The organism is Rhodococcus sp. NPDC078407, assembly GCF_044542515.1.
Lineage (GTDB): Bacteria > Actinomycetota > Actinomycetes > Mycobacteriales > Mycobacteriaceae > Rhodococcoides.
The window spans coordinates 1-57671 of the sequence record NZ_JBITUQ010000007.1 but is presented as its reverse complement, the minus strand read 5'-3'; the positions used below and the strand labels follow the sequence as shown (position 1 = coordinate 57671).

50 protein-coding genes and 2 tRNA genes (1 of these 52 running past the window's edge) are annotated in these 57671 nt (G+C 65.2%); 37 read left to right on the top strand and 15 right to left on the bottom strand.

Features of this window, described 5'->3' with window-relative positions; translation table 11 throughout:
* A protein-coding gene (locus tag ACIGGF_RS09720) for an ABC transporter substrate-binding protein (RefSeq protein ID WP_397521154.1) crosses the window boundary here: on the bottom strand, window positions 1–423 show its 5' end (the start). 678 nt of this gene lie to the left of the window's left edge; 423 of the gene's 1101 nt are visible here — the first part of the coding sequence; it begins with the start codon at window positions 421–423; its stop codon lies off the left edge, out of view.
* A gap of 290 nt (window positions 424–713) precedes the next feature.
* On the opposite strand from ACIGGF_RS09720, the gene ctaD reads away from it, so the two are divergent.
* From ctaD to ACIGGF_RS09705, 3 genes are all read left to right on the top strand, one after another.
* Window positions 714–2504, top strand: a complete 1791-nt coding sequence (gene ctaD, locus ACIGGF_RS09715) for a cytochrome c oxidase subunit I (protein WP_397521153.1) — start codon at window positions 714–716, stop codon at window positions 2502–2504.
* Between the two features lie 145 nt (window positions 2505–2649).
* A complete protein-coding gene (gene serB / locus ACIGGF_RS09710) occupies window positions 2650–3876 on the top strand; it encodes a phosphoserine phosphatase SerB (protein ID WP_397521152.1) in 1227 nt (408 codons plus the stop codon).
* Entirely contained in the window at window positions 3873–4712 is an 840-nt protein-coding gene (locus ACIGGF_RS09705) for a peptidyl-tRNA hydrolase (protein WP_397521151.1), read from the top strand. Before serB ends, ACIGGF_RS09705 begins: the two co-directional genes overlap by 4 nt.
* 659 nt (window positions 4713–5371) lie before the next feature.
* Here the strand turns inward: ACIGGF_RS09705 and glgX are convergent.
* On the bottom strand, window positions 5372–7537 hold the full coding sequence (glgX, locus tag ACIGGF_RS09700) for a glycogen debranching protein GlgX (protein WP_397521150.1): 2166 nt from the start codon (window positions 7535–7537) through the stop codon (window positions 5372–5374).
* 31 nt (window positions 7538–7568) lie between these two features.
* Between glgX and ACIGGF_RS09695 the strand changes: the two genes are divergently transcribed.
* The 5 genes from ACIGGF_RS09695 to ACIGGF_RS09675 are packed head-to-tail and all read left to right on the top strand — an operon-like array spanning window position 7569 to window position 12406.
* Entirely contained in the window at window positions 7569–8411 is an 843-nt protein-coding gene (locus tag ACIGGF_RS09695) for an ABC transporter ATP-binding protein (protein ID WP_397521149.1), read from the top strand.
* Window positions 8412–8460: 49 nt separating this feature from the next.
* On the top strand, window positions 8461–9276 hold the full coding sequence (locus ACIGGF_RS09690) for an NUDIX hydrolase (RefSeq protein WP_397521148.1): 816 nt from the start codon (window positions 8461–8463) through the stop codon (window positions 9274–9276).
* 26 nt (window positions 9277–9302) lie between these two features.
* Entirely contained in the window at window positions 9303–10082 is a 780-nt protein-coding gene (locus ACIGGF_RS09685) for an enoyl-CoA hydratase/isomerase family protein (RefSeq protein WP_397521147.1), read from the top strand.
* A 58-nt stretch (window positions 10083–10140) separates the two neighbouring features.
* Window positions 10141–11193: a class I SAM-dependent methyltransferase gene (locus ACIGGF_RS09680; RefSeq protein WP_397521146.1), complete on the top strand. Its 1053-nt coding sequence runs from the start codon at window positions 10141–10143 to the stop codon at window positions 11191–11193.
* A gap of 40 nt (window positions 11194–11233) precedes the next feature.
* Window positions 11234–12406, top strand: a complete 1173-nt coding sequence (locus tag ACIGGF_RS09675) for a class I SAM-dependent methyltransferase (RefSeq protein WP_397521145.1) — start codon at window positions 11234–11236, stop codon at window positions 12404–12406.
* Here ACIGGF_RS09675 and ACIGGF_RS09670 read toward each other — a convergent pair.
* Complete coding sequence (locus ACIGGF_RS09670) at window positions 12394–13716, bottom strand: PQQ-binding-like beta-propeller repeat protein (protein WP_397521144.1); 1323 nt, start codon at window positions 13714–13716, stop codon at window positions 12394–12396. The two genes, ACIGGF_RS09675 and ACIGGF_RS09670, sit on opposite strands and share 13 nt — an antisense overlap.
* A gap of 12 nt (window positions 13717–13728) precedes the next feature.
* On the opposite strand from ACIGGF_RS09670, the gene ACIGGF_RS09665 reads away from it, so the two are divergent.
* Together ACIGGF_RS09665 and ACIGGF_RS09660 are read left to right on the top strand one after the other, a co-directional pair.
* Window positions 13729–13857 carry a hypothetical protein gene (locus ACIGGF_RS09665; protein ID WP_397521143.1) on the top strand — a complete coding sequence of 43 codons (129 nt, stop codon included), beginning with the start codon at window positions 13729–13731 and terminating at the stop codon, window positions 13855–13857.
* A 6-nt stretch (window positions 13858–13863) separates the two neighbouring features.
* Entirely contained in the window at window positions 13864–14625 is a 762-nt protein-coding gene (locus tag ACIGGF_RS09660; RefSeq protein WP_397521142.1) for an acyltransferase, read from the top strand.
* 68 nt (window positions 14626–14693) lie between these two features.
* Here ACIGGF_RS09660 and ACIGGF_RS09655 read toward each other — a convergent pair whose 3' ends face one another.
* Genes ACIGGF_RS09655 through ACIGGF_RS09645 form a run of 3 tightly spaced genes read right to left on the bottom strand, consistent with a single transcriptional unit; the run spans window position 14694 to window position 18330 of the window.
* Complete coding sequence (locus ACIGGF_RS09655; protein ID WP_397521141.1) at window positions 14694–15941, bottom strand: glycosyltransferase family 4 protein; 1248 nt, start codon at window positions 15939–15941, stop codon at window positions 14694–14696.
* Window positions 15938–17467, bottom strand: a complete 1530-nt coding sequence (locus ACIGGF_RS09650; protein WP_397521261.1) for a 1,4-alpha-glucan branching protein domain-containing protein — start codon at window positions 17465–17467, stop codon at window positions 15938–15940. The genes ACIGGF_RS09655 and ACIGGF_RS09650 overlap by 4 nt, the downstream gene beginning before the upstream one ends.
* A gap of 23 nt (window positions 17468–17490) precedes the next feature.
* Window positions 17491–18330 carry a class I SAM-dependent methyltransferase gene (locus ACIGGF_RS09645; protein WP_397521140.1) on the bottom strand — a complete coding sequence of 280 codons (840 nt, stop codon included), beginning with the start codon at window positions 18328–18330 and terminating at the stop codon, window positions 17491–17493.
* A gap of 170 nt (window positions 18331–18500) precedes the next feature.
* Between ACIGGF_RS09645 and ACIGGF_RS09640 the strand changes: the two genes are divergently transcribed.
* The 10 genes from ACIGGF_RS09640 to ligA all read left to right on the top strand — a co-directional run bounded on the left by ACIGGF_RS09640 (window position 18501) and on the right by ligA (window position 29401).
* Window positions 18501–19301 (top strand): electron transfer flavoprotein subunit beta/FixA family protein, encoded by an 801-nt coding sequence (locus ACIGGF_RS09640; RefSeq protein WP_397521139.1) that lies wholly within the window; start codon window positions 18501–18503, stop codon window positions 19299–19301.
* A gap of 43 nt (window positions 19302–19344) precedes the next feature.
* The gene (locus ACIGGF_RS09635; protein WP_397521138.1) at window positions 19345–20301 is read left to right on the top strand and encodes an electron transfer flavoprotein subunit alpha/FixB family protein; all 957 of its coding nucleotides are present in this window, start codon (window positions 19345–19347) and stop codon (window positions 20299–20301) included.
* Between the two features lie 150 nt (window positions 20302–20451).
* Entirely contained in the window at window positions 20452–21270 is an 819-nt protein-coding gene (locus ACIGGF_RS09630) for a GNAT family N-acetyltransferase (RefSeq protein ID WP_397521137.1), read from the top strand.
* Window positions 21267–22196 (top strand): lysophospholipid acyltransferase family protein, encoded by a 930-nt coding sequence (locus ACIGGF_RS09625; protein WP_397521136.1) that lies wholly within the window; start codon window positions 21267–21269, stop codon window positions 22194–22196. Before ACIGGF_RS09630 ends, ACIGGF_RS09625 begins: the two co-directional genes overlap by 4 nt.
* A gap of 82 nt (window positions 22197–22278) precedes the next feature.
* Complete coding sequence (locus tag ACIGGF_RS09620) at window positions 22279–23517, top strand: cysteine desulfurase family protein (protein ID WP_397521135.1); 1239 nt, start codon at window positions 22279–22281, stop codon at window positions 23515–23517.
* Window positions 23517–24605 (top strand): tRNA 2-thiouridine(34) synthase MnmA, encoded by a 1089-nt coding sequence (mnmA, locus tag ACIGGF_RS09615; RefSeq protein WP_397521134.1) that lies wholly within the window; start codon window positions 23517–23519, stop codon window positions 24603–24605. Before ACIGGF_RS09620 ends, mnmA begins: the two co-directional genes overlap by 1 nt.
* Window positions 24602–25621 carry a methionine synthase gene (locus ACIGGF_RS09610; protein ID WP_397521133.1) on the top strand — a complete coding sequence of 340 codons (1020 nt, stop codon included), beginning with the start codon at window positions 24602–24604 and terminating at the stop codon, window positions 25619–25621. Before mnmA ends, ACIGGF_RS09610 begins: the two co-directional genes overlap by 4 nt.
* A gap of 132 nt (window positions 25622–25753) precedes the next feature.
* On the top strand, window positions 25754–26941 hold the full coding sequence (locus ACIGGF_RS09605) for a diguanylate cyclase (protein ID WP_397521132.1): 1188 nt from the start codon (window positions 25754–25756) through the stop codon (window positions 26939–26941).
* Window positions 26942–27074: 133 nt separating this feature from the next.
* Window positions 27075–27197 carry a hypothetical protein gene (locus ACIGGF_RS09600; RefSeq protein ID WP_397521131.1) on the top strand — a complete coding sequence of 41 codons (123 nt, stop codon included), beginning with the start codon at window positions 27075–27077 and terminating at the stop codon, window positions 27195–27197.
* 65 nt (window positions 27198–27262) lie between these two features.
* Window positions 27263–29401: an NAD-dependent DNA ligase LigA gene (gene ligA / locus ACIGGF_RS09595; RefSeq protein ID WP_397521260.1), complete on the top strand. Its 2139-nt coding sequence runs from the start codon at window positions 27263–27265 to the stop codon at window positions 29399–29401.
* A 15-nt stretch (window positions 29402–29416) separates the two neighbouring features.
* Here ligA and ACIGGF_RS09590 read toward each other — a convergent pair whose 3' ends face one another.
* Window positions 29417–30067 carry an amino acid-binding protein gene (locus tag ACIGGF_RS09590; protein WP_397521130.1) on the bottom strand — a complete coding sequence of 217 codons (651 nt, stop codon included), beginning with the start codon at window positions 30065–30067 and terminating at the stop codon, window positions 29417–29419.
* A 275-nt stretch (window positions 30068–30342) separates the two neighbouring features.
* Here ACIGGF_RS09590 and gatC point away from each other — a divergent pair, with 275 nt between their 5' ends.
* Window positions 30343–30642, top strand: a complete 300-nt coding sequence (gene gatC / locus ACIGGF_RS09585) for an Asp-tRNA(Asn)/Glu-tRNA(Gln) amidotransferase subunit GatC (RefSeq protein ID WP_397521129.1) — start codon at window positions 30343–30345, stop codon at window positions 30640–30642.
* Window positions 30639–32111, top strand: coding sequence for an Asp-tRNA(Asn)/Glu-tRNA(Gln) amidotransferase subunit GatA (gatA, locus tag ACIGGF_RS09580; RefSeq protein ID WP_397521128.1), 1473 nt, complete (start codon window positions 30639–30641; stop codon window positions 32109–32111). Before gatC ends, gatA begins: the two co-directional genes overlap by 4 nt.
* 80 nt (window positions 32112–32191) lie before the next feature.
* Here the strand turns inward: gatA and ACIGGF_RS09575 are convergent, their stop codons facing one another.
* Both ACIGGF_RS09575 and ACIGGF_RS09570 read right to left on the bottom strand, forming a co-directional pair.
* Window positions 32192–33592 carry an alpha/beta-hydrolase family protein gene (locus ACIGGF_RS09575; RefSeq protein WP_397521127.1) on the bottom strand — a complete coding sequence of 467 codons (1401 nt, stop codon included), beginning with the start codon at window positions 33590–33592 and terminating at the stop codon, window positions 32192–32194.
* The gene (locus ACIGGF_RS09570) at window positions 33589–34269 is read right to left on the bottom strand and encodes a hypothetical protein (RefSeq protein ID WP_397521126.1); all 681 of its coding nucleotides are present in this window, start codon (window positions 34267–34269) and stop codon (window positions 33589–33591) included. The genes ACIGGF_RS09575 and ACIGGF_RS09570 overlap by 4 nt, the downstream gene beginning before the upstream one ends.
* 237 nt (window positions 34270–34506) lie before the next feature.
* On the opposite strand from ACIGGF_RS09570, the gene ACIGGF_RS09565 reads away from it, so the two are divergent.
* From ACIGGF_RS09565 to gatB, 4 genes are all read left to right on the top strand, one after another.
* Complete coding sequence (locus ACIGGF_RS09565; RefSeq protein WP_397521125.1) at window positions 34507–35673, top strand: sensor histidine kinase; 1167 nt, start codon at window positions 34507–34509, stop codon at window positions 35671–35673.
* A gap of 10 nt (window positions 35674–35683) precedes the next feature.
* Window positions 35684–36346 (top strand): response regulator, encoded by a 663-nt coding sequence (locus ACIGGF_RS09560; protein ID WP_397521124.1) that lies wholly within the window; start codon window positions 35684–35686, stop codon window positions 36344–36346.
* Window positions 36347–36447: 101 nt separating this feature from the next.
* Entirely contained in the window at window positions 36448–37479 is a 1032-nt protein-coding gene (locus ACIGGF_RS09555; RefSeq protein ID WP_397521123.1) for an ATP-dependent 6-phosphofructokinase, read from the top strand.
* A gap of 77 nt (window positions 37480–37556) precedes the next feature.
* Window positions 37557–39068, top strand: a complete 1512-nt coding sequence (gatB, locus tag ACIGGF_RS09550; RefSeq protein ID WP_397521122.1) for an Asp-tRNA(Asn)/Glu-tRNA(Gln) amidotransferase subunit GatB — start codon at window positions 37557–37559, stop codon at window positions 39066–39068.
* Between the two features lie 63 nt (window positions 39069–39131).
* Here the strand turns inward: gatB and ACIGGF_RS09545 are convergent, their stop codons facing one another.
* Complete coding sequence (locus ACIGGF_RS09545; RefSeq protein ID WP_397521121.1) at window positions 39132–40280, bottom strand: PQQ-dependent sugar dehydrogenase; 1149 nt, start codon at window positions 40278–40280, stop codon at window positions 39132–39134.
* Window positions 40281–40373: 93 nt separating this feature from the next.
* Here ACIGGF_RS09545 and ACIGGF_RS09540 point away from each other — a divergent pair, with 93 nt between their 5' ends.
* Entirely contained in the window at window positions 40374–41390 is a 1017-nt protein-coding gene (locus tag ACIGGF_RS09540; RefSeq protein ID WP_397521120.1) for a DoxX family protein, read from the top strand.
* Between the two features lie 64 nt (window positions 41391–41454).
* Here ACIGGF_RS09540 and ilvD read toward each other — a convergent pair whose 3' ends face one another.
* Both ilvD and ACIGGF_RS09530 read right to left on the bottom strand, forming a co-directional pair.
* Window positions 41455–43296: a dihydroxy-acid dehydratase gene (ilvD, locus tag ACIGGF_RS09535; RefSeq protein ID WP_397521119.1), complete on the bottom strand. Its 1842-nt coding sequence runs from the start codon at window positions 43294–43296 to the stop codon at window positions 41455–41457.
* A 59-nt stretch (window positions 43297–43355) separates the two neighbouring features.
* The gene (locus ACIGGF_RS09530) at window positions 43356–43745 is read right to left on the bottom strand and encodes a PH domain-containing protein (RefSeq protein WP_397521118.1); all 390 of its coding nucleotides are present in this window, start codon (window positions 43743–43745) and stop codon (window positions 43356–43358) included.
* Between the two features lie 443 nt (window positions 43746–44188).
* Here ACIGGF_RS09530 and ACIGGF_RS09525 point away from each other — a divergent pair, with 443 nt between their 5' ends.
* The 5 genes from ACIGGF_RS09525 to ACIGGF_RS09505 all read left to right on the top strand — a co-directional run bounded on the left by ACIGGF_RS09525 (window position 44189) and on the right by ACIGGF_RS09505 (window position 50553).
* On the top strand, window positions 44189–46147 hold the full coding sequence (locus tag ACIGGF_RS09525; protein WP_397521117.1) for an acetolactate synthase large subunit: 1959 nt from the start codon (window positions 44189–44191) through the stop codon (window positions 46145–46147).
* Window positions 46144–46647, top strand: coding sequence for an acetolactate synthase small subunit (gene ilvN / locus ACIGGF_RS09520; protein ID WP_008717436.1), 504 nt, complete (start codon window positions 46144–46146; stop codon window positions 46645–46647). Before ACIGGF_RS09525 ends, ilvN begins: the two co-directional genes overlap by 4 nt.
* A gap of 62 nt (window positions 46648–46709) precedes the next feature.
* Entirely contained in the window at window positions 46710–47711 is a 1002-nt protein-coding gene (gene ilvC / locus ACIGGF_RS09515; RefSeq protein WP_397521259.1) for a ketol-acid reductoisomerase, read from the top strand.
* Window positions 47712–47897: 186 nt separating this feature from the next.
* A complete protein-coding gene (gene serA, locus ACIGGF_RS09510; RefSeq protein WP_397521116.1) occupies window positions 47898–49493 on the top strand; it encodes a phosphoglycerate dehydrogenase in 1596 nt (531 codons plus the stop codon).
* Between the two features lie 49 nt (window positions 49494–49542).
* Window positions 49543–50553, top strand: coding sequence for a 3-isopropylmalate dehydrogenase (locus ACIGGF_RS09505; RefSeq protein ID WP_397521115.1), 1011 nt, complete (start codon window positions 49543–49545; stop codon window positions 50551–50553).
* An 81-nt stretch (window positions 50554–50634) separates the two neighbouring features.
* Here ACIGGF_RS09505 and ACIGGF_RS09500 read toward each other — a convergent pair whose 3' ends face one another.
* Window positions 50635–51858, bottom strand: coding sequence for an MFS transporter (locus ACIGGF_RS09500; protein ID WP_397521114.1), 1224 nt, complete (start codon window positions 51856–51858; stop codon window positions 50635–50637).
* A gap of 132 nt (window positions 51859–51990) precedes the next feature.
* On the opposite strand from ACIGGF_RS09500, the gene ACIGGF_RS09495 reads away from it, so the two are divergent.
* The 3 genes from ACIGGF_RS09495 to ACIGGF_RS09485 are packed head-to-tail and all read left to right on the top strand — an operon-like array spanning window position 51991 to window position 55316.
* A complete protein-coding gene (locus ACIGGF_RS09495; protein ID WP_397521113.1) occupies window positions 51991–52764 on the top strand; it encodes a fumarylacetoacetate hydrolase family protein in 774 nt (257 codons plus the stop codon).
* Window positions 52765–52771: 7 nt separating this feature from the next.
* On the top strand, window positions 52772–54247 hold the full coding sequence (gene gltX / locus ACIGGF_RS09490; RefSeq protein ID WP_397521112.1) for a glutamate--tRNA ligase: 1476 nt from the start codon (window positions 52772–52774) through the stop codon (window positions 54245–54247).
* Window positions 54248–54293: 46 nt separating this feature from the next.
* Window positions 54294–55316 carry a YihY/virulence factor BrkB family protein gene (locus ACIGGF_RS09485; RefSeq protein ID WP_397521111.1) on the top strand — a complete coding sequence of 341 codons (1023 nt, stop codon included), beginning with the start codon at window positions 54294–54296 and terminating at the stop codon, window positions 55314–55316.
* Here the strand turns inward: ACIGGF_RS09485 and ACIGGF_RS09480 are convergent.
* Window positions 55256–56833, bottom strand: a complete 1578-nt coding sequence (locus ACIGGF_RS09480) for a bifunctional 3'-5' exonuclease/DNA polymerase (RefSeq protein WP_397521110.1) — start codon at window positions 56831–56833, stop codon at window positions 55256–55258. The two genes, ACIGGF_RS09485 and ACIGGF_RS09480, sit on opposite strands and share 61 nt — an antisense overlap.
* 247 nt (window positions 56834–57080) lie before the next feature.
* Between ACIGGF_RS09480 and ACIGGF_RS09475 the strand changes: the two genes are divergently transcribed.
* A tRNA-Gln gene (locus tag ACIGGF_RS09475) sits at window positions 57081–57152 on the top strand.
* Between the two features lie 91 nt (window positions 57153–57243).
* Window positions 57244–57316, top strand: a tRNA-Glu gene (locus ACIGGF_RS09470).
* A gap of 60 nt (window positions 57317–57376) precedes the next feature.
* Here the strand turns inward: ACIGGF_RS09470 and ACIGGF_RS09465 are convergent.
* Window positions 57377–57544 (bottom strand): DUF5302 domain-containing protein, encoded by a 168-nt coding sequence (locus tag ACIGGF_RS09465; RefSeq protein WP_397521109.1) that lies wholly within the window; start codon window positions 57542–57544, stop codon window positions 57377–57379.
* Between the last annotated feature and the right edge of the window lie 127 nt (window positions 57545–57671).

The window sequence follows — 57671 nt, the reverse complement described above, 5'->3', positions numbered from 1 at the left end:
ACCGTCGCCGCGGAAATCGGGGTTCAGCGTCGCCGAGCCCACAACCCGTTCCCAGATGCCGACCGCACAGCTTGCGTCCAGGCCCGCGGCATCGAGAACGACGATGCGCTGGGGGTCGGCGGGAATGTCGCTGATTCCCTCGGCGTGCCCGACGGGACGGGTGTCACCTTCTACTCCGGTGGGATCGAGCGGGGCGAGCGCGGGGCACAGCCCGACGGTGTCCCGGTTGTTTCCGACCACTCCGGCTCCCGCGATGTTCGTCGTGGTGCGAATGATGGTGGACGCGTCGTCCTGCGCTTCGGAGTCGGAACAGCCGACCAGCGCCACAGCAGCGGTGAGAAATGCGGCGGCGACGGTGCCGATCCGGCGCGATGTGAACGAAAGCGGTGCACACGAACGGGGGACGCGTGGGTGAAGTGGCAACGCGGGACTTCCTTCGACGGGTCGGGTGGTCTCACACAGTATCGGACGGTGACTGCCGCAGAACACCGGAACGGACGCCGTCGACCGCACGAAACAGCGGACGTCCGCAGCGTCGGAAAGGCCCACAGCGCAGGCGGATCGCATGATCCGGGCTCCGTCCATCGAATCGAATACGACACACGGTAGGACCGGTTCGGCACGCGTCGGTCCGACGGTCTACGATTCGAGTAGCGCACGACTAGATGACGTCGCCCTGTGGTTCGGGGTCGGACGCGCAATCAGGAGGATCTGTGACTGCCCTAGCGCCTAGGCCCGCTCCCGCGGTGGATGCTGCTCGGCCTTTCCCGCCGCGGATGGGACCGAAGGGTTCGTTCATCCACAAGGCGGTGACCACAACCGATCCCAAGGTTCTCGGGATCATGTACATCGCGACGTCGTTCGCATTCTTCCTCGTCGGCGGACTGATGGCGCTGTTGATGCGCGCCGAGTTGGCCGTACCGGGGCTGCAGTTCCTGTCCAACGAGCAGTACAACCAGTTGTTCACGATGCACGGCACGATCATGTTGCTGCTGTACGCAACGCCGATCGTGTTCGGCTTCGCCAACTACATTCTCCCGCTGCAGATCGGCGCGCCCGACGTGGCGTTCCCGCGACTGAACGCGTTCTCCTACTGGCTGTACCTGTTCGGTGCGCTGATCACCACGGCCGGCTTCATCACCCCCGGCGGCGCAGCCGACTTCGGTTGGACGGCGTACACACCGCTCACCTCGGCTCTGCACTCGCCCGGCGTCGGTGCCGACCTGTGGATCATGGGTCTCGCTGTCGCCGGTCTCGGAACCATCCTCGGCGGCGTCAACATGATCACCACGGTGATCTGCCTGCGCGCCCCCGGCATGACGATGTTCCGGATGCCCATCTTCACCTGGAACATCCTGGTCACGTCGATCCTGATCCTGCTGGCCTTCCCGCTGCTGACCGCCGCGCTGCTGGGCCTGGCCGCCGACCGCCACCTGGGCGCGCACCTGTTCGATCCAGCCACGGGCGGCGTGCTGCTGTGGCAGCACCTGTTCTGGTTCTTCGGTCACCCCGAGGTGTACATCATCGCGCTGCCGTTCTTCGGAATCGTCTCCGAGGTGTTCCCGGTCTTCTCCCGCAAGCCGATCTTCGGTTACTCCGGTCTGATCTACGCGACGATCGCCATCGCTGCACTGTCGATCGCCGTGTGGGCGCACCACATGTACGCCACCGGCGCGGTCCTGCTGCCGTTCTTCTCGTTCATGACGTTCCTGATCGCGGTGCCCACGGGTGTGAAGATCTTCAACTGGGTCGGCACCATGTGGCGTGGTCAGGTGACGTTGGAAACGCCCATGTTGTTCTCCATCGGCTTCCTGATCACCTTCGTGTTCGGTGGACTGACAGGTGTTCTGCTGGCGTCGCCGCCGATCGACTTCCAGGTCACCGATACCTACTTCGTGGTCGCGCACTTCCACTACGTGGTGTTCGGCACGGTGGTGTTCGCAACGTACGCCGGTATCTACTTCTGGTTCCCCAAGATGACGGGCCGGATGATGGACGAGGCTCTGGGTAAGTGGCACTTCTGGCTGACGTTCTTCGGCTTCCACGCGACATTCCTGGTCCAACACTGGCTGGGTAACGAGGGCATGCCGCGTCGCTACGCCGATTACCTGCCGTCCGATGGGTTCACCGAGTTGAACATCATCTCCACGGTCGGTGCGTTCATCCTCGGAGCGTCCACGTTGCCGTTCGTCTGGAACGTCTTCAAGTCCTACCGTTACGGCGAGGTCGTCACGGTCGACGATCCGTGGGGCTACGGCAACTCGCTGGAATGGGCCACCTCGTGCCCGCCGCCGCGGCACAACTTCACGGAGCTTCCTCGTATCCGGTCCGAGCGTCCGGCATTCGAGTTGCACTATCCGCACATGGTCGAGCGGATGCGTTCCGAGGCGCACGTCGGACCGGGTGCGCACGGCGGTAAGACCACTGCAGTGATGGAACAGGCCCGCCGGGCTCCGATCGCCACCAGCGATCACGAAGGGTCCGGAGACCGCGACCCCAAGTAGTCCACAGCAGCAGCGAGAGCCCCTCCCGGCTACCGGGTGGGGCTCTTCGCTTGCGACAATCTCGTGGCGTGATCGGGTTCGCCCCGCTCGGCGCACGGTGACACGAGGACGTATCCGGCCACTGGCCGAGTGAAAGGGAGAATCGGTGAAGTCGAACGACACCGCAGTGCTGGTGACGGTGACGGGCCCCGACAAGCCGGGCGTCACCTCGGTGCTCTTCGCGGCATTGTCTCGGCACGATGTCAGCCTGCTCGACGTGGAACAGGTGGTCATTCGCGGCAGGCTCACCCTGGGTGTCCTGTTGACGTGTCCACGCGATCCCGAAGCCTTGCAGGAGGAACTCGAGGACGCCATGGCCACGGTCGGTGTCCACGTGGACGTCGAGATCGGCGCTGCGCAGCGCGGTGGTCGAAGTTTGGGTACCCATGTCGTCGTCGTCCTCGGACGGCCCGTGACAGCGCGTGCGTTCAGCACCATCTCACGCGAACTGGCCCGACAAGGCGCGAACATCGACTCCATTCGTGGAGTTGCCGACTACCCCGTCACAGGGCTCGAACTTCAGGTGACCGCAACCGACACGACTCCCACCGCCGATCTAGCACTTCGTGCCGGTCTCGCGGCCATCGCGGCGGGTGTCGGTGTGGACGTCGCAGTGGAAAGGGCCGGCATCGCGCGGCGGTCGAAACGGCTGATCGTGTTCGATGTCGACTCGACCCTGGTCCAGGGTGAGGTCATCGAGATGCTGGCTGCACGGGCCGGCCGCGAGGACGAGGTGAGGGCTGTCACCGAAGCAGCGATGCGCGGAGAGATCGATTTCGCGGAGTCTCTCGAACAGCGGGTCGCCGTACTGGCCGGCCTCGACGAATCTGTCATCGACGAAGTCGGTGAAAGTCTCGAGCTGACGGCGGGAGCGAGAACTACCATCCGGACCCTTCGGCGACTCGGATTCGCATGTGGCGTGGTCTCCGGCGGTTTTCGTCAGGTCATCGAAGGTCTCGCCCACGAACTCGAATTGGACTACGTCAAGGCGAACACGCTCGAAATCATCGACGGCAAACTCACCGGCCGGGTGATCGGTGAAGTGGTCGACCGAGCGGCGAAGGCGACCGCACTGCGTGAATTCGCAGCGCAGTCAGGAGTTCCGATGGAACAGACGGTGGCGGTCGGCGACGGAGCCAACGACATCGACATGCTCACTGCGGCCGGTCTCGGCGTCGCCTTCAACGCCAAGCCCGCCTTGCGCGAAATAGCCGATACCGCCATATCGCACCCGTACTTGGACGCGGTGCTGTTCATCCTGGGCGTCACCCGCCACGAGATCGAAGCTGCTGATGCCGTCGACGGGGGAGTCCGTCGCGTCCCGATCCCATGATCGGTGAGGTCCCTGTCGGCGATTCGCAGATCGACACATCCGAGGTCGGAACATCCCAGGTCGACACATCCGGGGTCGACGAGGCGACGGGAGAGAACGACGCCGAACAGTTCTGGGCCGAGAACACGTTCGATTCACGTCATGCCGAACTCGTCCGCGGGTACGGGGGAGTCGAGGACCCACCGGACCCAGCGGATGCACTGGCCATGCCGTTGATCCTGCACATCCCCAAAGCAGACCCTCCCGTGCGTAGTGAGTTGCTCGAGGCAGCGGCCCGGGCAACGGTGACGCTGTGCTTGGACCCGCGAGTGGGTGTAGGTGCTTCGTGGCACGAGAGCTTCACAGAATGGACGTCGGCGCGAATTCGCAAGGTGGCCCGGCGTGCGCGCGGAGCACAGTGGAGTGCTGCGCAGGACGTCCCAGGAGTCACGGTCGAGGTCGGCGGTGCGTCGGCACGAGCATTGGTGCCCGGTCGCGTCGGGGATCTCGATCCGCGTATCAAGCGCCTGCAGATCGGTGGCACCGATGTGCCGTCGGACGATGCACCGTCCCCAGCGGCAGGTCCGGTGCTGTGGGTCGACGCTGAGCTGTCCATGACGGTGGGCAAGGCCGCCGCTCAGGTGGGCCACGCCTCGATGTTGCTCGCCGGAGCGATGAGCGCGGAGCAATGCCGTGAGTGGGCGTCGGCAGGCTACCGGTGCTCGGTCCGGTCGGCCGATTCGCAGCAGTGGGCCCGGGCGCTGGACGAGGTGCGTGCGGGACGCGCCGTCGCGGTGCGTGACGCCGGCTTCACCGAAGTGGCTCCGGGCACGGTCACGGTGATTGCCGTTCCCTGAGGCTGGGGTCCACTGTCGCGTAACTGGCTATGCATAACGTATCCAGTGCTGCCGGAGACTGGAACCATGTTCACCTCACCACTTCGGGCACTTGCCGGTCGGCATCTCCCTTCCCGGCTGGCAGCGCTCTACGTCGGGCTGTGGCTGTACGGGGCATCGATGTCATTGATGATCGCGGGCGGACTGGGGGTCAATCCTTGGGATGTCTTCCACCAGGGGCTCGAGAGCCGCGTCTCGCTCAGCTTCGGGACCATCACCGCGATCACCGGAGTGGCCGTGTTGCTGATGTGGATCCCGCTACGGCAACGGCCGGGTCTGGGGACCGTGAGCAACGTCGTGGTGATAGCCCTGGCCGTGGACGCGACATCGGCCGTCCTTCCGCATCTCGACGGTCTGCTGATCCGATCGCTGGCGATGGTGTCGGGGATCGTGCTGAACGCCTTCGCCACTGCCCTGTACATCGGTGCCGGAATGGGTCCGGGTCCACGTGACGGGTTGATGACGGGCCTGGTGGCCAGAACCGGGTGGTCCATTCGTCTCACCCGTACCGGCATCGAGCTGACCGTGGTGATCACCGGGTGGTTGCTCGGCGGAACCCTCGGACTGGGGACGGTGCTCTATGCACTCGGTGTCGGTCCGCTCGTCCAGCTGTTCATGACCTATCTGCCTGCGCTGCGGAACACCAGCACTGTGGACCCGGTCAACGATATCGTCGAACCTGCTTCCAATGCAGAGGTATTCGGCGGGACTCCGTCGACGCGTGAGGAGTCGAGTACCGGGACGAACTGCGACGACGACCAGCTCGGGCAGGCCAGCGTGATCTCGGCGGGCCCACCCGAGTGCAGAATCAGAAGCGAGCTGGCGTCGTCGACCTGCCCGCCGTCGGACGCGTAGGAACGCACGTCGGAACCGTCGACCCAGGCCTGAATCGTTCGAACCGAATCGTCGTTCCAGCGGTCGTTGTCGAATTCTGTTCCGGCAGAATCGAACCACACCAGATCCGGCCGGCCGGTCGGCGTGGCGCGACCGGTGAAGAACTCCTGCTGTCGCAGCGTCGGAGCGCTCGCACGCACTCGTAGCAAGCGGCCCACGAAGCGAATCATGTTCTGGTCGGCGCTGTTCCAGTCGACGGCCCACGCGTCCGCAGCCGGTGTGTCCTGCGGAATGCAGTACGCGTTGTTGTTGCCGGCCTGCGTGTGGCCCAATTCGTCGCCGGCCAGCAGCATGGGCGTCCCGGTCGAGAGCGTGAGGGTGGCCAGCAACGCTCGAACATGGCGGCCCCGGGCGTCGAGAATGCCCGCATCCTCGGTCGGCCCCTCGGTTCCGTGATTGACCGACGAGTTGTTGTCGGTGCCGTCCCTGTTCTCTTCGCCGTTGGCCTCGTTGTGCTTTCGTTCGTAGGACACCAGATCGCGGACGGTGAACCCGTCGTGTGCGGTGACGAAGTTGATCGACGCCCACGGCAGTCTGCGGCTGCCGGCGAACAGGTCCTCGGAACCGGCCAGACGTGAGGCCAGTTCGCGCACACCGTGGCGGCCCGCCCAGAACTGTCGAACGGTGTCGCGGTAGCGATCGTTCCACTCCGACCACGACACTCCGAAATTTCCGACTTGGTAACCGGCACCGGTGGCATCCCACGGCTCCGCGATGAGCTTGACCTGCGCCAGAACGGGATCCACTGCGATGGCGGTCAACAACGGTGCGCGCGAATCGAATCGCCAACCGCCGGGTCGTCCGAGCGTGCTGGCGAGGTCGAATCGGAACCCGTCGACACCCATCTCGTCCACCCAGTAGCGAAGACTGTCGCACACCATGCGCACGACGGCAGGCGACGCCGAGTCGAGTGTGTTACCGCAGCCGGTGAGGTCGACGTCCGATCCACGACCGTCGAGGAGGTAGTAACCCGGCGCGTCGAGCCCACGCCAACTGATGGACGGCCCGTCGACCGAGGATTCGCACGTGTGGTTGTAGACGACGTCGAGGATCACCTCGATCCCCGCATCGTGCAACGCATCCACCATGGTGCGGAACTCGTCCACCTCGTTGCCGGGAACAGCGGCGAACCGCGGATCGGGCGCGAAGTACGCGCCGGTCGAGTAGCCCCAGTGGTTCCGCATTCCGCGGGCACGCACACCGGGTTCGGTGAAGGTGGTGTGGACGGGCAGCAATTCGACCGAGGTGATGCCGATACGAGCGAGGTGTTCGAGCACCGCAGGTTGGGCGAGTCCCAGATACGTGCCGCGAAGATGCTGGGGCACAGCAGGATTGCGGGCAGTGAACGAACCCACGTGCAGCTCGTAGAGGACGGTGCGGTCCCACGGAACGGCCGGGCGCGCAGGTCGGTCCGTACGAGCGAGTGGTGCGCGAACTACTGCAAGGGGGAGATGTCCGAGCGAATCACGAGAACTGGGTGCCCCGAACGGATCGTCCTCGTAGGCCAACAGTGCAGACGGGTCTCCGAATCCTCCGCTCACCTGTCGGGCAGAAGGGTCGAGCAGAATCTTGGCACCGTTGAATCGCCGTCCCGAATGCGGATCCCAGCGCCCGTGCGCACGGAAGCCGTATCTGTCCCCGGGCCGGACACCGGGGACCACTCCATGCCGAACCCCGAAGGTGCGGGTGGTCAGTTCTACTCTCCGCTCGCCGCCGTCCGGATCGATCAGACACACCTCGACGCCGTCTGCCTCGGGTGCGTGGACTGCAAATCGAGTACCAGTCGCCGCGGCCGTGGCACCGAGGGGGAACGGTGATCCGGGCGGGAAGGAGCCGGATAGCTCGGCATCTGTCCGAGATGCTCTGTCAGGGAGATCGTGATTGGGCGACACGCGTGCATATCCTGCCGTGAATGCGGGGCCGATGTGCGGGAAGATAAGCCCCGTGTCTGAACCGGATCCCGACCTGCTCGTAGATTTCACCGATGTCGTCGTCCGCCGTGGTGGTGTGACCTTGGTGGGCCCCGTCACCTGGAAGGTGGAACTCGACGAACGGTGGGTCGTCCTGGGTCCTAACGGTGCCGGAAAGACGTCGCTGCTGCGCATTGCGGCGGCCGAGATCCATCCGACCTCCGGTGTCGCTCACGTTCTCGGTGAAGTCATGGGCAAGGCGGACGTCGCCGAACTGCGGCCGCGAATCGGTTTGTCGTCGTCATCGTTGGCCCATCGCATCCCTGCCGACGAACTCGTGTCCGATCTCGTGGTCTCCGCTGGGTACTCCGTATTGGGGCGCTGGCGCGAGAAGTACGACGCGGTCGACACCGAACGTGCTGTGGAGATGCTCGAGAGTCTCGGCGCAGAACACCTCGCCAGCCGTACGTACGGGACCCTCTCGGAGGGCGAACGCAAGCGAGTTCTCATCGCGCGGGCCTTGATGACCGATCCTGAACTGTTGCTGCTCGACGAGCCTGCTGCGGGGCTCGACCTCGGGGGTCGCGAGGAGCTGGTGGCGCGTCTGGCAGACATCGCCGCCGATCCGGATTCTCCGGCCACGGTGCTCATCACTCACCACGTGGAAGAGATCCCACCGGGGTTCAGTCACGCCTTGCTGCTCAAAGAAGGCGGAGTCGTGGCTCAGGGCCTGGTGGACGACGTCATCACGGCCGAGAATCTCACCGAGGCGTTCAGTCAGTCGATTGCACTGGACCGGGTCGACGGCCGATTCTTCGCCCGCCGCACCCGCCCTGCCGGGGCACACCGGCGCTAGCGTCGGACCACGTCGCTCTCGGCGCGCCGATCGGCGGTACGTTGCCGAGATGAGCTCGAACAGTCCTGCCGACCCCGTCCCAGCGCGCGATGCATCGACGGTCATCTTGATTCGTGATGGGCGTGCACGTCCCGAGATTGAGGTGTTCCTGCTCGAACGTGTCGGCGGGATGGCGTTCGCGGGCGGGATGACGGTATTTCCCGGGGGCGGTGTCGACCCCTCCGACGCCGCTGCCGACGTGAGGTGGGCAGGTCCTCCGCCTTCGTGGTGGGCGGGACGTCTCGGTACCGATGAGGGTAAGGCGCAGGCGCTGGTGTGCGCTGCGGCGCGGGAGACGTTCGAGGAGTGCGGAGTGTTGCTGGCCGGGTCGGCAGCGAATTCCATCGTTGCCGACACTGCCCCGTTCGCAGCCGAACGTGGTCGGCTCGAGCGTCGCGAACTCTCGTTCGCCGACTTTCTCACCGAACACGATCTGGTATTGCGCTCGGACTTGCTCAGGCCGTGGTCCCACTGGATCACCCCGGTAGGCGAAGCACGCCGTTACGACACGCGGTTCTTCGTCGCGGTGCTCCCGGAAGGCCAGAACGCCGATGGGGAAACCAGCGAGGCAGCGTCGTCGAGTTGGCGTTCGACCGGTGATGCGTTGGCGGATTGGCGACGGGGAGACACAGTCCTGCTGCCGCCCACGTGGAGCCAGTTGGATGCACTGTCACGATTCGACACCGTTGCCGACGTCGTCGATCACGAGCGCACCCTGGTCTCGGTCCTGCCGATGCTCGTTCGCGAGGAAGGCGCTGTCCGTGTGCTGTTCGACGGCGACGATGCGTATTACGCCGGCGCGCGACATCCCTGGGCCGATCGCTGAACTGCTGCCGAGTAGCCTTTCGGCCCATGGCTGAGTTCGTGAATCTCGAGATATCCGACGGTATCAGCACCATCCGCCTGGACCGACCGCCGATGAACGTACTCGATCGACAGATGCAGGAAGAGATTCGCTCGGCCGCGCGAGAAGCGACCGTGAGTACCGACGTCAAGGCCGTCATCGTCTACGGCGGCGAGAAGGTGTTCGCAGCCGGTGCGGACATCAAGGAAATGAAGGCCCTGTCGGCAGCGGAGATGGCAGAGATCGCCGGCGACCTGCAGTCCGCTCTGGGTTCGTTGAGCACCATCCCCAAACCGGTCGTGGCTGCTGTGACCGGATACGCACTCGGCGGCGGACTCGAAGTCGCTCTCGGTGCCGATCGTCGAATTGCCGGAGACAACGCCAAGTTCGGAGTCCCCGAAGTGCTGCTCGGTGTCATTCCCGGCGGCGGCGGAACCCAGCGACTGGCGCGGTTGATCGGTCCGAGCCGGGCCAAGGACATGGTCTTCACCGGTCGCTTCGTCGGAGCGGAGGAGGCCCTGCGAATCGGTCTGGTGGACGAGGTGGTCGCCCCGGACGAGGTCTACAACGCTGCCCGGGCGTGGGCACTGCAGTTCACGACGGGCGCATCGCGGGCACTGGCCGCGGCGAAGGCGTCGATCGATCAGGGGCTCGACGTGGATCTCACCAACGGACTTCGTATCGAGGCGCAGCAGTTCGCGGCTCTGTTCGCCACCGACGATCGCACGATCGGAATGGAGTCCTTCGTGGCCGATGGCCCGGGCAAAGCCACTTTCACCGGACGGTGACGACGTCCCCGTCGACCGACGGAGTTGTTTCACAGCTACCGGATAGTAGGCTCGCCTGATGACTGCAAGCCCCCACGACGGTGTGAATCTATCGATCTCCGATGAGACGGCCTCGGCCGAGGCAGACGACCGGACCGTCGATCCCGCCCCGAACCCGCACGCCACCGCCGAACAGGTCGAGGCAGCGAGATCGGACACCAAACTGGCGCAGGTGCTCTACCACGACTGGGAAGCCGAGACCTACGACGACAAGTGGTCCATCTCGTACGACGAGCGCTGCATCGACTACGCCCGCGGCAGGTTCGATCAGGCCGTCTCCGGCGACGCCTCGGCGCAGTCCGATCTGCCGTACGGTCGCGCCTTGGAGCTGGGTTGCGGAACCGGCTTCTTCCTCCTCAACCTGATGCAAGCAGGCATCGCCGACAAGGGATCCGTCACCGACCTGTCTCCAGGGATGGTGAAGGTCGCTCTGCGCAATGCCGGGCATCTGGGTCTGGATGTGGACGGCCGCGTTGCCGATGCAGAGACCATTCCCTACGACGACGACACGTTCGACCTGGTCGTCGGACACGCTGTGCTTCACCACATTCCGGACGTCGAACAATCGCTGCGTGAGGTGCTTCGAGTACTCAAGCCCGGTGGGCGATTCGTCTTCGCAGGCGAACCCACCACCGTCGGCAACTTCTACGCTCGTTGGCTCGGCCGGATCACGTGGGAAACGACCACGCGTGTGACCAAGTTGCCGTTCCTGGAGAGTTGGCGCAAACCACAGGAGGAGCTCGACGAGTCCTCGCGAGCAGCTGCGCTCGAGGCCGTCGTCGACCTGCACACGTTCGATCCCGCCGACCTGGAGAGCATTGCGCTGTCTGCCGGTGCCGAGCGCGTCCAGGCGAACACCGAGGAGTTCGCCGCCGCTCTGCTCGGGTGGCCGGTGCGGACGTTCGAGGCCGCAGTCCCGTCCGGCAAGCTCGGCTGGAATTGGGCGAAGTTCGCCTTCGGCGGCTGGAAGACACTGAGTTGGGTAGACGAGAACGTGCTGCAGCACGTGGTTCCGCGCGGGCTGTTCTACAACGTGATGATCACCGGCACCAAACCCGCACCCCGCGCTTGAGTGGCTCGCACCCCCGCAGTCTCGACGCTCGAGTCCGCTAGTGGGCTACGAGTTCACCGGCACCGACCTCGACTTCTTGCAGAGCGAGGGCGGTGCCGGAGCTCTGTCTGCGGTGGGCGATCTCGAGCTCAGTGCCCGCTCGTCGGTACGCGACATCACCGAGGTACGCAGTCGTTTTCCCGACCACGCGAGCGCCCTGATCGAAACCGTCACGGTACGTCGCAAGGCTCGAGTGAAACTGTCGGACGCGGATCGTTGGCTGGTGACGAACGATGCCGTCCAGCAGGCCACTCCGACGCTCGTGGCCCGCAGACGCGCGACGCGACTGGTCGGCCGTCGAGTGCACGATGTCACGTGTTCCATCGGCGGCGAACTGGCCGTGTTGGTCGAATCGGCGGAGTTGGTGGTCGGCAGTGATCTCGACCCGATCCGGCTGCGGATGGCCGCGCACAATGTTCCCGGTGCCACTGTTTTCAGGGCCGACGCAGTGACGCCGACGACGCGGGACACCGTCGTCGTGGCCGATCCCGGCCGCCGAGCCGGCGGGCGGCGACGCCACGATCCAGCCGCGTTGCAACCTCCGCTACCCGACCTGTTCGACGCCTATCGCGGCCGCGACTTGATCGTCAAATGTGCTCCCGGCCTCGATTTCGATGCTGTCGATTGGCCCGGCGAGATCGAGGTGGTGTCGTTGGACGGCGGAGTGCGCGAGGCGTGCCTGTGGTCCGAAGGGCTCAGCGAGAGGGGAATTCGGCGTCGCGCTGCGGTTCTGCGATCCGACGGTGCCGTGGTGGAGTTCACCGACGCCGAGTCCGACGACATCCCGGTCGAGCCGCCGGGCGAATTCCTCGTCGATCCCGACGGGGCGGTGGTCCGGGCCGGGTTGGTTCGCCATTACGGTGCCAGATACGGCCTGTGGCAACTGGATCCGAGGATCGCGTACCTGACCGGCAACACGGTGCCTGCGGGTGTGCGCGGCTTTCGAATCCTGGAGCAGTCCAAGTTTTCCGAGAAAGTTCTCCGGCAGCTGCTGGAGCGGATGGACTGTGGATCGGTCGAGATTCTCGTGCGCGGTGTCGACGTGGATCCCGCGATACTACGACCCAAGCTCAAGCTGCGCGGAAGCGTCGCACTCTCGGTGGTTATCACGCGCATCGGTCGATCCGCAGTGTGCTTCGTCTGTGCGCCCGGGACAACCGATCAGCCGGTGTAGGTGAAGATCTCGCCCAGATAGCTCGCGGTGACGACCTGGCCGTCCGGCCCGATCGATGTGCCCACGGTGGAGCCGATGACGTCGGGCACGGACTGCGAATCCACGGTGTCGCCCGTGGCTGCGTCGAACGTGATCAGTGCGACGTCGTCGCCGTCCCGGACGACGGTATGGCCGCGTCCGTCAGCGGATTGTGCTGCTGCTCCGGCTTGTTCGACGTCGTCACGAACCCACACGCGCTCGGCCGAGTCCCCGTTGTCTCGCAAGCCCATCAGCGTGCCGTCGCCGCCGGACGGGACGATGGTTCCGTCCGAGGCGATGGACGGACTGCCTCCGATGCCGAGTCCTGTGCCCTCGGTCCACTTCTGTCGTCCGTCGGTGGTGTCGAAAGCCATCAGTCTGCCGTCGACGTCGGCCACGTACAGTGTCGAACCGTCCTCGGACAGCACCGGAGACGACGCCACTCCTGCGGGCAGCAGTTCCGAGGACCAGCGTTCGACCAGTCCAGGGGAGCCGTCGGGGGTGTACTGCAGCGAAACTATCTGCGGCGCAATGGAACCCGGACGCCAGAGTGTGAGATAGATTGCTCCGGTCTCGGCGTCGACCGCAGGTGCCGCGGACACGAGGCACCCCGACCCTCCGGTGCTGCACTCGGCGAGGCCAGTGTCGACCGGCTCGAAGTCGGAGTTCGGATCGGTGAGAAAGTTCGGCGTCGGAACGAGGTCGAGGATGGGCACCCGAAGCTGCCCGGTCTGGGTGTCCAGCACGCTGATCTGACCCATCTGGGTGACCGAGAGCAGGCTGCCGTCACCGAGGAACTGAGCAGACTTCGGCACCCCGTACACCGGTGTTCGCCAACGTAATTGCCCGTGATCGTTGTACGAGTTCATGCCGCCGTCGTCACCGATGTAGGCGTTGATCGCAGAGTCGACGGTGGGCGTCGCGGTCACGACCGAGGGCCCGACACGATTGCACCAGCGCTTGCGAGCGGAGTCGATCTCGAAGGAGAAGAGGTTGCACCCGGATTCGGTGGTGGCGGTGACGAACATCTGACCCGTCGAGCCGATGGACACCGGGGAGCTCACGGTGCCCCCGATCGGCCTGTTCCAGTCCAACGTGACGGGCGAGTCCACCGACACCGCAGTCGAACCACTGTTGTGCGCGTTCGCATGTGCGGCAGGCCAGGAGTCGGGGGAGAGTGGGTCGATGGCGGTGGTGTCGGAACTGCAGCCGGCCGACGCCACCAGCGCGACCGCAGCAGCGAACGCAGTCACCTTCCTGCCGGTCCTGCCGTGGGCACTGACGCCGCGCATCGATCGCTCCCCATGAGTTCTCTCGTGCCCGACGCGGTGCCGGGCGTCCTGTTCTCCTGCGCCGACGAGCAACAGTCGACAGGCAACCCTAGCCCGCCGACGGGTGCCGACGGAGAGCGGGCGAAAGAGAAACTAGGGTGAACGTCCATGACGAGTATGTGGAACGCGCCGCTGCGGACACGCTGGCGCGGGTCGAGGCGACGCGAAACCGGTCAGGCGCGTTTTCTCACCCGTGCGTCCCTCGACTGGGTACTGACGAACAAGGCCTACACGCCCTGGTATCTGGTGCGGTACTACCGACTGGCGAAGTTCAAGCTGGCCAATCCACACGTGATCCTGCGAGGCATGGTGTTTCTCGGCAAGAACGTCGAGATCCACTCCACCCCTGAGCTCTCGCGTCTCGAGATCGGCCGGTGGGTGCATATCGGCGACGGCAATGCCATTCGTTGCCACGAGGGTTCGCTGCGCATCGGTGACAAGGTCGTGTTCGGCAAGGACAACGTCGTCAACACCTATCTCGATATCGAGATCGGCGCGTCGACGCTGGTGGCCGACTGGTGCTACATCTGCGATTTCGATCATCGGATGGACGATGTGAACATGCCGATCAAGGATCAGGGAATCGTCAAGGGGCCGGTGCGGATCGGACCGGACACCTGGATCGCGGCCAAGGTGACCATCCTGCGCGAGACTCGGATCGGGCGTGGCTGCGTCCTCGGCGCACACGCCGTGGTCAAGGGCGAGATCCCGGATTACAGCATCGCCGTCGGTGCCCCCGCCAAGGTCGTCCGCAACCGTAAGGACGCTTGGGAGGCAGGGGCCGCCGAACGGGCGAAATACATTGCGGCGCTGGAAGACATAGCCCGCAAGAAGGCGCTCGGTCAGGCCGAGGCCGCGCGGGAGAGCTGAAACCCAATTGAGTGGAACCTCGTAGTGGACTGAACACGTAGTGGACTACGAGGTTCCACTCACATGGGTCAGGTGCGGCCCGGCAGAGCGCGCTCGACTATGTGCGGACGACCCAGCGGATGCCGAACCTTGCGTTTGGCCCCCTGGTAGACCTGGGCCGTCGATTCGGCCACGTGCTTCCAGTCGAAGTCCACGGTGAGGCGTTCGCGCGCCGCCACTGCTCGTTCCTGTGCAGCGTCCGCGTTGTCGAGTACTTTTCGCACGGCCGCGGCTAACCCAGCGACGTCGGCAGGCGCGAACGACAGGCCGGTGACGCCGTCGACGATCGCTTCGCCGAGTCCGCCTGCGGTGGACGCGACCAGGGGAGTGCCCGCGGCCGCGGCCTCGAGGGCGATGATGCCGAAGGGTTCGTATCGGCTGGGCAAGACGATGGCGTCGGCTCCGTGAAGCCAACCGAGGAGATCGGTGTGGTCCAACGTGCCGAGGAACGACACCGCCCGGGTCACCCGGTGCGTGCGCGCCAGCCCCGCCAACCACGCGAACTGGGTTCCCTCACCGGCGATGTGCAGGGTGGTACCCGGATGGCTCCGCCGGATGCGCGGCAGGGCTGCGATGGCGTCCTGAATTCCCTTCTCGTATTCGAGCCGGCCGACGTAGAGCAGCTTCGCGGGTTCCGATCGCGGCTCCCGTCGCCGAAAGCTCCACGCAGACCCGTCGATTCCGTTGTGGATGACCGAGACCGTCGATTCGGAGACCCCGAACAACGTGGTCACCTCGTCTCTCATCGACGCCGAGCAGGTGATGACCGCGTCCGAGTCGTTGGCCAGCCACCATTCGACGGAATGCACCTGACGGTTCACGGGTCCGGAGATCCAGCCGCTGTGGCGTCCGGCTTCGGTGGCGTGGATCGTCGAGACGAGAGGTACGTCGTAGAACTCGGCCAGAGCGATGGCGGGGTGCGCCACGAGCCAGTCGTGGGCGTGAACGACGTCGGGATGCCAGCCTTCGCCCAGGCCCGGCTTGCCCAACGCGACACCGGCCCGGACCATCGCGTGGCCCATGGCAAGCGTCCACGCCAGCATGTCCTCGCCGAACACGAAGTGTGCCGGGTCCTCGGCGACGGCGACCACCAGTACGCCGTCCTCGATGAGGTGGGACGTGGGGTGGGTGGCCGCGTCGGTGCCGGTCGGTCGGCGGGAGAGCACGACGACTTCGTGCCCGCAGTTCACCAGCTCGGTCGCGAGGTGATGCACATGCCGCCCCAGGCCGCCGACGACCACGGGTGGGTACTCCCACGACACCATCAAGATCTTCATCGACGCCCCCCTGCAGGTTTCGACTCGCTGCCACGGTGCGTGCCGGGAAGGCGGCGCGCATCCAACGCCGGGAACAATCCATCGGCACGGTTCCACTGCGCCGCCAGTCGAGTTGCCGAGGCTGTCGACCCGCCGGCGGCAGCAGCGATCTCGCGTAGAGCATGCGCGTGGACGTGCGCGCGTTCCCGTGCATAACCGGCGGCGGAATCCTTGCTGACCATGAATGCCCAGTCGCTGGCCACTGCCATCAGTGTCTCACGCAGTATCTGATCGCTGACCCGATTGCGTAGTTCGGGCCCGCCGACGCGACGTCGGTCCTCCCGGGCTGCATCGACGGCGTCGAGCGCGGTCTGCGAGACCTCGGAGTTCAGCGACACCAGGTCCGCGACGTCGTCTCCGGCCCACACCCGCCAGTCCTTGCCCGATCCCCACGACGAATCCTGGAGTTCGAGCGGTGCACCGACGTACCCCTGCTCGCGTGCGTCGTTCAGCGTGCCGACAGTGATTCCGGCGGCCGGGAGTGCGCGCATGAGCTTCTCTAGCCACTGAGGGCCCTCGTGCCACCAGTGTCCGAAGAGTTCGGTGTCGAATGCGGCCACGACCAGCGCGTCGCGGCCGATCCGTTCCGATTCCGCGATCAGTCGTCGACGTACCACGGCAACGAAGTCGGTGACGTGGCGATCCACGGTGGCTGCGGCTCGCTCGGGGTCGTAGGGAGCCTTGTCGTTCGAGGCGACCGTGCGGCCGGTGACGCGGGCGGGTTTGAGTCCGGTGTCGTGATCGTAGGTGTGGAAGTCCCGATAGGCGCCGTGCCCCGGGTAGCCCGATCTGGGCGACCAGACGCGATAGCTGACCGGAAGATCGCGGCCGAACGCGACGACGTCCGAATCCCACACCGTCCTGCCGAGGGAGGTGTCGCCGCGCATCGCGGGGCCGTCGACCATGAAGTGTGAAACGCCGGCCGCCGCGTACTCCGTTTCCATTCCGGGAGTGAAGCCGCACTCCGGTGCCCAGATGCCCGCCGGAGTCGCACCCCAGCGTGCGCGGGCGTCCAGCAGGCCTTCTCGGAGAGAGAATTCGCGTAGCCGAGGGTGGAGCAGTGGCTGGAACGGGTGGGCAAGCGGTCCGCCCAACAATTCGACCGTGCCTGCGTCGACCAGCGGGCGAAGAACGGCCGATCCGCCGTGCCGCCATCGTGTCTCGAATTGTTCGAGGGCCGCGGCGGCACCTCGGTGTTCGCGAACGGACAGCGCGCGATCGCCGGCCTCGTGGGCGCGCAACTGCCAATTCCCGAGCCAATGATGCATACCCGACAGGCAGTGCGGATCATCGAGTTGGGCAGCCAGAACGGGGGTGACACCCAGAGACAGCACATCGGTGTGGCCGTCGTCGGCCAGGCGCTCCAAGGCCGCGGTGAGCGGCAGGTAGCAGTCGGCCCAGGACTGGTACAGCCATTCTTCGCCGACCGGCCACCTGCCGTGATTGGCCAACCACGGCAGGTGCGAATGCAGCACCAGAGAGAACATGCCCGGCACGGTGGTGCCGGACGTCACCCGATCACCGCGCTCGAGCCCTTACGAGCGATCGCAACCAGGTCGAGGCTGTCGTCGATGTGGTCGGGGGCGATGTCGAAGTCGTCGATCGTGATCGCGGCGACGTCCTCGGCCAACTCGGTCGGCCATGGCTCGCCTGCGAGGGCCCGTTCGATCTGGGCGTCGATGAAGGAGCCGCCGTGTTTGATGTCGAGCGCTGCCAACGTGTTGCCGTGGCGGACCCCGGTGAGTTCGGTGACCTCCAGGTCGGCGGCGACGAGCAACTCGGTCAGCTCTGCCGCGTCGAGTTCCCGAGTGTGAAAGGGGTTCAGGGGAGTGTCGCGCCCGGGTGAGAAGGTGATGCGATTGGGAGTACTGATCATCAGAATGCCGCCGGGCTCGAGTATCCGGTGTACTTCGGCCAGGAAGGCTCCCTGGTCCCAGAGGTGTTCGATGACCTGGAAGTTGACAACGACACCGACCGAGGAATCCGCGAACGGAAGTCGGTCGAGATTGCCCCGCACCATGGTCACGGCGGGGTAGCGCGTATGGACGTGCGCGGCGGCCGAGACGTCGTAGTCGAGGCCGACGACACGGGACGCCACCTCGGCGATCATGTTGGCTCCGTAGCCTTCTCCCGACCCGGCTTCGAGTACCGTGCGGCCGCGACACCGCTCGGCGAGGGCGCGGTACACCACCTCGTGGCGTCGGAACCAGTAGTTCTCCTCGGCGATCCCGGGCACTGTTCGCTCGCCGGTGAGGGGGAGTGGTTCGGGTGCCGGTGTCCGAGACGATGAATCGTTCACCGACGGAAGGTTAGTGCCTCCTGCGCGGAGGTAAGCCAACGTGGTCGCCATAACAGTCGGGGTGCGGATGTATGGTCGGACGGACGGGAAAGTAAGTTACCCACGAGTAACTACGGTGAGGTAACCTCGTCTCAGGCCGTAGAACTGCATCAACCAGAACTGCACCAACCGTTAGAACACTCACGATCAGCAGAACATGACCAGGAGGTCGACGCAGACCCATGACGAACATCGTTGTTTTGATCAAGCAGGTTCCAGACACGTGGTCCGAGCGCAAGCTCACCGACGGTGACTACACCCTCGACCGCGAGGCGGCGGACGCCGTCCTCGACGAGATCAACGAGCGGGCCGTCGAAGAGGCTCTGCTCATCAAGGAAGCCCAGGGCGGTGAGGTGAAGGTCCTGTCCGCAGGCCCCGATCGCGCCACCGACGCGATTCGTAAGGCTCTGTCGATGGGTGCCGACAGTGCGGTGCACCTCAACGACCCGAGCCTGCACGGCTCCGACGCCATCCAGACCGGCTACGCGCTGGCTGCCGCGTTGGGCAACGTCGCGTTCGAGAACGACGAGCCGGCCGATCTCATCATCGCGGGTAACGAGGCCACCGACGGCCGCACCGGTGCAGTTCCGGCGATTATTGCCGAATACCTGCAGATTCCGGCTCTGACGCAGGTGCGCAAGCTCACTGTCGCAGACGGCAAGGTCACCGGCGAGCGCGAGACCGACGAGGGCATCTTCGGCCTCGAGGCCACGCTGCCCGCAATCGTGAGTGTCACCGAGAAGATCAACGAGCCTCGGTTCCCGTCGTTCAAGGGCATCATGGCCGCCAAGAAGAAGACGGTGCAGACCATCACGCTGGCCGACATCGGTGTCGAGGACGGCATCGTCGGCGTCGACAATGCCGGCACGACGGTGACGTCGTCCACCCCCAAGCCTCCCAAGACCGCCGGTGAGCGGCTCACCGACGAGGGCGACGGCGGCGACAAGATCGCCACCTACCTCGTAGGCCAGAAGATCATCTGATCCCGCCCCACCGAGCAATTCAAGACCAACGAGGAGCAAAGTCATGGCAGAAGTACTCGTGCTCGTGGAGCACGTAGAAGGAACGTTGAAAAAGGTCAGCTCCGAGCTGATCACCGCGGCTCGCGCCCTGGGTGAGCCGTCCGCGGTCGTCACCGGACCGGTCGGCACCGCAGACAAGGTCGCCGACGCGCTGGCCGAAGCCGGTGCCGAGAAGATCTACGTCGCCGAGTCCGACGACGTCGACGGTTTCCTGGTCACCCCCAAGGTCGATATTCTGTCGTCCCTGGCGGAGTCGGCCTCGCCCGCAGCGATCATCACTGCGGCAACGATCGAGGGCAAGGAAGTTGCCGGTCGCCTGGCAGCACGCCTCGGCTCGGGTTACCACAACGATGTCGTCGCGATCAACGGCGACGGTAGCGCGGTCTACTCCATCTTCGGCGGTGCATTCACCGTCGAGGCCAAGGCGAACGGCGACGTGCCGGTCATCTCGCTGCGCCCCGGTGCGGTCGAGGCGGAGCCGAAGGCCGGAGCCGGAACCCGCGAGTCCGTCGAGGTGCCCTCGCAGGAAGACGGCACCGTGAAGATCACCTCGCGTGATCCGATCGTCGGCGGCGACCGTCCGGAACTGACCGAGGCCACGGTCGTCGTGTCCGGTGGCCGCGGCGTCGGCAGTGCCGACAAGTTCACCGTCGTCGAGGACTTGGCCGATTCGTTGGGTGCCGCAGTCGGTGCCTCACGCGCCGCCGTGGACTCGGGCTACTACCCGGGCCAGTTCCAGGTGGGCCAGACGGGCAAGACCGTGTCCCCGCAGCTGTACGTCGCCCTCGGTATCTCCGGAGCCATCCAGCACCGCGCCGGCATGCAGACCTCGAAGACCATCGTCGCAGTGAACAAGGACGAGGAAGCTCCCATCTTCGAGATCGCCGATTACGGCATCGTCGGAGATCTGTTCAACGTCGCGCCCCAGCTCGCCGAGGCCGTCAAGAAGCACAAGGGATAGTCTTTCCCAAATCTCGGCCACACGGGCCCCCATCGCATCGGCGATGGGGGCCCGTGTCGCGTACGCCGGCGCAATCGTGTTCACGCAAACTCTTCCGACACTTCTCCTCGGCGACGCTCGGTAGCCTTCCGCGCTCGTTAGACACATCTCATGACCACTTCCGTCATGAGCTCGACCGCCTCGATCGTCCCGGCCACCGACCGCTATTCGCTGGTGTTGTCCACCGACCCCGAACATCGACTCGCCGCGCAGCGCCTGCGCTACGACGTGTTCGCCTCCGAGCCCGGGTTTGCTATCCCCGCCGACACCGGCGGTCTGGACGCCGACCGGTTCGACGACTTCTGTGATCACCTTCTCGTCCGCGACCAGTGGACCGACACCTTCGTCGGGTGCTACCGCATGCTGCCACCGCAGGCCGCGGTATCGGCGGGCGGCTACTACACCGCAACCGAATTCGATATATCCGCACTCGACCCGGTCGGTATGAATATCGTCGAGATGGGCCGCGCAGCAGTGCATCCCGAGCATCGATCCGGATCCGTCCTCGGCCTCATGTGGGCGGGAATCCTGCACTATCTCGACGTGACAGGCTACGAGTGGGTGATGGGCTGCGTATCGGTCCCCATGCAGTCGGGCTCGGGTGAGCCGGCCGGGGCGAATGTTCGGAGTATTCGAGATCGTCTGTTGGACAAGCATGCAACGACGCCCGATCGACGAGTGCGCCCCTACGCTCCGGTCGTCGTCGACGGAGTCGACCTGGTCGACATCGCACCGGCGAAGCGAACCTCCATGCCGCCGTTGATGAACGGATACCTCCGATTGGGTGCCTCCATCTGCGGTGAGCCCGCACACGACCCCGACTTCGGGGTGGCGGACTTCGTCGCGTTGCTCGGGCTGCACGAGGCCAACACTCGCTATCTCGATCGGTTGCGCTCGGCGGCAGCGACATTCGAGCCGGGTGCTCGATGACGCAACCGGTTGTGCTTTCTCATGCGTGGATGCCGTCGTCGCCGTGCAGTGACGGCTGTCTCCCGAAGAATCCGCCGACGGTCGGAAGGATCGTTCTCGCCCTGCGTATCGTGCTGGCACTGCTTGCGTTCGGATTGCTGCCGGTGCTGGTCGTGCTCGGCGTACCTTTTCCCCGCGTTCGCCGGTCGCTGACGCGGACCGGTGCTCGCACTCTGCTGTTCGCCATCGGGATAGACCTCACCGTGCTCGATGCCCGCTCGGACCGGGAACGTTCCCGAACCGCCGCTGGTGCACTGCACGTCGCCGGCCACATCTCCTGGACCGACGTCGTGGTTCTCACCGCGGTCCAGCCGTCGACCTTCGTCGCACGAGCCGACCTGATCGATTGGCCGGTGCTCGGTCGTCTCGCGCGGTCCATGAAAGTGCTTCCCATCGATCGCGCTCGACTCCGTCAGCTCCCCGGCGTCGTCGACGAGGTTGCCGATCGCGTTCGCGCGGGCGGGTCGGTCGTCGTCTTCCCCGAGGCCACCACCTGGTGTGGTCGCGCATACGGTTCGCTGCGGCCGGCGCTGCTGCAGTCCGCGATCGACACCGAGACCTGGGTGCAGCCGATTCGGCTCCGCTATCTCGACCGGACGGGCGAGCAGACCACCGCCACGTGCTTCGTGGGAGACGAAACGATCGGTGCATCCATCGGCCGGATCTTCCGACTGCGAGGACTGCGTGCCGAGGTGGAGTTCACGGCCCCGGAGGCACCGGGTGGCGACCGACGCGACCTGGCGCGACGGTGCGAGGCGGCGATTCGACGCGATGCCGGAGTGGAGCCCGCGGAACGACCCCGCAAGGACGTCTACGACCCCACGGTGCACGAGGTCATGGCCGAAGCCGAGCGCCGCCCGAGTGCCCCGACGGTTGCGGCGGCCTGACCGAGCATCGATCACCGTGAGCAGGGACGCACCTCGCGTAGGTACGTTCGCGGTGCGGGCAGCGGGTATCGTCTAGCCTGTTATGCCTTCTGTGCGCAGTACGACTGCTTCCGCCCCGCCGCGGCCACCGGTGTACCTCGATCACGCAGCGACGACTCCGATGTTGCCGAGCGCCATCGAGGCGATGACGTCTGTATTCGCCACTGTCGGAAATGCGTCGTCGCTGCACACCTCCGGCCGATCGGCCCGGCGCCGGGTGGAGGAGTCCCGCGAAGCGATCGCCGCCGATCTCGGCGCGCGTCCGTCGGAAGTGATCTTCACCTCCGGGGGTACCGAAAGCGACAACCTCGCCGTCAAAGGCATTTTCGCAGCTCGGCGTGACTCCGATGCGGCGCTGACCAGAATCATCGCCAGCTCCGTCGAACATCATGCGGTGCTCGACGCGGTGGAATGGCTCGTCGAGCACGACGGCGCGAGTGTCACGTGGCTCCCGGTGGATGCCGACGGCCGAGTGACACCGGACGTACTGCGCGCCGAACTTGCTCTGCACGCAGACGAGACTGCTCTTGTCACGATCATGTGGGCGAACAACGAGATCGGCACCATCATGCCGATCGCAGAACTCTCGGCCGTCGCTGCGGAGTACGGCGTCCCGATGCACAGCGACGCGATTCAAGCCGTGCCGCATCTGCCTGTGAGTTTTTCCGACAGTGGTCTGTCCGCGCTGAGTATCGCCGCGCACAAGTTCGGTGGACCCCAAGGCGTCGGCGCGCTATTGCTCGGTCGCCAGGTTGCGTGCGTTCCGTTGTTCCACGGCGGCGGACACGAGCGCGACGTGCGGTCGGGCACCCCGGATACCGCGGGTGTCGTGGCGATGGCGGCTGCGCTGCGCTCGACCGTCCAGAACGGATCACGGCACCGCATCGAACTGAGTGCACTGCGCGATCGGCTGATCAGCGGAATCCGCGACGCCGTTCCCGACGCCATCCTCAACGGCCCGGAGGGCGACGACAGGTTGGCCGGAAACGTACATTTCACCTTTCCCGGATGCGAGGGCGATTCACTGTTGATGCTGCTCGACGCGGCAGGCATAGAATGCTCGACAGGTTCTGCCTGTACGGCAGGAGTGGCGAGCGCCAGCCACGTCCTGATCGCGCTGGGTAGCGATCCCCGTGTCGCCCGCGGGTCGCTTCGATTCTCGCTGGGAGCCGGCTCGTCCGATGCGGACGTCACCACTGTGCTTGCGGCTCTGCCGCAGGTCGTCGAACGTGCCCGCGCCGCCGGACTGGCAGGCGTCGGAGCTCGAGGAGGAAATCGCTGATGCGTGTTCTTGCTGCAATGAGCGGGGGAGTCGACTCGGCAGTGGCCGCGGCCCGTGCCGTGGACGAAGGCCATGATGTCGTCGGCGTCCATCTGGCATTGTCGACCGCTCCCGGTGCGCTTCGCACCGGCTCACGCGGCTGCTGCTCGAAAGAGGACGCCGGTGACGCTCGACGCGCTGCCGATGTGCTGGGAATTCCCTTCTACGTCTGGGACTTCGCCGATCGGTTCAAAGAGGACGTCATCGACGATTTCGTCGCGTCCTATGCCGCAGGCGAAACTCCCAACCCCTGCCTGCGATGCAACGAGAAGATCAAGTTCTCCGCTCTGGCGGATCGCGCTCTCGCGCTCGGCTTCGATGCAGTGGCCACCGGGCACTACGCCCAGCTGCACGACGGTGTGCTGCGACGGGCCGTGGACGCGGACAAGGACCAGTCGTATGTGTTGGCGGTACTGAACCAGGCGCAGCTCTCCCGTGCGATGTTCCCCATCGGGGACACGCCGAAGTCCGAGATCCGCGAGGAGGCGGCCGAGCGTGGGCTTGCTGTTGCGGACAAGCCGGACAGTCACGACATCTGCTTCATCCCATCGGGAGACACCCGCGCGTTTCTCGGCGCACACATCGGCGTGCGCCCGGGCAAAGTCGTCGATTCCGATACCGGAGCAGAACTGGCCGACCACGACGGTGTGCACGGTTTCACCATCGGACAGCGCAAGGGGCTCGGCGTCGAAGGTCCTGCCGCAGACGGCCGTCCGCGCTACGTCACCTCGATCGAGCCGGACACCGGCACGGTCATGGTCGGTTCCGCGCAGAAGCTCGATGTCTGGGCAATCACCGGAGACCGCGCGGTGTGGACCGAGGGCATCGCCCCGACCGGCCCCATCGAGTGCATCGTCCAGGTTCGCGCACACGGCGGTCTGACCGAAGCTGTCGCCGAGGCTGTGGGCGAGGGGATGGAGATCCAACTGCGTTCTCCACTCACCGGTGTCGCCAAGGGACAGGCAGCGGTGTTGTACCGCAAGGATATTCACGGAGACATCGTTATCGGTAGCTCGACCATCTCGGGCACTCGATCCGAGCGCGAGTGACCCCCAGCAATTTCGCAGGGCTAGCAACCGGCATCGGTTCCTGGCCGGGCACCGATGTCCGTGAGGCCGCCGCAATCGTCCTGGGCGAAATCGGCGAGCTACCGCACATCGTCGAGCTGCCGGGGCGCGGACTGGGTGCGGACATGATCGGGCGCACCGGAGCCATCATGGTCGACGTCGAACTCGACGTACGCTCGTCCGGATATCGCGTAGTTCCGCGCCCGATGCTTGCCGGTCGTCGAGCGCACGACTTTCTCGCCGAGGATCTCGATGCGCTCGAGGAACTCTGGGAGATCTCCGGGCTCCGCGGCAGTGGCCGCACGATCAAAGTCCAGGCCTGCGGACCCTTCACGATGGCAGCTCAGGTCGAACTCCGGCACGGGCATCGAGCCCTGACCGATCGCGGTGCCGTCCGGCACTTCACCGAATCCCTCGGGGAAGGACTCCGGCTGCACTGCGCGGAAGTAGCGCGTCGGCTCGGTGTAGACGTCGTGGTTCAGCTCGATGAGCCAAGTCTCGCAGCCGTTCTCGCCGGCAGGCTGTCGGGAATAACGGGGCTCGACACGGTGCGCGCGATGCCGGAACCGGACGCCCTGGAGCTGCTCGACATGCTCATCGAGACGGTTGCGCTCCCAGTGGCGGTGCACTGCTGCGACCCCGATGTCCCCTTCGATCTGCTTCGCCGCTCGCGTGCCGTGGCAGTTGCAGTGGACGCGACCGGGCTACGCCGCACCGATTTCGACGGAATCGGTGAGTTGCTGCAGGCGAAAAAGACGCTGATGCTCGGCTTGATTCCGGCGGAAGCTCCGATGCGGCCGACTGGTTGGCGTGAGCTGGCGGAGCCGGGTGTGACCTTGATCGACCGCCTCGGGTTCGATCGCGCCGTGCTCGCATCGCAAGTGTCGGTGACGCCAGGTTGCGGTCTGGCGGGTAGCACGCCGGAGTGGGCCCGTCGCGCAACGGGACTCGCCCGAGACGTGGCCGCTGCATTCGCCGATTCACCCGACTCGTTGTGAGACTGCACAGTCTCCGAGAGGGATAGTGCAGGGTCGTCGTGGCCCCGCGGCCCACGAGTGTTGGGACGTCGAACAGATGTGACACTCTTCACAAGGCCGTCGGGGGTCTATCGATCGGTGGGAGTTCGGAACATGGCATCAGGCGGTCGCGACTTCGACAAGGTCGCCTCCCTCCGTCGTTCCGGTAGACACCGCCGAGGTGTGTTGGCCAAACTCGCTGCCGCGACCTCCGACTGGTATCGAGCGCCGCACGATTTCGAGTGGATCATCAATCACCGGTCCACGCGTCCCCTGACCGGAATCATCCGGGTCGTGTTCGGCTCAGCGGTACTCATGTACGCCCTCACCTCGATTCTGATGCTGTTCAGTGATCTCGGTCCCAGCGGCTCGCTGGCAATCGGGTGGGTCCTCTTCGTCTTGATCGTGCAAATGCTCGTCGCCGCACGATGCGTGTTCGGCCCCATTCCGGGCAAGAAGTTCTTCGTCGGATTCCTCGCCTTCGGCGACATTCTCACCACGTCGGTTCTGGTTCTCTACGCGCCCTTCGCCTCGATGATCGGGACGGTGCTCTTTGCCGTCACCGGAGCGTTCTGCACGTACTTCCTCAGTCCGCGACTGCTCGTGGCTCACCTGGTATGGACGGGCACGTTCATCATCGGCTTCGGAATTCGAACGCTCGTCGAGGTGATGGACGGCGAGTACGTTGCGGTCGACGGACCTGCGGTGGCGACGGCCACGGTGGTGTTGCTACTGGCGACGGTGGCTGTGCCGGTCTTCGCGCAGGTTGCATGGACCACGCTGTCCAACGATGCCAAGCGTTCGGTTCTCGACCCGCTCACCGGCGTCTACAACCGCAGGGGCATCGACAGCGAATTGTTGGACCTGTGGCAGCTGGCCCGAAAGCGTGACCTGTCGATGGCATTCCTGGTGGTCGACATCGACAAGTTCAAGGCTGTCAACGACCGATTCGGGCACAGCCGCGGTGACGAAGTCATCGTTCGTGTCGCCGATCGGCTTCGCCGCCTGGTTCGACACCAGGGCGGAGTTCTCGCCCGAACGGGGGGCGAGGAGTTTCTGGTCGCCATCGTCGGTGACGCGAGGGGCATGGTCGACCTCGGCTTCGACATGGTGCGGGTGCTCTGTGACCGTCGAGACGACATCCCCGTCACCGTCAGTGTGGGAATGGCGCTGCTGCGTGAGAACTCCGAACTGTGGGACGTCGGAACGTCCGTGGTCGGTAGGGCTGCGCGCACGGCGGATGCGGCGATGTACCGGTCCAAGCAGTCCGGCGGCAACAGTTTGGTCATCGACGAGATCTGAGCGCGCACTCTGCCCGTAGCTCGTAGCTCGGTGCGCCGGTGTTCGCGGGCGGGGCCTCTGCGATGATCGTGCGATGTATCGGCTCTCGGATGCTCAACGACGGGGATTGCCTGCCGGAGTGCTGTTATCTGTCATGGCCTCCGTGCTCGGCGGAATCTACTCCGACTTCTTTCTGACAGGCTTCGCACTCACCGCCGGCATCGGTGCGGTGGCGCTCGTGGCCGCGACACTTCTGGTGGGCCTGATGGGGCGCTAGCCGCTCGGCGTGCAGACGATCGGTTGTCGGTGGGTTCGGTTAATCTTCGAAACGTGCCCGAACCGATCGAACATCCCGCAGAAGCCGACGACAGCTCGCTCACGGATGGTGTCGAACTCGATGCCGCGTCCTCTGCCGATCGCGAGCGATGGCAGACGCTGGCCGAGGAAGTGCGCGCCCACCAGTTCCGCTACTACGTACGCGATTCGCCCATCGTGTCCGATGGGGAATTCGATACCTTGCTGCGCGAGCTCAACGATCTGGAAGATGCACATCCGGATCTACGCACCGCGGACTCGCCGACCCAACTCGTCGGGGGCGGTTTCGCGACGGAGTTCACCGCGGTGGACCATCTCGAGCGAATGCTGAGCTTGGACAACGTGTTCGACCACGACGAGCTTCGGGCGTGGGCAAAACGAGTCGAGACCGAAGCAGGTCGGGAGCTGCACTACCTGTGTGAGGTCAAGATCGATGGCGTCGCGTTGAATCTGGTGTACGAGAACGGCACCCTCGTTCGCGGTGCCACCCGCGGAGACGGACGCACGGGCGAGGACGTGACGCTCAACGCGCGCACGATCGACGACATCCCGGACACCTTGACGGGCAGCGCGGAGTACCCCGTGCCGGACGTGCTGGAAGTGCGCGGAGAGGTTTTCTTCCGCCTCGAGGATTTCCAAGCCCTCAACGCCTCTCTCGTGGAAGAGGGCAAGCCTCCGTTCGCCAATCCGCGAAACTCTGCGGCGGGATCGTTGCGACAGAAGAATCCAGCTGTCACCTCGAAGCGACGCCTGGGCATGATCTGTCACGGATTCGGCCGCATGGTGGGCTTCACTCCGGACTCGCAGTGGCACGCGTACGAGGCACTGCGAGCCTGGGGCCTGCCGATTTCGACGCACACCACGCGAGTGCAGGGGATCGACGCGGTCATCGAGAAGGTCGTCTACTGGGATCAGCACCGGCACGACGTCGAACACGAAATCGACGGCCTGGTGGTCAAGATCGACGAGATGTCGCTGCATCGGCGGTTGGGAACGACGTCCCGGGCACCGAGGTGGGCGATCGCCTACAAGTACCCACCCGAGGAAGTCACGACGACCCTGCTCGACATCCGTGTCAACGTCGGCAGAACGGGCAGAGTGACCCCGTTCGCGTACATGACTCCGGTTCTCGTCGCCGGTTCGACGGTGTCGTTGGCGACGCTGCACAATGCCTCGGAGGTCAAGCGTAAGGGCGTGTTGATCGGCGACACGGTCACCATTCGCAAAGCGGGTGAAGTCATTCCCGAGGTTCTCGGACCGGTGGTCGACGCGAGAACCGGCGATGAAACCGAGTTCGTCATGCCCACCGAGTGCCCGGAGTGTTCGACGCCGCTGGCTCCGGCCAAGGAGGGCGATGCAGACCTGCGCTGCCCCAACTCTCAGTTCTGTCCGGCGCAGCGCCGCGAGCGGGTGTTCTTCGTAGCCGAGCGGCAACGATTCGACATCGAGGGACTCGGATACGAGGCTGCATCCGATCTGTTGACCACCGGTGCCATCGAAGACGAGGGCGACCTCTTCTCGCTGACCGAGGCAGAACTGATGAAGACGGCGATCTTCCGCACGAAACCGGGAGGCCTCTCGGCCACCGGTCGCAAGCTGCTCGACAACTTGTCCGTAGCGAAGAATCAGCCACTCTGGCGCGTCCTGGTGAGCCTGTCCATCCGGCATGTGGGGCCGTCGGCCGCTCGCGCGTTGGCCGGAGAGTTCGGCAGCCTCGAACGTATCGAGGCGGCCTCCGTCGAGGAACTGTCTGCGGTCGATGGAGTGGGTGCCACCATCGCGGCCGCGGTCTCGGAATGGTTCGACGTCGACTGGCATAGAACCATCGTCGACAAATGGCGGGCCGCGGGCGTACGGATGGAAGACGAGCGCGATGCCTCGATCGAGCGAAATCTCGAAGGGATGTCGATTGTCGTCACCGGGTCACTGACCGCGTACTCACGTGACGAGGCCAAAGAAGCGATCCTGCTCCGGGGTGGGAAGGCGGCAGGTTCGGTGTCGAAGAAGACGGCGTTCGTCGTGGTCGGTGAGTCTCCGGGATCCAAGCACGACAAGGCAATCGAGCTCGGGGTACCGGTGCTGGACGAATCGGGATTCACCCGGCTGTTGACCGAGGGACCCGATGCAGTGGCCCCCACCGAGGCAGAACCGGAACCGCTGGACTGATCGGTCTCGGAGGCGTCAGTCGATCACGGTGGCGACGATGCCCGCGAGGTAGCCGAGCCGGGCAACCTCGGACGGTCGAAACTCCGGGCCTCCGGGTCTGCCCAGCATGAGGACGGTGCCGGTGGTTCCGAGTGGAGCCGCGGCGATCTTGGTGTCCATGTCGCGCCATACCTGCGGAACCCATTCGGCGTCGGCGTCGAGCGCGGCGGGTGCCGCCAAAGGGAACCACGGCAGCTCGGCGGCGTGGGTCTCGGGTGCTCCGGAGCTTCCCACCAAGCGGAACGGACCGTGTGCGTTGGTGGCGATCACGGTGCTCCACCCCACACGCAGGACCCGGGGGGCGCCGTCCACCAACACCTGCAGACGGTCATCGGATGCAGCGGCGACGCGATCGATCAATTCCAGTTCGCGATGGGTGTCGAGTACGCCGGTGTATGGCCGAATGGAATCGACCCGGACGTCGGTGAGGTTCTCGGCGGCCGTGATCAGCGTGTCGGGAAGCGATCCTGGTGCGACGTCGACGACGAGATCGTCGACCGCGTACCCGTCGCCGCGTTCGATGACATCGAGGGACAGGATGTCCGCTCCCACCGAACCGAGCGCCACGGCCAAGGATCCGAGACTGCCCGGCCGGTCGGGCAGTTGAACGCGGAGCAGGTAGGACATGTCACGCTCCCTTTCGGTTTTCGGCAGGCTGCACTCGTGTCATCACGGTGAACCCCCGGCGCGAGCAATCCTTGCATCTTCGACCTGTGCGCCACGTCCCGCAACGCGGGCCGTGACAATTCTGACACTCGACGCAGCCGCGAGGAGTGCGCGAAAGCCTGCGTGACACCACGCACTAGGCTTGACCGCGTCCGCGAACCTGATCGGTTCGCTCTGCACTGATACGGGGCGGCTTCTGCAGGCTCCGCTCCTACTGTCCGAAAGGGGTCCACGCGGTGCCAGACATCTCCCGCGACGAGGTCGCTCACCTGGCCCGGCTGTCGCGCTTGGCTCTCAGCGACGCCGAACTCGACGAGTTCGCCGGCCAGCTGGATTCGATTCTTCACCATGTCAAAGCCGTGGCGGAGGTGGCTACGGACGACGTTCCGCCGACGGCCAATCCCAGCGAGATCGTCAACGTGACGCGTCCTGACGTGATCGTCCCCGGCCTGACGCCGGAGCAGTCGCTGTCCGGTGCACCGAACGCCGAGGAGGGCCGCTTCGCGGTGCCGCAGATTCTGGGAGAGAGCGAATGACCGACCTGACGAAGCTCGACGCGTCCGAGCTCGCCACCCGTATCCACGCCCGTGAGATCAGCGCGGTCGAGGTGACTCGAGCGCATCTCGACCGAATCTCCGAGGTCGATGGGGACCTGCACGCATTCCTTCATGTCGCAGGGGACGAGGCACTGGCAGCAGCGACCGAGGTCGACGCGGGACTGTCTGCGGGACAGGCACCCGCATCGGCTCTTGCCGGGGTTCCGCTCGCCCTCAAGGACGTCTTCACCACGACCGACATGCCGACGACGGCCGGCTCGAAGATCCTGGACGGCTGGGTGTCGCCCTACGACGCGACCCTGACTTCGAAGTTGCGCGCAGCGGGCATCCCGGTGCTGGGCAAGACCAACATGGACGAGTTCGCGATGGGCTCGTCGACCGAGAACTCGGCCTACGGGCCGACCAAGAACCCCTGGGACACGACTCGTATCCCCGGCGGCTCGGGGGGCGGCAGCGCGGCGGCGCTCGCCTCTTACCAGGCGCCGCTGGCCATCGGTACCGACACCGGCGGTTCCATTCGCCAACCGGCCGCCCTGACCGGTACCGTGGGAACCAAGCCGACCTACGGCAGCGTCTCCCGCTACGGATTGATCGCCTGTGCTTCGTCTCTCGACCAAGGTGGTCCGTGTGGGCGAACGGTGCTCGACACCGCGCTGCTGCACGAGGTGATCGCCGGATACGACCCGCGGGACTCCACGTCCGTCGATACGGCAGTTCGGCCGGTCGTCGCAGCGGCGCAGGAGGGCGCTCGCGGCGACCTGTCGGGCGTTCGCGTCGGGGTCGTCAAGGAATTGCATTCCGACAGTTACCAGCCCGGCGTGATTTCGTCCTTCGATGCCGCGGTGGCGACGCTCACCGAACTCGGTGCCGAGGTCGTCGAGGTCTCGTGCCCCAATTTCGTGCATGCGCTGGCTGCGTACTACTTGATTCTGCCGTCCGAGGTGTCGTCCAACCTGGCTCGATTCGACGGTATGCGCTATGGGCTGCGTGCCGGTGACGACGGGAGCCACAGCGCCGAGCAGGTCATGGCCACCACGCGCGCGCAGGGATTCGGACCGGAAGTCAAGCGGCGCATCATGATCGGCACGTACGCGCTCTCGGCCGGGTACTACGACGCTTACTACGGTTCGGCTCTGAAGGTGCGCACCCTCATCGCGCGCGACTTCGACGCTGCCTACGAGAAGGTCGACGTTCTGGTGTCGCCGACGACCCCCACCACGGCGTTTCCGTTGGGGGACAAAGTGAACGATCCGATGGCGATGTACCTCAACGACCTGTGCACTCTGCCGACGAATCTCGCGGGTCATTGCGCGATGTCGGTGCCGTCGGGTCTCGCATCCGAGGACGGTCTGCCCGTGGGACTGCAGATCATGGCCCCGGCGTTCGCGGACGAACGCCTCTACCGCGTCGGTGCCGCGTACGAGGCCGCTCGCGGCGACCTGAGGTAGTTCGAGGTGCCATCGGCGGGGGCTGCAGATCTGGCTGCCCCCGCTGCTCGCTGCCGCTGACCACGCGCCTCGGTTGCTTCTCATGTGCACAGTGGCATGCTGGTGCCCTGGTCTGTCCCATATCGATGGCCGTGTCCGTCGTTCACGTCGAGTGCTGCCGCGAGATCGACGGACGTCTGGACGAAGCTGACGAACGGTATCCACACAGGGGTCGGCGCATCGTGGTGGGTTGCCGTCGAATCGGGAGCCGACCACAGGAGATTCACCGACCATCGGACGACAGGGTCCGATGAATTGACGAGAACCGTGGCGCCGTCGGTATTCACGGTTCCGGCGGGTGGGCCTACCCACACGGCTCCACACACGCCGGGATCTGTCTGTCGAAGAGACCCATAGGCTTCGCTTCCCGCCACCGCCCCCAAACTCTGGCCGTACAGCACGATCTGCGGCGGTGCCGATTTCGTGGCTGCCCGGGCGGCGACTGCGTCGGCCAATGCCTCGGCCGATCGACGTGCCTCCTCCTCGGCGAACAGGAACGTCGCCCAACTCGGTTTGTCGGAGTACTGCACCGCCACGGTCGCGACATCACCGCCGAATCTGCTTTCGGCACCCGTGATCGCGTTCTCGTCCACCCAACCCGATCCGGTCGGTATCGCGACGACCACCACCCTTCGATCGAAAGCGCCGGCGCGTTCCATGTCCGCGACGGCCAATTCGACGCGCCGATCGAGTGTGGGTGCGGAGTCGAGGCCGACGTAGGTGCGCACGGTCGTGGGGAGGAGGCCGCCGGTCACGAACTTTCTCCCCTCTCTGCCCAGCGTGCCCCACGGAACGAGCGAGTCGAGACCGCCCGATCTCGTCGTCGTGTTCGGAGCGGTGACCGTCTCGTCCAGTGTTGAGTTCGAGGCTGCGAAGGAAGCGGACACAGCCGACCGGAGCGCGGGCACGGCGACGGCATACGTCAGCACACCCACTACCGCGATCACGATGATCGATCGCACACCGCCGAGCGCAGTGGCCGTTCGCCGGGTAGCGCGACCGATTCCCCAGAGGACGAGGGCAACGCACGTTGCGCCACCGACGACGTCGACTGCGTAGTGCCAGTCCACTTCTGGAGCTTCCATCACTGTTCGTAAGCGGTTCTGCCACAGAAGATTCCAGTACATCGCGCCGATCGAGATGCATGTACCCATGCTTGCCGCCCAGGCCCGCGCCGCGGACCGAGCGGGTTGCCGCGGGCCCAGTGCACGCCGAGCAGACCACGCTACGGCGAGCGCGATCGCCATCGTTGTGCCGGTCAGCAGTGCCTGTGTGGCAGCAGGACGGGGGAGCAGTCCCGGTGCCGACGCGATCGACACTGCAACAGTGAGCGCGAGGGTGGTCTCGATTCGGGGTAGCCGGATGCCCGTCGACCTCGGATGTGCACCAACGCCCCGGGCAGTGCCGACTCGTCCCGACGACCCGGTCACGGAGGCGATCATGCGAGTTCGCCGATGCCGGCGACGGTGACTCGTGGGCGGCGCAGGTATCGAACCGTCAGAGAAATCGACAGCATCATGACGGCAAACACTGCTCCGCCCAGCGCGATCGGCAGTGCGGGTTCGGCCACCGGTGCGCCGAACGACTGCCTCCACGAATTCATGTCCACCGCCGCTGCGGCCACCGATGCGGCGGCCTCGCATGCCCTTCGCGGCCCATCCTCGCGTCGCTCGGTGCAGGCGGCGTGCATCCGCCGTTCCAGTTGGCCATCGATGGCTCGGCGCCACTGCGGGTCCACGGCGTTGCCTGTCCTGGCGGCGTACCGAATGAGGTCGTAGCCCAGATCGTGTTGTTTGCAGGCGGCTTCGAACTCCGACGGCAGCGGCACGGGTGAGGAGCAGTCCCCGTGGGGATTTTCGGCCATGTCCCCCGTCGTCATCGGTCGGTAGCCCATCACCGAGGCGAAATCGGCGGGGATCGCGCGGGTCGCTGCGTCTGCCGATCGGGTGACGAGCGCGTGCACCGCCACGGCGACGGGGGCTTGCGTGTGAGGGGCTTGCGTATGAGGGGCTCGCGTAAGAGGGGCGGTGGGCGAGTACGACGCGGCCCCGGTGGTTGCAGTCACCGCTACCGTGGCCGCGGCGATGCACATCACGATGCGAGAAGTGTTCCTGTTCATGGCTTTCGACGCTAAGAAGCGACGTGCCCGACGAGCATCACGCCGAGGTATAGTTCCGCAGCTCCGGACGGTGTCGGTTGGAGACCGGCGTGATACTGCAGGTGCGGGCGGAACTGATACTCAGGTATGACGTGCTCATCGGCTCGTACTGCCTAGGCTCGGTTGGTGCGCAAGAACAGATCAGGAGAAGTGAAGCCCTCAGCGGCGAGGGTTCGGGTACCGACTCGAATTGCCGGCGTGCGCACGGTCGACGTGTCGATCGTGGTCGTCGGTGCGGTGTTGTACTCGATCGCCTGGCCGACACTGCCGATCACCCATCAGGTGTCGGTACCGTTGATGCCCATCGTCGGTGCACTTGCGGCCTTCCCGTTCGTGCTGATTCGAGTCAATCCCGCACTGGGGTGGGCGGTGTCGGCGCTGTCCGCGCTGGTGATTCCTCTGGCGTTCGATCGCACGCCGGACTACCACTATCCGTGGCAGGTGGTCCACATCCTCGTGCTGTTGGCATTGCTGTTCGCCGTCGCGCTGCGATCTCCGCCATCGGTACTGCTGTTGGCCTGGTTGGCGAGCATGCTGGTGTTCTTCGCGTACATGCCGGGCTCGGACGGAGTCGGTTGGTCGGTCGGTCTCACGGCGGTCGTCGTGTTCGGACTGTTGATCCGCTGGCTCGTCCTTTCTCGCAGGCAACTTGCCCATCAGGAGGAAGTCAGCGAACTCGAGCGCACCAAGCGCACGGTTCTCGAGGAGAAGGCGAAGATCGCCCGCGATCTGCACGACGTCGTCGCGCATCATATGTCGATGGTCGTCGTGCAGGCGCAGAGTGCCCAATATCGACTCGATGACGTATCCGATTCTGCAGCAGGAGAATTCGAGTCTATTGCTGCCACCGCACGGGAAGCGCTCAACGAGATCCGGGGAATGCTGGGGGTGCTCCGCAGCGACGGGCAGCAGTGGCAGGATGCTCCGGCACCGAATGCGCTCGATCTCGAACGAACCCTGCTTTCGAGCCGCAAGGCCGGCATGGATGTGCGGTGGACTGTCACCGGGCAGGTCGAATCCATCGCCGACACAACAGGTTTGGCATTGTACAGGATTCTGCAGGAGTCCTTGTCCAATGCTGCCCGGCACGCCCCCGACGCCGTGGTGACCGTCGATATCGCGGTGGGGCCGAGCACGGTTGTCATGACCGTGGTCAATGCTCCGGCACCGAGCGCGAGTGTCGGACGGGCCGCTGGAGCCGATACGGGTGGGCACGGGATAGCGGGTATGCGTGATAGGGCCCGCGCGGCGCAGGGCTGGTTGCATGCCGCGGCTCTGCCCGACGGCGGATTCGAGGTTGCGGTGCACGTTCCGAACGGCATGCCGAGTTCGACGGCACCGGTTGTTCGGAACGATCTCGCCTAGGCTGTCGCGCGTGGCTACCACGGTGTTCATCGCCGACGACCAAGCGATGGTGCGGCAGGGATTCGGTGCGCTTCTCGGTGCTCAGGCAGACATCTCGGTCGTCGGAGACGCCGACAACGGCAGGACCACGGTCAGCGAGGTCGCGCGGCTGCTGCCCGACGTGGTGCTGATGGACGTCCGGATGCCCGAGATGAACGGTCTCGATGCTGCTCGCGCCATCCTGTCTGCGTCTCTTCCGTCGCCGGTGCGCATTCTGATGTTGACGACATTCGATATCGACGACTACGTCTACGAGGCCCTGGCTCTGGGGGCGAGCGGTTTTTTGCTCAAGGATGCACCGGCCGAGGAACTGATTCGAGGTGTGCGTGTCGTCGCCGCAGGCGAGGCCTTGCTGGCACCGTCGGTGACCAGACGACTGATCGCGGACGTCACCGCCCGGCGCGGAGCGCGCCGCCGGACCTCGCCGCGTCTGAGCGAGCTGACTCCCCGTGAACGTGAGGTGCTCGAACTCATTGCCACCGGCATGTCCAACTCCGAGATCGCGGGCGCGCTCTTCCTGGCCGAACAGACCGTCAAAACTCATGTCGGCAAAGTCCTGGCCAAGCTCGGGCTGCGCGACCGTGCACAGGCTGTGGTGCTGGCCTACGAGAGCGGCGTCGTCACGCCCAAGTGAGCGCGGGCGGTACTCCACGCGCGCGACACACCACACCCCATTAGGCTGACGACCGTCAACGGGTCCACCTCACGGATCCGTCAGCAGAGAGGCGAGAATCGATGCGCATCGGAGTTCTGACCGGAGGCGGCGATTGCCCAGGGCTCAATGCGGTGATCCGTGCGGTCGTACGTACCGCCGACGCACGCTACGGCTCTTCGGTTGTCGGTTTCCTGGACGGTTGGCGCGGCCTCCTCGAGGATCGTCGGGTGCAGCTGCGCAACGATGACCGCAACGATCGTCTGCTCACCAAGGGCGGCACGATGCTCGGGACCGCCCGTACCAACCCTGATGTGTTGCGCGCCGGGCTCGATCGGGTGAAGCAGACCCTCGAGGACAACGGCATCGACGTGTTGATTCCCATCGGCGGCGAAGGGACCCTGACTGCTGCCGCCTGGTTGTCGGAAGAGGGCGTGCCCGTAGTGGGTGTCCCTAAGACCATCGACAACGACATCGATTGCACCGACGTCACATTCGGCTTCGACACCGCACTGACCATTGCTACCGACGCGATCGACCGTCTGCACAGCACTGCAGAATCCCATCAGCGAGTGATGCTGGTCGAGGTGATGGGTCGACACGCAGGGTGGATAGCTCTGCACGCCGGGTTGGCGTCGGGATCGCACATGACGCTCATTCCGGAGCAGCCGTTCGACGTGGAAGAAGTGTGCACCTTGGTGCGCAAGCGTTTTCAGCGCGGAGACTCGCACTTCATCTGCGTCGTCGCCGAGGGGGCGAAGCCGATGGAAGGCTCGATGGAACTCCTCGACGGTGGCATCGACGAGTTCGGTCACGTTCGGTTCACCGGGGTAGCTCACCAGCTCGGCGTCGAGATCGAGCGCCGCATCAACAAGGAAGTTCGTACCACCGTGCTGGGACACGTTCAGCGCGGCGGCACCCCTACGCCTTACGACCGTGTGCTCGCGACGCGATTCGGTGTCAACGCGACCGACGCTGCTCACGCCGGCAACTTCGGCAAGATGGTCTCTCTTCGAGGCACCGAGATCGGTTTGGTGTCCTTGGCCGAGGCGACCAAGCAGCTCAAGCGGGTGCCGCAGACCCGATACGACGACGCCGCTGCGTTCTTCGGCTGAACCTGCCCGTCACCGTCCACGGTGACGAGGTGCACGTGGTTGGTCGCGTGCGGACTGCAATGCATAAACTACCGACCATGACTGCTGCAACCGTCGATCTGATCGATTACGACGAGGTGCTCGCCACCTTCGACCCCGTGTTGGGCATGGAGGTCCACGTGGAGCTGGGTACGGCGACCAAGATGTTCTGCGGCTGCCCCACCGAGTTCGGGGCCGAGCCCAATACCCAGGTGTGCCCGGTGTGCCTGAGTCTTCCCGGCGCGCTTCCGGTGGTGAATTCCGCCGCAGTGGAATCTGCGATTCGGATCGGACTGGCGCTCAATTGCTCGATCACTCCCTGGGGTCGGTTCGCTCGTAAGAACTACTTCTACCCGGATCAGCCGAAGAACTATCAGATTTCGCAGTACGACGAGCCCATCGCCACCGAGGGATACCTCGATGTTCTGCTCGACGACGGCAGCACGTTCCGCGTCGAGATCGAGCGCGCTCACATGGAAGAGGACACCGGTAAGTCGACGCACGTCGGTGGGGCGACCGGTCGAATCGAGGGGGCGTCGCATTCGCTGCTCGATTACAACCGTGCCGGGGTGCCGTTGGTAGAAATCGTGACGAAGACGATCACGGGCACGGGAGCTCGTGCGCCCGAAGTCGCGCGCGCCTACGTCACCGCACTTCGAGATCTCCTGAAGTCGCTCAACGTATCCGATGTACGGATGGATCAGGGTTCGCTGCGCTGTGACGCCAACGTGTCACTGATGAAGAAGACGGCTACGGAATTCGGTACCCGAACGGAAACCAAGAACGTCAACTCTCTCAAGAGTGTCGAGGTAGCGGTCCGCTACGAAATGCGGCGTCAGGCAGCGGTTCTCGAAGCCGGCGGTGAGGTGATTCAGGAGACTCGGCACTTCCAGGAATCGGATGGCACCACGACCCCGGGGCGCAAGAAGGAGACTGCGGAGGACTATCGGTACTTCCCCGAGCCCGATCTCGCGCCCGTCGCTCCCGATGCGGAGTGGATCGAGGAGCTCCGATCGACCCTGCCCGAGCTGCCGTGGCTGCGACGTGGCCGGATTCAGAAGGACTGGGGTGTCTCCGACGAGGAAATGCGCGACCTGGTGAACTCCGGTGCGCTCGAGCTCGTCTCGGCAACGGTGGACGCGGGCGCGACGCCACAGGCCGCCCGGTCGTGGTGGGTGTCGTACCTGTCCCAGCAAGCCAACGTGGCCGGAGTCGAGCTGACCGATTTGTCGATCACCCCGGCGCAGGTGGCGGAGGTCGCGGCATTGGTCTCCGACGGCAAGCTCAACAACAACGGTGCCCGCCAGGTCGTCGACGGGGTGCTGGCCGGCGAAGGCGAGCCGGCCCAGGTGATGGCGGATCGTAATCTCGTGTTGGAGCGAGACGACACCAAGCTGCAGGCCGCCGTCGACGAGGCGCTCGCTGCCAATCCCGGTGTGGTGGAGAAGATCCGCAGCGGCAAGGTTCAGGCTGCCGGTGCCATCGTCGGCGCGGTGATGAAGGCCACCCGTGGCCAAGCCGACGCGGCCCGCGTGAAAGAGCTCGTACTCGAGGCGTGCGGCCAACCCTGATCGTGGCGGTGATCGACCGTGGCCGAGCGCTTCATGCGCTCGGCCACAGTCGTTTTTCTCGTTCTAGTCGACGCCGCCTCCGCCGCCGCCCGGGAACGGCACGCGGACCACGCGGTCGTCGGTGGGGCCGGCGGTCGGTCCGTTCTTGTTGACGGTACCCACCAGGATCTGTCCATCGGCCGAGCTCGTCGCACCGTTCAATTGGCCGTACCGGTCCTGAACGAGCAGCGTCGGTTCGGCCGAGACGGCCCCGGTGTCGGTGTCTGTACTCAACGCAGCAACAGCTTTCGCGTTCGTCAGGGCCACCGCCACTCCGCCGTTGCCTGCTGCGCATCCGGCGACGCCGGGGCGGTCGGGCCACGTCCATACCGGCGAGAACACTGCACCCAGCTTGTCGATGCGCTGCAGGCGGTCCTCGATGGCGGTGCGGTCGGTGACGTAGATGTTCCCGGTGCCGTCGGTGCACACATCACCTGCGGTCCCGATACCGCTCAGTGCAATCTGCGGACGCGGGGGATCGGCCGTCGGTGACAACGACGTCACCCGTAACAATTTTCCGGACAACGAGTCCGGGCTCGCGGCCGCGGCCGGGTCCCCGTTGTCACCGGTGAGTACGAGCAATTCGGTCGGTGTGTAGAAGTCGATCGACCCGCGATTGCCTGTCGCGCCGCGGGGAAGGCCGGTCAAGATGTTCTTGGGCACGTCGCCCGGTGCGAGCCGAACCACGCTGGTGTCCGAAGTCGTGGTGATGAGCGCGTAGAGCAGTCTGTCCTCGGCGTACGTCGGAGAGAGCGCAATGTCGAGAAGGCCTCCGTTGCCGCTGCCGTCCACGTCGATGCGGGCGAATTCGACCGGCGTGGTCCCGGCCGCGACCTCCATGATGCGTCCGGTTCGGCGCTCGGCGACGAGCGTGCTCTGTCCGTCGGGCAGCGCGACGAGGCCGCCGGTGACATCGAGACATGTCGCGATGACCGACGGGTCCGGATCGACGCAGGGGCCCGACGGCGGGGGTGGTGCATTCGGATCCGACGGAGGCGGTGTCTCGCTGGGGGTCGTGGGTTGCAACTCGGCGGCACCGACCTCGGGTGCAGGGGTGAACGGTGACGAATTCGAGTCGTCGAAGCGGGCGCATCCGGCAAGTAATGCGGCCGTCATCGAGAGTGCGAGAACAGCGGTAGTGGCACTTCGAGGTGGCGCTCCGACCGGCTTCATGCTTCGAACGGTACGGAACGTCGGGGAAGACTCGCCACGCGGCTGCGAGCGGCAACGTCGGTGAGGAGCGCACATCGGCTCTACTGTGGAGAGGTGACCGATACACCGCGCGACCCCAACCGGCCGGATCCGTCGTACGAACCGGCCGAGAGCCCGTACGACAATCCCACGGAGAAGATTCCACCCTCGCGCTCCACCTCCGAGACTTCGGCGTCCGACCGCACCGATGCCTCGGGTGCGCCGACCACGGCGTTCGGCGCTCAGCGCTCGGACCGACTACCGCGAACCGACGACGAACTCGACTTTCCCCAGTCGTCCTCGTCCGACGCGCGCTCGTCCGATGCCCGCTCGTCCGATGCCCGCTCGTCCGATGCCCGCTTGTCCGATTCGCAGCCGACCGAGAAGATGCAGACCTACCGGCCGTCGGCCTTCGCCGATTCGTCGACCGATCGCCCGTCGGCGTCGGACAACACGTCGTCGAGTGCGTATTCCGATCGATCCACCGAGTACCTCGGCACCAGCGCCGCGGCAACGCCTGCGGCCGCTACCGCCGAGCCCGAGATTCGTACCGAGACCGTCGAAGTTCCCGCGAAACGCGGCAGCACCGACCTCGGTCTGTTCGTACTTCGCGTGACCATCGGCGCGGTGTTTCTCGGTCATGGACTGCAGAAACTCGTCGGACTGTGGGACGGCCCCGGCCTCGACGGATTCCAGGGTCTGCTCGAGAGTTCGGGATTCCGCTACTCGGAAATCCTTGCGATCGCAGCTGCGGCCGGCGAAACTCTCGGTGGAGCGCTGCTCATCCTGGGTCTGGCTACGCCACTTGCAGGTGCCGCCGTGTTGGCCACGATCATCAACGCCTGGTGCTTCAAGCAGGCCGTCGAGCCCGGATTGCAGTTTTCCGGTACCGGCGGCGTCGAGTACGAGACAGTTCTCGGCTTCGCCGCAGCCGCGATCATCCTCACCGGACCGGGGCGCATCGCATTCGACGGCCGACGTGGGTGGGCCACCCGTCCGCGGATCGGTTCGTTCCTCGCGCTCGTCGTCGGAATCGCTGCTGGCGTGTGCATCTGGATCTTCCTGAACGGGGCCAACCCCGTCGTCCGCTGACTCCACCCGCATCCGACCATGTGAGCGGAACCTCGTAGCAGGCTACGAGGTTCCGCTCACGTGGTCAGGGGACGTATCGGACGGCACCCTTGTCCGCCGACGTCGCCAGTGCCGCATACGCGCGCAGGGCGGTGGTGACCGTGCGCTGGCGGTCGACCGGCTGCCAGGGTCGCTCGGACGCGTTCATCTTCGCGCGGCGCGTCTCGAGGGTCTCGTCATCGACGAGGATCTCGAGGGTGCGGGTGGCGACATCGATCCGCACCTGATCACCGTTCTCGACGAGTCCGATGACTCCACCGGCCGCGGCCTCGGGAGAAATGTGACCGATCGACAGGCCCGAGGTGCCGCCGGAGAACCGTCCGTCGGTGATCAGCGCGCAGACCTTGCCGAGGCCGGCACCCTTGAGAAACGCCGTCGGATGCAGCATCTCCTGCATTCCCGGTCCGCCCTTGGGTCCTTCGTAGCGCACGACCAGCACGTCGCCGGGTTGGATCTTCTTCTGCAGGATGGCCGAGACGGCTTCTTCCTGAGATTCGACGACCAGGGCCGGGCCCTGGAACGAGAACAGATCCTCGTCGATGCCTGCGGTCTTGAGAATTGCGCCGTCGAGGGCGATGTTGCCGCGCAGCACCACCAGACCACCTTCGACGGTGTAGGCGTGTTCGAGATCGCGGATGCAGCCGCCGGCGGCATCGGTGTCGAGTGAGGACCAGCGGTTGCTCGTCGAGAACGGCTCGACCGTGCGGACGCCGCCAGGAGCTGCGTGGAAGAGCTCGAGCGCTTCCCCGGACGCCGCCCCGGATCGGATGTCCCAGGTGTCGAGCCACTCGTCGAAATTCTTGGTATGGACGGTGGAGACATCGGTTTCGAGCAGATTCGCACGCCGCAGTTCTCCGAGCAGTGCAGGAATTCCGCCCGCTCGGTGCACGTCTTCCATGTGGTAGTCGGAGTTGGGAGAGACCTTGGCCAGGCACGGCACCTTGCGGCTGATCGCGTCGATGGTGTCGAGGTCGAAGTCGACCTCGCCCTCCTGCGCGGCGGCGAGGGTGTGCAGCACCGTGTTGGTGGATCCGCCCATCGCCACGTCCAGTGCCATCGCGTTGCGGAAGGCCGCGGGGGTGGCGATGTTGCGGGGAAGTACCGACTCGTCCTCGTCCCGGTAGTACTTCAGAGCCGCGTCGACGATGGTGGTGCCGGCGCGCGTGAACAGTGCGCGTCGGGCCTCGTGGGTGGCCAGAGTGGAGCCGTTGCCGGGCAATGCCAGGCCGAGCGCTTCGGTGAGACAGTTCATCGAGTTGGCGGTGAACATCCCCGAGCACGATCCGCACGTGGGGCACGCGCTGCGCTCGACCTCGTCGAGGCCTTCCTCGGACACGGCGTCGTTGGCGCTGGCGGAAATTGCGGTGATCAGGTCGGTCGGTGCCTGGGCGACGCCGCCGACGACGACGGCTTTGCCCGCCTCCATCGGCCCGCCCGAAACGAAGACCGCCGGGATGTTCAGGCGCATCGCGGCGTTCAGCATGCCAGGAGTGATCTTGTCGCAGTTCGAGATGCACACCAACGCGTCGGCGGTATGGGCGTTGGCCATGTACTCGACGGAATCGGCGATGATCTCGCGGCTGGGCAGCGAGTACAGCATGCCGCCGTGGCCCATGGCGATGCCGTCGTCGACGGCGATGGTGTGGAACTCACGAGGCACTCCACCGGCCGCGCGGACGGCGTCGGCGACGATCTCGCCGACGTTCTTCAGGTGCACGTGGCCCGGTACGAACTGGGTGTACGAATTCGCGATGGCGACGATTGGTTTACCGAAATCCGAGTCGGTCATTCCGGTGGCGCGCCACAGCGAGCGTGCGCCCGCGGCGTTGCGTCCGACTGTGGTGACCCGTGAGCGTAGCGGCGGCATGTGCGTAATCCTCGTTCGTGGCAGCGGTTTCTCGCGTCGACGAGATTACTCGCCGGCGACTACTGCTCCTTCGGTGCCTGCTCGCCGTCGTTCCCGAGGCCGTTGTCCTCGCGACCGAGCTGGTCCGCCTCGAGGTCGTCGGCTTCCGCTCGGGCGGCTTCCTCTGCCGCCGCCGCAGCGGCGTAGGGGTCGGTGATGCGGCCCCCGCTGGCCGCAGCGAGTTGGGGGAGTAGATCGAACCGCACCAGGGGCAGCGACTTCTCGCTCTTGTCGGTCAGGACCACCCGTGCCCACCGGCGATCCGGAAAGTGCAGACCCGTCACCGACTCCCACGCGATCACATCCGAACCCACGAACCGTCGAGCCGTGATGGCCTCGGGAGTGACGACAGTGCGCACTCGAAAGACCCAGATGCATGCGACGACCGGCAGGATCAGCAGCCATCCCATCGCAACAGGCCAGCTGGCGGCTGTCAGCCCCGTACCGAACAGCAGTAGTCCCACGCCGAGGAGCGCGAGGCGCGGGACTCGAATGACCTGCCCGCTCGGTGGTGGCGCTCCCTCGGCACCGTTCGGTGACTCGGGGCCAGTGTGGGATGATGGCCGAGGTGGTTCGGACTGCTGCGGAGACGACACCCATTCATCTTCGCATTGCATCTACGCGATCTCACATAATGGGATTGCGTCGTGACGAGTTTGACTCTTCCCTGTGCGCGCGCCTACCGTCGAGCGCGTGAAGCGGAATTGGATACTCGTAATCGGCCGGCGCGTCAACGCCTGAGCCGGTTGTTCAAACTCGCATCGACGCGCCACCCTCGTACAGCATCCGCTGACGGGGGTTTTTTCTTGCCCAGAGATCGCCCAGCACTTTCACTTTCCTGAGGATGCAATCAGTGAGCGCACCAACTGCACGCCCGGGGCCCACGACTCGTAAGTCGGGGCCGGCCGCAAGCCCGTCGACCAGCAGCCCGTCCGCAGAAGCGGCGACCAACGGATCGCGACGTCACGTCGCGCCCGAGAAGGTCACCGGCGCGCAGTCGGTCGTTCGAGCCCTCGAAGAACTCGACGTCGACACCGTATTCGGCATTCCCGGTGGCGCTGTTCTGCCGGTCTACGACCCGCTCTTCGACTCGGAGAAGGTGCGCCACATTCTGGTGCGCCACGAGCAGGGTGCCGGCCACGCCGCGACCGGCTACGCCCAGGCGACCGGCAAGGTCGGCGTGTGCATGGCGACGTCCGGCCCCGGCGCGACCAATCTCGTGACCCCGCTTGCCGACGCCCAGATGGATTCGGTTCCCGTCGTCGCGATCACCGGTCAGGTCGCCCGCAGCCTCATCGGGACCGACGGCTTCCAGGAAGCCGACATCTCCGGCATCACGATGCCCATCACCAAGCACAACTTCCTCATCACCGATGGTGCCGACATTCCGCGCATCATGGCCGAGGCGTTCTACATCGCTGCCTCGGGTCGCCCCGGTGCCGTGCTCGTCGACATCCCGAAGGATGTTCTGCAGGCACCGACCACGTTCTCCTGGCCGCCGGAGATGCGGCTGCCCGGGTACCGCCCGGTCACCAAGCCACACGGCAAGCAGGTCCGTGAAGCAGCCCGCTACATCGCCGACGCCACGCAACCGGTGCTGTACGTCGGCGGCGGCGTCATCAAGGCCGACGCCTCTGCGGAACTGCTCGAGCTGGCCGAACTGACGGGCATTCCGGTCGTCACCACCCTGATGGCCCGCGGCGCGTTCCCCGACTCGCACGATCTGAACCTCGGAATGCCGGGTATGCACGGCACCGTTGCCGCCGTGGCTGCGCTGCAGCGCAGTGATCTGCTGATCACGCTCGGTGCCCGGTTCGACGACCGCGTCACCGGCCAACTCTCGACGTTCGCGCCGAACGCCAAGGTCATCCACGCCGACATCGACCCGGCCGAGATCGGGAAGAACCGCTACGCGGACGTGCCGATCGTCGGCGACTGCCGTGAGGTCATCACCGAGCTCATCGAGGCGCTTCGGGCGGACCGGGCGACCGGAACCACGCTGAACCTCGAGCAGTGGTGGGTCTACCTGAACGGCATCCGCAAGACCTACCCACTGAGCTACGACCGGCCGGCCGACGGTTCCATGTCGCCGGAGTTCGTCATCTCCTCGGTCGGCAAGTTCGCCGGACCCGACGCGATCTACTGCGCCGGCGTCGGTCAGCACCAGATGTGGGCCGCGCAGTTCATCAACTACGAGAAGCCGCGTACCTGGCTCAACTCGGGCGGCCTCGGCACGATGGGGTACGCGGTTCCGGCCGCGATGGGTGCCAAGAGGGGCCTTCCCGATGCCGAGGTGTGGGCCATCGACGGCGACGGCTGCTTCCAGATGACCAATCAGGAACTCGCCACCTGCGCGGTGGAGGGTATCCCGATCAAGGTTGCGCTCATCAACAACGGCAACCTGGGCATGGTTCGACAGTGGCAGACCCTGTTCTACGAAGAGCGCTACTCGAACACCAACCTCGGTACCCACGGTGCCGTCCGGATCCCGGACTTCGTCAAGCTGGCCGAGGCGCTGGGCTGTGTCGGATTGCGATGCGAACGTGAAGAGGACGTCGATGCGGTGATCGCTCAGGCACGAGCGATCAACGATCGGCCTGTCGTCATCGACTTCATCGTCGGTGCCGACGCGCAGGTGTGGCCGATGGTGGCAGCCGGTACCGGAAACGACGAGATCATGGCCGCACGCGGGATTCGTCCGCTGTTCGACGAGGACGAGATCGTGGGCAACGAGCCCGGAATCGACGAGGCAATGGAACGCGAGCAGGCGCCGCACCCGCAGAACAACGACGTGAAAGGCACCGACCTGTGAGCACGAGCCATACCCTCAGCGTTCTCGTCGAGGACAAGCCAGGTGTGCTGGCCCGCGTCGCTGCGTTGTTCTCGCGCCGCGGCTTCAACATCTCCTCGCTCGCCGTCGGCGGCACGGAGATTCCCGATATCTCGCGCATGACGATCGTGGTGACCGTCGACGAGTTCCCGCTCGAGCAGGTGACCAAGCAGCTCAACAAGCTCATCAATGTCATCAAGATCGTCGAGCAGGACGACGATTCTTCGGTGGCTCGAGAGTTGGTCCTGATCAAGGTCCGCGCCGACGCCAGCGTACGGAGCGAGGTCATCGAGACGGTGAATCTCTTCCGCGCCAAGGTCATCGACGTCTCGCCCGAGGCAGTCACGGTCGAGGCCACGGGCACCCGCTCGAAGCTCGACGCCTTGCTGAAGATGTTGGACCCCTATGGAATTCGAGAAATAGTTCAGTCGGGAGTCGTTGCCGTCGGACGTGGACCGAAATCGATCACTGCGTCGCGATAGCGGCCCCGGTGACGAACAGACGTAAAACCCAAGAGGAAAGGTAACAACCAGTGGCAGTCGAGATGTTCTACGACGACGATGCTGATTTGTCGATCATCCAGGGCCGCAAGGTCGCTGTGATCGGCTACGGAAGCCAGGGCCACGCGCACTCGCTGAGCCTGCGCGACTCCGGCGTCGATGTACGCATCGGCCTGGCGGCAGGCTCGAAGTCCCGCGCCAAGGCGGAGGAGCAGGGCCTGAAGGTGGGCACGCCCGCAGAGGTGTCCGAATGGGCCGACGTGATCATGGTGCTCGCACCCGACACCGCTCAGGCCAAGATCTTCTCCGAGGAGATCGAGCCCAACCTGAAGGACGGCGACGCGCTGTTCTTCGGCCACGGCCTCAACATCCACTTCGACCTGATCGAGGCTCCGGAGTTCGTCACCGTCGGCATGGTCGCACCCAAGGGCCCCGGCCACCTCGTGCGTCGCCAGTTCGTCGACGGCAAGGGCGTTCCCGCCCTCATCGCCATCGACCAGGACCCCAAGGGCGAGGGCCAGGCGCTCGCACTGTCGTGGGCCAAGGGCATCGGCGGCACCCGCGCAGGCGTCATCAAGACCACGTTCAAGGAAGAGACCGAGACCGACCTGTTCGGTGAGCAGGCCGTGCTGTGCGGCGGCACCGAGGAGCTCGTCAAGACGGGCTTCGAGGTCATGGTCGAGGCCGGCTACGCCCCCGAGATGGCGTACTTCGAGGTGCTGCACGAGCTCAAGCTGATCGTCGATCTCATGTACGAGGGCGGCATCGCTCGCATGAACTACTCGGTGTCCGACACCGCGGAGTTCGGTGGCTACCTTTCGGGACCTCGCGTCATCGACGCCGGTACCAAGGAGCGCATGAAGGCCATTCTGGCCGACATCCAGTCGGGTGAATTCACCCGTCGTCTGGTCGCCAACGTCGAGAACGGCAACACCGAGCTCGAAGGCCTGCGCAAGGCCAACGCCGAGCACCCCATCGAGGTCACCGGCAAGAAATTGCGCGACTTGATGAGCTGGGTCGATCGCCCGATCACCGAAACGGCATGATTCTCGTCGAATCACGTACGCGCGCAATTTGATCGAAGGGCACCGCTACATAGGTGGCGGTGCCCTTCGGTGCGTGCCCGACGGTGGCGTCGCAGCTCGACGTCGCCGACAACTAAACTGCTTCTGCTGCATCTGCTCCGAATATTCACCGTCAACAGTCTCGAACCGACTTAGGGAGTTCTTCACGTGAGCCAGCCAGGCCGTCCTGTCGTTCTGATCGCCGACAAACTTGCGCAGTCCACCGTCGAGGCACTGGGCGACGGCGTCGAGGTCCGTTGGGTCGACGGCCCGGATCGTCCCGCCCTGCTCGCCGCGGTTCCCGAGGCCGACGCGATCCTCGTCCGTTCCGCGACCACGGTCGACGCCGAGGTGCTCGCTGCCGGGACCAATCTCAAGATCGTGGCCAGGGCCGGAGTCGGCCTGGACAACGTCGACGTTCCCGCAGCCACCGAGCGCGGTGTTCTCGTCGTCAACGCACCGACCTCCAACATTCACACCGCCGCCGAGCATGCGGTGACGCTGCTGCTGTCGGCCGCGCGCCAGATCCCCGCGGCCGATGCCACGCTGCGTCAGCACGAGTGGAAGCGCAGCAAGTTCAACGGTGTGGAGATCTTCGGCAAGACGGTCGGCGTCGTCGGACTGGGCCGCATCGGTCAGCTGTTCGCGCAGCGTCTCGCCGCATTCGAGACCCACATCATCGCCTACGACCCCTACGTCTCGGCTGCGCGGGCCGCCCAGCTCGGCATCGAATTGGTGAGTCTGGACGAGCTCCTCGAGCGCGCCGACATGTTCTCCGTTCATCTGCCGAAGACCCCGGAGACCAAGGGAATCATCGGCAAGGAAGCCTTGGCCAAGACCAAGCCGGGCGTCATCGTCGTCAACGCCGCTCGTGGTGGCCTGGTGGACGAGCAGGCCCTGGCCGACGCCATCACCAGTGGCCATGTCTTCGCCGCCGGAATAGACGTCTACGCCTCCGAGCCGTGCACCGACAGCCCCCTTTTCGAGCTGCCCCAGGTTGTCGTCACACCGCACCTCGGCGCGTCGACCACCGAGGCCCAGGACCGCGCGGGCACCGATGTGGCCAAGTCCGTGTTGCTCGCTCTCGCAGGGGAATTCGTGCCCGACGCGGTCAACGTCAAGGGTGGCGCCGTGGGCGAAGAGGTATCGCCGTGGCTCGAGATCGTGCGCAAGCAGGGCGTGCTTCTCGGCGCTCTGTCCACCGAACTTCCCACGTCGCTGTCGGTCGACGTACGCGGCGAACTCGCTGCCGAGGACGTCGAGATCCTCAAGCTCTCGGCGTTGCGGGGTCTGTTCTCCGCCGTCATCGACGACGCGGTGACATTCGTCAACGCGCCGTCTCTCGCGGAGGAGCGAGGTGTCACTGCCGAGGTCACCACTGCATCCGAGAGCGAGAACCACCGCAGCGTGGTCGACATCCGCGCCGTCTACGGCGATGGTTCGGTACTCAACGTGGCGGGCACTCTGACCGGGCCCACGCAGGTCGAGAAGATCGTCAACATCAACGGTCGCAACTTCGACCTCCGTGCCGAGGGCAAGAACCTCATCGTCAACTACGCGGATCAGCCCGGCAGTCTCGGCCGGATCGGCACGCTGCTCGGTGATGCCGGCATCGACATCCAGGCCGCGGCATTGAGCCAGGACTCCGAGGGCGACGGTGCAACGATTCTGCTGCGCGTCGACAAGGACGTTCCGGAGGAATTGAGCGCGAGCATCGCCGGCGCGGTCGGCGCCTCCACCATCGAACTGGTCGACCTGTCCTGAGCATCGCTCGCAGTCGATCGAACGAAGTCCAAGAATCACGAGGAGTGAGATGAAGCTGGCCGTCATCGCCGGGGACGGAATCGGGCCCGAGGTCGTTGCCGAGGCGCTAGCCGTGCTCGACGTGGTCGCGCCCGGTACCGAGAAGACCGAATACGACCTGGGTGCGCGTCGTTACAACACCACCGGGGAGTTGCTGCCGGACTCGGTGTTGGCAGAACTGCGGGAGCACGACGCAATCCTGTTGGGAGCCATCGGAGACCCGTCGGTACCCAGTGGTGTGCTCGAACGCGGGCTGCTGCTGCGCGCTCGATTCGCGCTCGATCACCACATCAATCTGCGGCCGGCCAAGTTGTACCCCGGCGTGGTCGGCCCGTTGGCCGGTGACAAGCAGATCGACGTCGTCGTCGTCCGCGAAGGCACCGAGGGTCCGTATACCGGCAACGGCGGAGCACTGCGCGTCGGTACACCGCACGAGGTGGCCACCGAGGTCAGCGTCAACACTCGCTACGGCGTGGAACGCGTAGTGCGCAACGGTTTCGAGCGAGCCCTCGGCCGCAGGAAGCATCTGACGTTGTTGCACAAGACCAACGTGTTGACCTTCGCGGGCAGCCTGTGGGCCCGTACGGTCGAGGCAGTGTCGGCAGAATTCCCGGACGTCGAGGTCGCGTATCAGCACATCGACGCCGCGATGATTCACCTCGTCACCGACCCCGGCCGATTCGACGTGATCGTCACCGACAATCTGTTCGGCGACATCGTGACCGACCTCTCGGCTGCAGTCACCGGCGGAATCGGTTTGGCTGCAAGTGGAAACATCGACGCCACCGGCGCGAACCCCAGTATGTTCGAGCCGGTTCACGGCAGCGCACCGGATATCGCCGGTCAGCAGAAGGCGGACCCGACGGCCGCGATTCTGTCGGTGTCACTGCTACTGGCACATCTGGGCGACGACGCGAACGCTGCACGGGTCGAGGCGGCCGTCGCAGAGGACCTCGCAGAGCGTGGAACCACCATCGCGTCGACGAAAGAGGTCGGCGCACGAATCGCCGCTCGCCTGTAACTCCACCAGAACGAAATGCCACGGTAGGGCTGTCGGCCCACCGTGGCATTTCGTGTATTCGGCCATACCCGCAGTGCTGGATCAGCCGGTGCCGGCGGACTTCTCGTCGGGATGATCGGGACGTGGGTCGTCGGGGACGATCGGCACGGACAGTGCAGGGAACAGTGCAGACACCAGGAATGCGATCGGGAAACTGATCGCCGCGATCGCCCCGAACACCGGCGGCACAGCCGAGGCGAAGACGTACTGACTCGTGTTCTGTACCCCGAGGGCACGTCCGCTCCAATACGGTCCGGAAATCTCGGCGACAGCGGTGAACGCGAGACCGTTCGGGGCAACGGTGGCAATGGACGCGACGACGAGGAAGACGATCGCAGCAGGGGAGTCGTACCAGTCGGTGACGGCAAGTCCGATCATGCTGGCTGCAGCTGTCACGGCGACCCAACGAAGGGGCTTCATGCGGCTGCCGACGCGATCGGACAGGGCACCCACGCTCATCCGGCCGAGCGCGCCGAGAATCTGGGTCACCGTGACCAGGATTCCTGCCGCCGCGGCGGTCCAACCTCGGTCGGTCATCAGCCAGACGAGCGCGAACGTCCACACCACGTACTGCGGCACAACCAACAGGATCGACGTGGCGTGGATTCGCCACAGTTGCCTACTGCCGCGGTACGGATTGTCGAGCAACCCCTGCGCCGCGGCGTCGACCCGGTTCGGGCGCGGGGGGTCGACGACCGCCAGACACAGGAGTGCGGCTGCCGCACACACCGCGGCGGGTACGAGCAGAGCCGTTCCGACGCCGTGATCTCGGGCGATGGGCGGAATGCTCAGTGCGGCAACGGCAACGCCCAACGGAACCGACATCTGCCTGATTCCCATCGCGAGCCCTCGGCGATGCGGCGGAAACCAACCCACCACGACTCGTCCGCTCGCGCTGTTCGCACTGGCGGCTGCCATACCGCCGATCAGCAGAAAGACGGCCAGGACCGGAACGGATGTGGAGATCACCGCGGCGACACTCGCGACCGAGGTGAGCCCGAGACCGATCACCAGAACGAGCCGTTCACCGATGCGGTCGACGAGCACGCCCCATGCGATGAGCGTCAGCATGATGCCGACGGTGGGCATGGCGACGACGAAGCCTGCTGCCGCCAGACTCAGTCCCCGGTCGTCGTGCAGTGACGGGATGAGAAAGGCGGCACCGTTGATGAAGACGGCACCTGCAGTCTGCGCAAGCATTCCGAGTACGAGCATGAACCAACGTCGTGTCTCGCCGAGGTCGGCCAACTGCTCGGTGGTGCTCACCGCTTGCTCCGTTCTCACTATGTGAAACAGCTTTCTTGAAATATGGAACTCCAGCAAGACATTACACCGGCGAAGGATCGACGGATCGGACGGCGTCGACGTGCGCAGATCGGCGGTCGATAGACTTCCGGCATGCGTCTCGGTCGAATTGCAAGTCCTGATGGTGTGGCATTCGTGAGTATCGAAGGTGACGGTGACTCGCAGACTGCGAAAGAAATCGCCGAACATCCTTTCGGCACACCCACGTTCACCGGTCGGTCGTGGCCCCTGGCCGACGTACGGCTGCTCGCGCCCATTCTTGCCAGCAAGGTCATCGCCATCGGCAAGAACTACGCCGCTCACGCTGCCGAGATGGGCGGTGAGGCACCGAAGGAGCCCGTGATCTTCATCAAGCCGAACACCTCCATCGTCGGACCGGGTGCGGCCATCGTGCTACCCCCGTCGTCGAACGAAGTGCACTACGAAGGGGAACTCGCGATCGTGATCGGTCGTCCGTGCAAGGACGTACCGGCATCGAAGGCGTACGAGGTGGTACTCGGCTACACCGTCGCCAACGACGTCTCGGCCCGCGATCACCAGAAGGACGACGGACAGTGGACTCGCGCGAAGGGGCACGACACGTTCTGCCCGTTGGGCCCATGGATCGAGACCTCTCTCGACCCCTCCGATCTCGAGATCAAGACCGAGGTCGACGGCGTCGTCAAGCAACGCAGTCGCACTTCGCTTCTGCTGCACAATATTCCGAAAATCATCGAGTGGGTGTCCGCGGTGATGACGCTGCTCCCCGGCGACGTCATCCTCACCGGAACTCCCGAGGGAGTCGGACCGATCACCGACGGTGACAGCGTGTCGATCACCGTCGAGGGAATCGGAACCCTCACCAACCCCGTCGCAGCGAAGAAGTAGGGCAACGATGACCACTCCAGCAGACGTACGAGTTCGTTTCTGCCCGTCTCCCACCGGAACTCCGCACGTCGGTCTGATCCGAACAGCGCTGTTCAACTGGGCGTTCGCCCGGCACCACGGTGGCACGTTCGTCTTCCGCATCGAGGATACCGACGCCGCACGTGACTCCGAGGAGTCCTACGCGGCCCTGCTCGACGCATTGCGCTGGCTCGGCCTGGACTGGGACGAGGGCCCCGAGGTGGGCGGACCCTACGAGCCGTATCGCCAATCCTTGCGACGCGACCAGCACGTGGCCGTGGTTCAGCAACTGCTCGAGGCGGGGGAGGCCTACGAATCGTTCTCCACACCCGAGGAAGTCGAAGCTCGGCACAAGGCCGCCGGTCGCGACCCCAAGCTCGGTTACGACAACTTCGACCGCGACCTGACGCCGGAGCAGCGACAGGGCTTTCTGGACGAGGGGCGCGGTGCCGTCGTGCGCCTGCGCATGCCCGATCACGATCTGAGCTGGAACGACCTCGTGCGCGGTGAGACCACGTTCAAGGCCGGAACGGTGCCGGACTTCGCCCTGACGAGAGGCAACGGAGTTCCGTTGTACACGTTGGTCAATCCCGTCGACGACGCCCTGATGAAGATCACTCACGTGCTGCGCGGCGAGGACCTGCTGTCGTCGACCCCTCGTCAGCTCGCGCTCTACGAAGCGCTGATCCGAATCGGCGTGGCCGATCGGACTCCGGAATTCGGGCATCTACCGTTCGTCATGGGGCAGGGCAACAAGAAGCTCTCCAAGCGTGATCCGGAAGCAGATCTCTTCATTCACCGCGATCGGGGGTTCGTCCCGGAGGGGCTGCTGAACTACCTCGCACTGCTCGGGTGGGGGATCTCGGACGACCACGATGTCTTCTCGCTCGACGAGATGGTGGCGGCCTTCGACATCTCGTCCGTCAATTCCAACCCTGCGCGCTTCGACCAGAAGAAGGCGGACGCGATCAACGCCGAGCACATCAGGATGTTGGCTGCAGACGACTTCGCGGCCCGCCTACGCGAATTCCTGGTTGCTCGAGGGCATCTCACCGAGCCGGTCGACGAGAAAATGTTCGCTGTCGCAGCGGATCTGGTGCAAACGCGCATCGTCGTGCTGTCGGACGCGTGGGGACTGCTGAAGTTCTTATTCGTCGACGAGGCGGACTTCGAGATCGACCCCGCCGCGGCGGCCAAGAATCTCGGCGCAGACGCGGCACCCGTCCTCGACGCCACTATTGCGGCACTGACCGCAGTGCCGGACTGGTCGACGGCCGAGCTGGAAGTCGCCCTCAAGGACGCGTTGATCGAGAAGCTGGAACTCAAGCCCCGCAAGGCTTTCGCTCCGGTTCGTGTAGGAGTTACAGGGTCGCACATCAGTCCGCCGCTGTACGAGTCCATGGAACTGCTCGGCCGTGACAGGACTCTCGCCCGCCTGGCGGCCGCACGTACCAGTATCGCGTGACGGCGGTGTGCCGCCGGCCGTCCAGGTCGGTCGGAGATCTCCACGCATGAGCGTCGCCGATCGACTGGACCGGCTGCAGCGCAGGCGTCCGGCTCTCGGATTTCCCATCGCAGTGGTCTACAAGTTCGTCGACGACCAGGGTGGCTATCTCGCTGCGCTGATCACCTATTACGCGTTCGTCTCACTCTTTCCGGCGCTGCTGCTGTTGTCCGTGGTGCTGGGCATCGTGTTGATGGGCAACCCGGATCTGCAGCAGCAGATCCTGAACTCCGCGCTCGGTCAGATTCCGGCGATCGGGGACGAGCTGGGGCGGCCCGATCGCATCGGTGGCGGCGCGGTCGGCCTGACGGTGGGTATCCTCGGGTCGCTCTACGGCGGGCTCGGTGTGTCCGTAGCACTGCAGAACGCGATGAACACCGCGTGGGCGGTGCCCAAGAACCTCCGGCCCGATCCCATTCGCGCCCGAGTGCGCGGATTGGGTTTGCTGAGCACGGTAGGGCTTGCTGTCCTGGCGATCACCGCACTCAATGTGCTCAGTGCCGCAGGCTATCTCGGCCTGGAATCCGGTTTCGTCGTGTTCGTGGCCGGAACGCTGCTGTACGTCGGAGTTTTCGTCGTTGCGTTCCGGCTTGCAACAGTGCGTCCGGTATCGATCGGACAGGTGTTTCCGGGAGCTCTTGTGGCCGGTCTGACGTGGCAGCTGTTGCAAACATTCGGCAGCGTGTACGTGAAGTACATCGCCGGGAATGCGAGTGTGACGAACGGTGTGTTCGCGGTCGTGTTGGGGCTGCTGGCTTTTCTGTACGTGACCTCGATATCGATAGTGATCTGCATCGAGATCAACGTCGTTCGTGTCGATCGGTTGTTTCCACGCGCCCTTCTGGGCCCGTTCACCGACGACGTGGAACTGACCGAAGGCGACAAACTCACCTACACAGGACAGGCAGAAGCGCAACGGAGTACGGCATTCGAGGAGATCGACGTGACGTTCGAAGATCCACCGAGCGCTCAGTCGGAATCGAGCCCCGAACCGGAATCCAGCCCCGGACCGGACGCCGAAGCGCCGTAGAAGCGGCCGATTCTCGTCTCCATCGGAAAACGGACGGCCGTGTCGCCGAACAACAATCGAGTGGCCGACACCGCCGCCGCCGCATCGACGGCTTCCGATATTCGAACCGCATCGGCCGTCCGGCAGTGGACCACCACCTCGTCGTGTTGAAAGAACACGAGTTCGGCTCCGGTCGTGCTCTCGACCCGCCCGCGCAGATCGGCCAACAAACACAACGCCCATTCTGCGGCAGTGGCCTGAACCACGAAGTTGCGGGTGAACCGCCCCCGCGCGCGTGCATCACCACTGGACCACCATTGTGCCGAGGGTGGTGGGCAGGCTCGTCCCAACCACGACTCGACCACCTCGCCCCGTTCGCCGGCGCGCGCGGCTTCTTCCACGAGCGCCACCGCACCGGGGAATCTGGCCCTCAGGCGCGCCAACAGGCCGCGAGCCTCACCCGAGGTCGCGCCGTAGAGCACGCCGAGAACGGCGACCTTTGCTTTGCCCCGATCGCCCTCGAACGACTCCGCGGCCACCGGTGCGTACAGATCCGCGGTACCGGCAGCGGCCACCATACGTGGGTCGCCGGACATCGCCGCGAGAATTCGAGGTTCGAGTTGACCGGCATCGGCGGCGACGAACGTGTATCCCGGGTCGGCAATGACGCTCGCGCGTAACGGTTTCGGAATCTGTAGACCACCTCCGCCGCGACTTGCCCACCGGCCGGAGACGACGGCACCGGGAACATAGACCGGACGAAATCGGTCGCCCCGCACCCACGAGTCGAGCCATGTCCACCCATTCGTACTGTGCAATTTCGAGAGATCGCGATGGCGCAGCAGCAGGGGGACTGCAGGGTGGTCGATCTCACGCAGGACATGTGCGCGAGTCGATGTGAGTTCGATTCCGGAGCGTGCGAACGCAGCCACCACCTCCACCGGAGACGACGGATTGACGCGCCTGCCGAACGCCGAGGAGATGTCGTTCTCGAGTTCTACCAGCGCCGGTGGGAGAGAAGCGTCGACCGGACGGGGCCCGAGCATCGTCTCGAGGTGACGTCGATGCGCGGCTGCCGAGAACGGTAGTCCGTCATGGGTCATCTCCGCGGCGGCCAGACCTCCGGCCGATTCGGCCGCGGTCAGTAGCTGCAGGGCGCGGTTTGCTCCGATCTCCTGCAACTGCCGCCGATACTCGGTGAGCACTGCAGCGGGGTCGGAGTGCGGGTTCGCATCGAACAATCCCGGGCGCAGGTCTGCGGGAACCGACGCGGCAGCAGCGGTTGCGGTTCGCACCTCGAGAAACGCGCGCACCAGTGCCAGGTCGTGACATCGGCGTACGCGTACCCCGCGTTCGAGCAGCCGTGGGTAGATCCGGCTGGTGTCCTCCCACACCCATCTGGGCCGTTCGGCCGCCTCCAGGTCCGCGACTGCCCCCGCCGGATCCTCGACGATCACAGGAGCGCCGACGGTGGCGTAGGCATCGTCGAGATACGTCAGTACCGCGTGCTCGCCGTGCGGAACGAGCACTACCTTCATCGGGCTCTGCGGTGTGTGCGAACGGTCACGGAGGTCAAGTCTGCTGCATGTGCGAGAGGGGCTGCGATGCGGACTCGGAGGATCGGGTGCCGGACGCCCGCCGAACGCGGTCGGCGTTGCTCGCGAGTGCGGTTTCGGAGGCCCTGAGCAGCCGATTTGGAGAATGGGTATGGACCTTTGATAGTCTCTATCCCGGCTCGAAACGCAGTGCATACCGATGGTGGTGAGCATCTCGGCTCGAGAGCTTTGGGGTATGGTGTAATTGGCAACACAGCGGTTTCTGGTACCGCCATTCTAGGTTCGAGTCCTGGTACCCCAGCGAGCAGGTTATCGGCGATTTTGTCGCCGGTGCCGAGACAGTTAAGCTGACTCGGCACTTACAAGCTTGAAACAATGCAGGTGAAGTTCCTGGCCCCGTCGTCTAGCGGCCTAGGACGCCGCCCTCTCAAGGCGGTAGCGCGGGTTCGAATCCCGTCGGGGCTACAACCAGAACACCCTCTCGATCCCCGGATCGAGAGGGTGTTCGTCGTTTCAGGCCGTTGTTCACACGCTCTTGCGACGAAACATCTTCTGATGGTCGGCCGGTCCGTGGGTGCTGTTGACCTTCGGTCCACCGTCTTTGTGATCGACGGAATTGTGGGCTTTGCTGTTCTTCTGTTCCAGAACCTCTCGGAACTTCTTCTTCAGTTCTTCGTTGTCGGATTCGGGCATGGGTGACTCCTCGCAATCGACGACCGGCCGGTTGTCAGCGGTCACGTAATTCCCCAGGCTTGAGGGGTTGTCCGTCACCTAATTCCTCACCCGCTGTCACGTAATTCCCCACCCTGGGGCGTGTCGG

Bases quoted from the DNA above. Each gene is read 5' to 3' on its own strand.
- ACIGGF_RS09705 (WP_397521151.1), top strand. From the start codon at position 3,873: ATGATCGGTGAGGTCCCTGTCGGCGATTCGCAGATCGACACATCCGAG.
- ACIGGF_RS09695 (WP_397521149.1), top strand. From the start codon at position 7,569: ATGTGCGGGAAGATAAGCCCCGTGTCTGAACCGGATCCCGACCTGCTC.
- ACIGGF_RS09690 (WP_397521148.1), top strand. From the start codon at position 8,461: ATGAGCTCGAACAGTCCTGCCGACCCCGTCCCAGCGCGCGATGCATCG.
- ACIGGF_RS09685 (WP_397521147.1), top strand. From the start codon at position 9,303: ATGGCTGAGTTCGTGAATCTCGAGATATCCGACGGTATCAGCACCATC.
- ACIGGF_RS09680 (WP_397521146.1), top strand. From the start codon at position 10,141: ATGACTGCAAGCCCCCACGACGGTGTGAATCTATCGATCTCCGATGAG.
- ACIGGF_RS09670 (WP_397521144.1), bottom strand. From the start codon at position 13,716: ATGCGCGGCGTCAGTGCCCACGGCAGGACCGGCAGGAAGGTGACTGCG.
- ACIGGF_RS09665 (WP_397521143.1), top strand. From the start codon at position 13,729: ATGAGTTCTCTCGTGCCCGACGCGGTGCCGGGCGTCCTGTTCTCCTGC.
- ACIGGF_RS09660 (WP_397521142.1), top strand. From the start codon at position 13,864: ATGACGAGTATGTGGAACGCGCCGCTGCGGACACGCTGGCGCGGGTCG.
- ACIGGF_RS09655 (WP_397521141.1), bottom strand. From the start codon at position 15,941: ATGAAGATCTTGATGGTGTCGTGGGAGTACCCACCCGTGGTCGTCGGC.
- ACIGGF_RS09650 (WP_397521261.1), bottom strand. From the start codon at position 17,467: ATGTTCTCTCTGGTGCTGCATTCGCACCTGCCGTGGTTGGCCAATCAC.
- ACIGGF_RS09645 (WP_397521140.1), bottom strand. From the start codon at position 18,330: ATGGCGACCACGTTGGCTTACCTCCGCGCAGGAGGCACTAACCTTCCG.
- ACIGGF_RS09640 (WP_397521139.1), top strand. From the start codon at position 18,501: ATGACGAACATCGTTGTTTTGATCAAGCAGGTTCCAGACACGTGGTCC.
- ACIGGF_RS09635 (WP_397521138.1), top strand. From the start codon at position 19,345: ATGGCAGAAGTACTCGTGCTCGTGGAGCACGTAGAAGGAACGTTGAAA.
- ACIGGF_RS09630 (WP_397521137.1), top strand. From the start codon at position 20,452: ATGACCACTTCCGTCATGAGCTCGACCGCCTCGATCGTCCCGGCCACC.
- ACIGGF_RS09625 (WP_397521136.1), top strand. From the start codon at position 21,267: ATGACGCAACCGGTTGTGCTTTCTCATGCGTGGATGCCGTCGTCGCCG.
- ACIGGF_RS09620 (WP_397521135.1), top strand. From the start codon at position 22,279: ATGCCTTCTGTGCGCAGTACGACTGCTTCCGCCCCGCCGCGGCCACCG.
- mnmA (WP_397521134.1), top strand. From the start codon at position 23,517: ATGCGTGTTCTTGCTGCAATGAGCGGGGGAGTCGACTCGGCAGTGGCC.
- ACIGGF_RS09605 (WP_397521132.1), top strand. From the start codon at position 25,754: ATGGCATCAGGCGGTCGCGACTTCGACAAGGTCGCCTCCCTCCGTCGT.
- ACIGGF_RS09600 (WP_397521131.1), top strand. From the start codon at position 27,075: ATGGCCTCCGTGCTCGGCGGAATCTACTCCGACTTCTTTCTGACAGGC.
- ACIGGF_RS09590 (WP_397521130.1), bottom strand. From the start codon at position 30,067: ATGTCCTACCTGCTCCGCGTTCAACTGCCCGACCGGCCGGGCAGTCTC.
- gatA (WP_397521128.1), top strand. From the start codon at position 30,639: ATGACCGACCTGACGAAGCTCGACGCGTCCGAGCTCGCCACCCGTATC.
- ACIGGF_RS09575 (WP_397521127.1), bottom strand. From the start codon at position 33,592: ATGATCGCCTCCGTGACCGGGTCGTCGGGACGAGTCGGCACTGCCCGG.
- ACIGGF_RS09570 (WP_397521126.1), bottom strand. From the start codon at position 34,269: ATGAACAGGAACACTTCTCGCATCGTGATGTGCATCGCCGCGGCCACG.
- ACIGGF_RS09555 (WP_397521123.1), top strand. From the start codon at position 36,448: ATGCGCATCGGAGTTCTGACCGGAGGCGGCGATTGCCCAGGGCTCAAT.
- gatB (WP_397521122.1), top strand. From the start codon at position 37,557: ATGACTGCTGCAACCGTCGATCTGATCGATTACGACGAGGTGCTCGCC.
- ACIGGF_RS09545 (WP_397521121.1), bottom strand. From the start codon at position 40,280: ATGAAGCCGGTCGGAGCGCCACCTCGAAGTGCCACTACCGCTGTTCTC.
- ilvD (WP_397521119.1), bottom strand. From the start codon at position 43,296: ATGCCGCCGCTACGCTCACGGGTCACCACAGTCGGACGCAACGCCGCG.
- ACIGGF_RS09530 (WP_397521118.1), bottom strand. From the start codon at position 43,745: ATGGGATGGCTGCTGATCCTGCCGGTCGTCGCATGCATCTGGGTCTTT.
- ilvC (WP_397521259.1), top strand. From the start codon at position 46,710: ATGTTCTACGACGACGATGCTGATTTGTCGATCATCCAGGGCCGCAAG.
- ACIGGF_RS09505 (WP_397521115.1), top strand. From the start codon at position 49,543: ATGAAGCTGGCCGTCATCGCCGGGGACGGAATCGGGCCCGAGGTCGTT.
- ACIGGF_RS09495 (WP_397521113.1), top strand. From the start codon at position 51,991: ATGCGTCTCGGTCGAATTGCAAGTCCTGATGGTGTGGCATTCGTGAGT.
- gltX (WP_397521112.1), top strand. From the start codon at position 52,772: ATGACCACTCCAGCAGACGTACGAGTTCGTTTCTGCCCGTCTCCCACC.
- ACIGGF_RS09485 (WP_397521111.1), top strand. From the start codon at position 54,294: ATGAGCGTCGCCGATCGACTGGACCGGCTGCAGCGCAGGCGTCCGGCT.
- ACIGGF_RS09480 (WP_397521110.1), bottom strand. From the start codon at position 56,833: ATGAAGGTAGTGCTCGTTCCGCACGGCGAGCACGCGGTACTGACGTAT.
- ACIGGF_RS09465 (WP_397521109.1), bottom strand. From the start codon at position 57,544: ATGCCCGAATCCGACAACGAAGAACTGAAGAAGAAGTTCCGAGAGGTT.